The organism is Cupriavidus basilensis, assembly GCF_008801925.2.
Lineage (GTDB): Bacteria > Pseudomonadota > Gammaproteobacteria > Burkholderiales > Burkholderiaceae > Cupriavidus > Cupriavidus basilensis.
In genome coordinates this window covers 2,777,506-2,832,398 of sequence record NZ_CP062803.1, presented here as the reverse complement: position 1 = coordinate 2,832,398, position 54,893 = coordinate 2,777,506, and the positions used below count along the sequence as shown (strand labels likewise).

Annotated in this window: 59 protein-coding genes and 1 tRNA gene (1 of these 60 running past the window's edge); 34 read left to right on the top strand and 26 right to left on the bottom strand. The window is 65.2% G+C overall.

Annotated elements, in window-relative coordinates:
- Positions 1-18: the start of a glycerol kinase GlpK gene (gene glpK / locus F7R26_RS12920; RefSeq protein ID WP_150983209.1), read on the bottom strand. 1,545 nt of this gene lie to the left of the window's left edge; the window shows 18 of its 1,563 coding nt (coding positions 1-18); the start codon lies at positions 16-18; the stop codon falls past the left edge of the window.
- 90 nt (positions 19-108) lie between these two features.
- Between glpK and F7R26_RS12915 the strand changes: the two genes are divergently transcribed.
- Entirely contained in the window at positions 109-975 is an 867-nt protein-coding gene (locus F7R26_RS12915) for an NUDIX hydrolase (protein ID WP_150983210.1), read from the top strand.
- 29 nt (positions 976-1,004) lie between these two features.
- Positions 1,005-1,871: a formyltetrahydrofolate deformylase gene (gene purU / locus F7R26_RS12910; RefSeq protein ID WP_043347737.1), complete on the top strand. Its 867-nt coding sequence runs from the start codon at positions 1,005-1,007 to the stop codon at positions 1,869-1,871.
- A 103-nt stretch (positions 1,872-1,974) separates the two neighbouring features.
- On the opposite strand, the gene F7R26_RS12905 is transcribed toward purU, so the two are convergent.
- Positions 1,975-2,742 carry a DeoR/GlpR family DNA-binding transcription regulator gene (locus F7R26_RS12905; protein WP_150983211.1) on the bottom strand — a complete coding sequence of 256 codons (768 nt, stop codon included), beginning with the start codon at positions 2,740-2,742 and terminating at the stop codon, positions 1,975-1,977.
- A 156-nt stretch (positions 2,743-2,898) separates the two neighbouring features.
- Here F7R26_RS12905 and F7R26_RS12900 point away from each other — a divergent pair, with 156 nt between their 5' ends.
- From F7R26_RS12900 to F7R26_RS12865, 8 genes are all read left to right on the top strand, one after another.
- Entirely contained in the window at positions 2,899-3,999 is a 1,101-nt protein-coding gene (locus F7R26_RS12900; protein WP_150983212.1) for an ABC transporter ATP-binding protein, read from the top strand.
- 1 nt (position 4,000) lies between these two features.
- Positions 4,001-5,107 carry an ABC transporter ATP-binding protein gene (locus F7R26_RS12895; RefSeq protein ID WP_150983213.1) on the top strand — a complete coding sequence of 369 codons (1,107 nt, stop codon included), beginning with the start codon at positions 4,001-4,003 and terminating at the stop codon, positions 5,105-5,107.
- Positions 5,104-5,997, top strand: coding sequence for a carbohydrate ABC transporter permease (locus F7R26_RS12890; RefSeq protein ID WP_170301717.1), 894 nt, complete (start codon positions 5,104-5,106; stop codon positions 5,995-5,997). The genes F7R26_RS12895 and F7R26_RS12890 overlap by 4 nt, the downstream gene beginning before the upstream one ends.
- Positions 5,990-6,823 (top strand): carbohydrate ABC transporter permease, encoded by an 834-nt coding sequence (locus F7R26_RS12885; RefSeq protein ID WP_150983214.1) that lies wholly within the window; start codon positions 5,990-5,992, stop codon positions 6,821-6,823. The genes F7R26_RS12890 and F7R26_RS12885 overlap by 8 nt, the downstream gene beginning before the upstream one ends.
- 12 nt (positions 6,824-6,835) lie before the next feature.
- The gene (locus tag F7R26_RS12880) at positions 6,836-7,144 is read left to right on the top strand and encodes a DUF2160 domain-containing protein (RefSeq protein WP_150983215.1); all 309 of its coding nucleotides are present in this window, start codon (positions 6,836-6,838) and stop codon (positions 7,142-7,144) included.
- 146 nt (positions 7,145-7,290) lie between these two features.
- Positions 7,291-9,021 (top strand): ABC transporter substrate-binding protein, encoded by a 1,731-nt coding sequence (locus tag F7R26_RS12875; protein ID WP_150983350.1) that lies wholly within the window; start codon positions 7,291-7,293, stop codon positions 9,019-9,021.
- A gap of 336 nt (positions 9,022-9,357) precedes the next feature.
- Positions 9,358-9,870 (top strand): copper resistance protein CopQ, encoded by a 513-nt coding sequence (locus tag F7R26_RS12870; protein WP_170301718.1) that lies wholly within the window; start codon positions 9,358-9,360, stop codon positions 9,868-9,870.
- Between the two features lie 136 nt (positions 9,871-10,006).
- Entirely contained in the window at positions 10,007-10,573 is a 567-nt protein-coding gene (locus F7R26_RS12865; protein ID WP_150983217.1) for a TetR/AcrR family transcriptional regulator, read from the top strand.
- A gap of 16 nt (positions 10,574-10,589) precedes the next feature.
- On the opposite strand, the gene F7R26_RS12860 is transcribed toward F7R26_RS12865, so the two are convergent.
- Both F7R26_RS12860 and F7R26_RS12855 read right to left on the bottom strand, forming a co-directional pair.
- The gene (locus tag F7R26_RS12860; protein WP_150983218.1) at positions 10,590-11,984 is read right to left on the bottom strand and encodes an APC family permease; all 1,395 of its coding nucleotides are present in this window, start codon (positions 11,982-11,984) and stop codon (positions 10,590-10,592) included.
- Between the two features lie 129 nt (positions 11,985-12,113).
- On the bottom strand, positions 12,114-12,986 hold the full coding sequence (locus F7R26_RS12855) for a LysR family transcriptional regulator (protein ID WP_150983219.1): 873 nt from the start codon (positions 12,984-12,986) through the stop codon (positions 12,114-12,116).
- A gap of 145 nt (positions 12,987-13,131) precedes the next feature.
- Here F7R26_RS12855 and F7R26_RS12850 point away from each other — a divergent pair, with 145 nt between their 5' ends.
- The 3 genes from F7R26_RS12850 to F7R26_RS12840 all read left to right on the top strand — a co-directional run bounded on the left by F7R26_RS12850 (position 13,132) and on the right by F7R26_RS12840 (position 16,294).
- Entirely contained in the window at positions 13,132-13,737 is a 606-nt protein-coding gene (locus tag F7R26_RS12850; protein ID WP_150983351.1) for a cysteine hydrolase family protein, read from the top strand.
- A 200-nt stretch (positions 13,738-13,937) separates the two neighbouring features.
- The gene (gene waaC, locus F7R26_RS12845; protein ID WP_150983220.1) at positions 13,938-14,936 is read left to right on the top strand and encodes a lipopolysaccharide heptosyltransferase I; all 999 of its coding nucleotides are present in this window, start codon (positions 13,938-13,940) and stop codon (positions 14,934-14,936) included.
- Positions 14,937-15,172: 236 nt separating this feature from the next.
- Complete coding sequence (locus F7R26_RS12840; RefSeq protein ID WP_150983221.1) at positions 15,173-16,294, top strand: NADH:flavin oxidoreductase/NADH oxidase; 1,122 nt, start codon at positions 15,173-15,175, stop codon at positions 16,292-16,294.
- Between the two features lie 84 nt (positions 16,295-16,378).
- On the opposite strand, the gene F7R26_RS12835 is transcribed toward F7R26_RS12840, so the two are convergent.
- A complete protein-coding gene (locus F7R26_RS12835) occupies positions 16,379-17,359 on the bottom strand; it encodes a Bug family tripartite tricarboxylate transporter substrate binding protein (RefSeq protein ID WP_150983222.1) in 981 nt (326 codons plus the stop codon).
- Between the two features lie 89 nt (positions 17,360-17,448).
- Entirely contained in the window at positions 17,449-18,546 is a 1,098-nt protein-coding gene (locus F7R26_RS12830; protein ID WP_150983223.1) for a porin, read from the bottom strand.
- 488 nt (positions 18,547-19,034) lie between these two features.
- On the opposite strand from F7R26_RS12830, the gene F7R26_RS12825 reads away from it, so the two are divergent.
- The 13 genes from F7R26_RS12825 to F7R26_RS12765 all read left to right on the top strand — a co-directional run bounded on the left by F7R26_RS12825 (position 19,035) and on the right by F7R26_RS12765 (position 32,351).
- Positions 19,035-19,922, top strand: a complete 888-nt coding sequence (locus F7R26_RS12825; protein WP_150983224.1) for an alpha/beta fold hydrolase — start codon at positions 19,035-19,037, stop codon at positions 19,920-19,922.
- A 230-nt stretch (positions 19,923-20,152) separates the two neighbouring features.
- Entirely contained in the window at positions 20,153-20,458 is a 306-nt protein-coding gene (locus F7R26_RS12820) for a recombinase-like helix-turn-helix domain-containing protein (RefSeq protein WP_150983225.1), read from the top strand.
- A 111-nt stretch (positions 20,459-20,569) separates the two neighbouring features.
- Entirely contained in the window at positions 20,570-21,625 is a 1,056-nt protein-coding gene (locus F7R26_RS12815) for an aromatic ring-hydroxylating oxygenase subunit alpha (RefSeq protein WP_150983226.1), read from the top strand.
- Positions 21,618-22,388, top strand: a complete 771-nt coding sequence (locus F7R26_RS12810) for an SDR family oxidoreductase (protein ID WP_150983227.1) — start codon at positions 21,618-21,620, stop codon at positions 22,386-22,388. Before F7R26_RS12815 ends, F7R26_RS12810 begins: the two co-directional genes overlap by 8 nt.
- Positions 22,389-22,404: 16 nt before the next feature.
- A complete protein-coding gene (locus F7R26_RS12805) occupies positions 22,405-22,941 on the top strand; it encodes a cupin domain-containing protein (RefSeq protein ID WP_006157660.1) in 537 nt (178 codons plus the stop codon).
- A 59-nt stretch (positions 22,942-23,000) separates the two neighbouring features.
- Complete coding sequence (locus F7R26_RS12800; RefSeq protein WP_150983228.1) at positions 23,001-23,831, top strand: IclR family transcriptional regulator; 831 nt, start codon at positions 23,001-23,003, stop codon at positions 23,829-23,831.
- Positions 23,832-23,836: 5 nt separating this feature from the next.
- Positions 23,837-24,640 carry an SDR family oxidoreductase gene (locus tag F7R26_RS12795; RefSeq protein ID WP_150983229.1) on the top strand — a complete coding sequence of 268 codons (804 nt, stop codon included), beginning with the start codon at positions 23,837-23,839 and terminating at the stop codon, positions 24,638-24,640.
- On the top strand, positions 24,633-26,354 hold the full coding sequence (locus F7R26_RS12790; RefSeq protein ID WP_150983230.1) for a thiamine pyrophosphate-binding protein: 1,722 nt from the start codon (positions 24,633-24,635) through the stop codon (positions 26,352-26,354). The genes F7R26_RS12795 and F7R26_RS12790 overlap by 8 nt, the downstream gene beginning before the upstream one ends.
- Before the next feature lie 12 nt (positions 26,355-26,366).
- Entirely contained in the window at positions 26,367-27,173 is an 807-nt protein-coding gene (locus F7R26_RS12785; protein ID WP_150983231.1) for an aspartate dehydrogenase, read from the top strand.
- Between the two features lie 21 nt (positions 27,174-27,194).
- A complete protein-coding gene (locus F7R26_RS12780) occupies positions 27,195-28,667 on the top strand; it encodes an aldehyde dehydrogenase (RefSeq protein ID WP_150983232.1) in 1,473 nt (490 codons plus the stop codon).
- A 51-nt stretch (positions 28,668-28,718) separates the two neighbouring features.
- Positions 28,719-29,708 (top strand): VOC family protein, encoded by a 990-nt coding sequence (locus F7R26_RS12775; protein WP_150983233.1) that lies wholly within the window; start codon positions 28,719-28,721, stop codon positions 29,706-29,708.
- A 102-nt stretch (positions 29,709-29,810) separates the two neighbouring features.
- Complete coding sequence (locus F7R26_RS12770) at positions 29,811-30,767, top strand: PDR/VanB family oxidoreductase (RefSeq protein ID WP_150983234.1); 957 nt, start codon at positions 29,811-29,813, stop codon at positions 30,765-30,767.
- 288 nt (positions 30,768-31,055) lie between these two features.
- Positions 31,056-32,351, top strand: a complete 1,296-nt coding sequence (locus F7R26_RS12765; protein ID WP_241754534.1) for an MFS transporter — start codon at positions 31,056-31,058, stop codon at positions 32,349-32,351.
- Between the two features lie 69 nt (positions 32,352-32,420).
- Here the strand turns inward: F7R26_RS12765 and F7R26_RS12760 are convergent, their stop codons facing one another.
- Positions 32,421-33,011: a MarR family winged helix-turn-helix transcriptional regulator gene (locus tag F7R26_RS12760; RefSeq protein ID WP_150983235.1), complete on the bottom strand. Its 591-nt coding sequence runs from the start codon at positions 33,009-33,011 to the stop codon at positions 32,421-32,423.
- 317 nt (positions 33,012-33,328) lie between these two features.
- Here F7R26_RS12760 and F7R26_RS12755 point away from each other — a divergent pair, with 317 nt between their 5' ends.
- The 7 genes from F7R26_RS12755 to F7R26_RS12725 all read left to right on the top strand — a co-directional run bounded on the left by F7R26_RS12755 (position 33,329) and on the right by F7R26_RS12725 (position 40,908).
- Positions 33,329-34,309, top strand: a complete 981-nt coding sequence (locus F7R26_RS12755) for a Bug family tripartite tricarboxylate transporter substrate binding protein (RefSeq protein WP_150983236.1) — start codon at positions 33,329-33,331, stop codon at positions 34,307-34,309.
- Positions 34,310-34,381: 72 nt separating this feature from the next.
- Complete coding sequence (locus F7R26_RS12750; RefSeq protein ID WP_150983237.1) at positions 34,382-36,676, top strand: xanthine dehydrogenase family protein molybdopterin-binding subunit; 2,295 nt, start codon at positions 34,382-34,384, stop codon at positions 36,674-36,676.
- Positions 36,669-37,535: an FAD binding domain-containing protein gene (locus F7R26_RS12745; protein ID WP_150983238.1), complete on the top strand. Its 867-nt coding sequence runs from the start codon at positions 36,669-36,671 to the stop codon at positions 37,533-37,535. Before F7R26_RS12750 ends, F7R26_RS12745 begins: the two co-directional genes overlap by 8 nt.
- 9 nt (positions 37,536-37,544) lie before the next feature.
- Positions 37,545-38,021 carry a (2Fe-2S)-binding protein gene (locus tag F7R26_RS12740; protein WP_150983239.1) on the top strand — a complete coding sequence of 159 codons (477 nt, stop codon included), beginning with the start codon at positions 37,545-37,547 and terminating at the stop codon, positions 38,019-38,021.
- Complete coding sequence (locus tag F7R26_RS12735) at positions 38,011-38,787, top strand: CoxG family protein (RefSeq protein WP_150983240.1); 777 nt, start codon at positions 38,011-38,013, stop codon at positions 38,785-38,787. Before F7R26_RS12740 ends, F7R26_RS12735 begins: the two co-directional genes overlap by 11 nt.
- A gap of 184 nt (positions 38,788-38,971) precedes the next feature.
- Entirely contained in the window at positions 38,972-39,793 is an 822-nt protein-coding gene (locus tag F7R26_RS12730; protein ID WP_150983241.1) for an IclR family transcriptional regulator, read from the top strand.
- A gap of 521 nt (positions 39,794-40,314) precedes the next feature.
- Positions 40,315-40,908 (top strand): ParB-like protein, encoded by a 594-nt coding sequence (locus F7R26_RS12725; protein ID WP_150983242.1) that lies wholly within the window; start codon positions 40,315-40,317, stop codon positions 40,906-40,908.
- A 155-nt stretch (positions 40,909-41,063) separates the two neighbouring features.
- On the opposite strand, the gene F7R26_RS12720 is transcribed toward F7R26_RS12725, so the two are convergent.
- The 4 genes from F7R26_RS12720 to F7R26_RS12705 form a co-directional block, all read right to left on the bottom strand.
- Positions 41,064-41,138 (bottom strand) — tRNA-Val (locus F7R26_RS12720).
- Positions 41,139-41,270: 132 nt separating this feature from the next.
- A complete protein-coding gene (dnaQ, locus tag F7R26_RS12715; protein WP_150983243.1) occupies positions 41,271-41,993 on the bottom strand; it encodes a DNA polymerase III subunit epsilon in 723 nt (240 codons plus the stop codon).
- Between the two features lie 74 nt (positions 41,994-42,067).
- A complete protein-coding gene (rnhA, locus tag F7R26_RS12710) occupies positions 42,068-42,505 on the bottom strand; it encodes a ribonuclease HI (RefSeq protein WP_150983353.1) in 438 nt (145 codons plus the stop codon).
- 99 nt (positions 42,506-42,604) lie between these two features.
- Positions 42,605-43,336, bottom strand: coding sequence for a class I SAM-dependent methyltransferase (locus tag F7R26_RS12705; RefSeq protein ID WP_193692070.1), 732 nt, complete (start codon positions 43,334-43,336; stop codon positions 42,605-42,607).
- A 272-nt stretch (positions 43,337-43,608) separates the two neighbouring features.
- Between F7R26_RS12705 and F7R26_RS12700 the strand changes: the two genes are divergently transcribed.
- Positions 43,609-44,667, top strand: a complete 1,059-nt coding sequence (locus tag F7R26_RS12700) for a tyrosine-type recombinase/integrase (RefSeq protein WP_150983245.1) — start codon at positions 43,609-43,611, stop codon at positions 44,665-44,667.
- A gap of 3 nt (positions 44,668-44,670) precedes the next feature.
- On the opposite strand, the gene F7R26_RS12695 is transcribed toward F7R26_RS12700, so the two are convergent.
- The 15 genes from F7R26_RS12695 to F7R26_RS12625 all read right to left on the bottom strand — a co-directional run bounded on the left by F7R26_RS12695 (position 44,671) and on the right by F7R26_RS12625 (position 54,893).
- Complete coding sequence (locus F7R26_RS12695) at positions 44,671-44,928, bottom strand: hypothetical protein (RefSeq protein ID WP_150983246.1); 258 nt, start codon at positions 44,926-44,928, stop codon at positions 44,671-44,673.
- A gap of 72 nt (positions 44,929-45,000) precedes the next feature.
- Positions 45,001-45,351 (bottom strand): hypothetical protein, encoded by a 351-nt coding sequence (locus F7R26_RS40785; RefSeq protein WP_206702489.1) that lies wholly within the window; start codon positions 45,349-45,351, stop codon positions 45,001-45,003.
- A complete protein-coding gene (locus F7R26_RS12685; protein WP_150983247.1) occupies positions 45,335-45,946 on the bottom strand; it encodes an HNH endonuclease signature motif containing protein in 612 nt (203 codons plus the stop codon). Before F7R26_RS12685 ends, F7R26_RS40785 begins: the two co-directional genes overlap by 17 nt.
- Positions 45,943-47,766: a DNA cytosine methyltransferase gene (locus F7R26_RS12680; protein ID WP_150983354.1), complete on the bottom strand. Its 1,824-nt coding sequence runs from the start codon at positions 47,764-47,766 to the stop codon at positions 45,943-45,945. Before F7R26_RS12680 ends, F7R26_RS12685 begins: the two co-directional genes overlap by 4 nt.
- A gap of 35 nt (positions 47,767-47,801) precedes the next feature.
- Positions 47,802-48,557, bottom strand: coding sequence for a hypothetical protein (locus F7R26_RS12675; protein ID WP_150983248.1), 756 nt, complete (start codon positions 48,555-48,557; stop codon positions 47,802-47,804).
- A gap of 11 nt (positions 48,558-48,568) precedes the next feature.
- Positions 48,569-48,964, bottom strand: coding sequence for a hypothetical protein (locus F7R26_RS12670; protein ID WP_150983249.1), 396 nt, complete (start codon positions 48,962-48,964; stop codon positions 48,569-48,571).
- Position 48,965: 1 nt separating this feature from the next.
- Positions 48,966-49,484 carry a hypothetical protein gene (locus F7R26_RS12665; RefSeq protein WP_150983250.1) on the bottom strand — a complete coding sequence of 173 codons (519 nt, stop codon included), beginning with the start codon at positions 49,482-49,484 and terminating at the stop codon, positions 48,966-48,968.
- Positions 49,481-50,047 (bottom strand): hypothetical protein, encoded by a 567-nt coding sequence (locus F7R26_RS12660; protein ID WP_150983251.1) that lies wholly within the window; start codon positions 50,045-50,047, stop codon positions 49,481-49,483. The genes F7R26_RS12665 and F7R26_RS12660 overlap by 4 nt, the downstream gene beginning before the upstream one ends.
- Positions 50,044-50,346: a hypothetical protein gene (locus F7R26_RS40975; RefSeq protein ID WP_241754315.1), complete on the bottom strand. Its 303-nt coding sequence runs from the start codon at positions 50,344-50,346 to the stop codon at positions 50,044-50,046. Before F7R26_RS40975 ends, F7R26_RS12660 begins: the two co-directional genes overlap by 4 nt.
- Positions 50,343-51,542, bottom strand: a complete 1,200-nt coding sequence (locus F7R26_RS12650) for an RNA-directed DNA polymerase (RefSeq protein WP_463675065.1) — start codon at positions 51,540-51,542, stop codon at positions 50,343-50,345. The genes F7R26_RS40975 and F7R26_RS12650 overlap by 4 nt, the downstream gene beginning before the upstream one ends.
- A gap of 202 nt (positions 51,543-51,744) precedes the next feature.
- Positions 51,745-52,116, bottom strand: a complete 372-nt coding sequence (locus F7R26_RS12645) for a four helix bundle protein (protein ID WP_150983252.1) — start codon at positions 52,114-52,116, stop codon at positions 51,745-51,747.
- Between the two features lie 17 nt (positions 52,117-52,133).
- Positions 52,134-52,745 carry an Lcl C-terminal domain-containing protein gene (locus tag F7R26_RS12640; RefSeq protein WP_170301719.1) on the bottom strand — a complete coding sequence of 204 codons (612 nt, stop codon included), beginning with the start codon at positions 52,743-52,745 and terminating at the stop codon, positions 52,134-52,136.
- 62 nt (positions 52,746-52,807) lie between these two features.
- Entirely contained in the window at positions 52,808-53,464 is a 657-nt protein-coding gene (locus tag F7R26_RS12635; RefSeq protein ID WP_150983253.1) for an Lcl C-terminal domain-containing protein, read from the bottom strand.
- Between the two features lie 33 nt (positions 53,465-53,497).
- On the bottom strand, positions 53,498-53,809 hold the full coding sequence (locus tag F7R26_RS12630; protein ID WP_150983254.1) for a hypothetical protein: 312 nt from the start codon (positions 53,807-53,809) through the stop codon (positions 53,498-53,500).
- A gap of 13 nt (positions 53,810-53,822) precedes the next feature.
- Positions 53,823-54,893: a beta clamp domain-containing protein gene (locus tag F7R26_RS12625; protein WP_150983255.1), complete on the bottom strand. Its 1,071-nt coding sequence runs from the start codon at positions 54,891-54,893 to the stop codon at positions 53,823-53,825.

Here is a 54,893-nt window from a genome sequence, read left to right as displayed (position 1 = left end):
AGGCTGGGTTTGCTTCATGCGTCTTGTCCTGGATTGGCTGCTGTTACCACTACATTAACCATTGCTTTATCTATTGCAGGCGCGCCTTGCCGGCCGCCGGGATCCTTCATGTCCGATACGTTGCCCGATAGCGCCAGCCAGAACCCCGTCGTGTCCCGCATTGCCGCCTCGCTGGCGGCGCGCAGCCGTTTCGATGCCGGCGCGCATTTGCGGCTGACCGTGGCGGGGCGCCAGGTGGGCTGGCTGCCGCGCGCGCATGCGCAGATCCTGCGCGCGCAGGATACGGTGCCGGGCGTGCTGGGCGAGCCGCGCGATGGCAGCGTGGCGCTGCTGCCGGGCTGCGGCGATGCCTGCACGCGCAGCGCGGCGCTGAAGGTGCTTGCGCACTGGCTGGCGGATGCCGGCCATGTGCGCGGCTGGCGCGACGAGCTGTTCGCCGTCACGCCGGAACTTGCGGCGCCGGCCTTCGCGGTGATAGAGCGCGCGGCCGCGCGCTTTCTCGGGCTGCTGACCTTTGCCTCGCACATGAACGGCGTCATTGCCGGCGCGCGCGCGCTGTGGATTTCACGGCGCAGCGCCGCCAAGGCGGTCGACCCCGGCATGTGGGACAACCTGGTGGCTGGCGGCATGCCGCACGGCAGTGATCCGCTTGCCACGCTGGTGCGCGAGTGCGACGAGGAGTCAGGCATTGCGCCCGTGCTGGCGCAGCGCGCCGAGGCGCATGGCGTGATCGAAGTGCTGCGCGAAATTCCCGAGGGCGTGCAGTGGGAGGCCGTGTACGTGTACGACCTGTTGCTGCCGCCGGATTTCGTGCCGCATAACCGCGATGGGGAGGTGGCCGAGCACCGCCGTATCGAGCCGGAGGCATTGCTTGCTATCATGGCGGATGGCGCCATGACGGTCGACGCGACCCTGGTGACGCTGGATGCGCTCAATCGCCGTGGCTGGAGCGCCCCCGGCATTCCCCGCCCTTGATCGGCGCGCACTAGACAAAACCACACACGATGAGCAATACCGGATTCATTCTCACCATTTCCTGCCCGGATCAGCCGGGCATCGTCCATGCCGTCTCGGGCCTGCTGTTCCAGCACGGCTGCAATATCGTCGATTCCGACCAGTACGGCGACGAGTTCACCGGCCGCTTCTTCATGCGGGTGCATTTCACCCCGGCCGCCGGCGGCCCGGACCTGGCCACGCTGAAGACCGCGTTCGCGCCGATCGGCGATCAGTTCGCCATGCAGTGGGACCTGTTCGATGCCAGCGTCAAGCCGCGCGTGATGATCATGGTGTCGAAGATCGGCCATTGCCTGAACGATCTGCTGTTCCGCGCCAAGGCCAGCGGCCTGCCGGTGGAGATCGCCGCCATCGTGTCGAACCACCGCGATTTCTACCAGCTTGCCGCGTCGTACGATATCCCCTTCTTCCACCTGCCGATGATGAACGCCTCGGCTGAGCAGAAGGCCGCGCAGGAGAACAAGGTGTTCGAGATCGTGCGCGAGCAGAACATCGACCTGGTGGTGCTGGCGCGCTACATGCAGGTGCTGTCCGACGACCTGTGCCGCAAGCTGGCAGGCCGCGCCATCAATATCCATCACTCGTTCCTGCCCAGCTTCAAGGGCGCCAAGCCTTACTATCAGGCGCACGACCGTGGCGTGAAGCTGATCGGCGCGACCGCCCACTACGTGACCGCGGCGCTGGACGAAGGCCCGATCATCGAGCAGGAAATCGAGCGCGTGGACCATAGCATGGATCCCGAGCAGCTCACCGCGGTGGGGCGTGACGTGGAATGCGTGGCGCTGGCGCGTGCCGTCAAATGGCATGCCGAGCACCGCATCCTGCTCAACGGCCACAAGACGGTCGTCTTCAAGTAAGGCCTCCGGCAAGCCACCAAGCAAGCCCTTCACAAGGTGCCCGGCGCCAGCCGCGCCGGCACCGCCTCGCCCGCAGGGGAGCCGGCGCCGTGGCTGGCCACACTCAGGCCTGCGCGACCACACAGCGCACTCCGCTTTCTTCCAGCATGCTCTCGAACGGCGGCTTCAACGGCTCATCGGTGAAGAGCCGGTCGATCTCCGAGACGTGCGCCAGTTCCACCATGGCCTGCCGGTTGAACTTGCTGGCGTCCGCCGCCAGCCAGACTTCGCGCGAATGCTCGATGATGGTCCGTGCCACCTTCACTTCGCGAAAATCGTAATCGCGCAGCGTGCCGTCGGCCTCAATGCCCGAGATGCCGATCAGGCCGATATCCACCTTGAACTGGCTGATGAACTCCACCGTGGCCTCGCCCACGATGCCACGGTCGCGCGAGCGCAGCACGCCGCCGGCGACGATCACTTCGCAATCGGGGTTGTCGGCCAGGATGCTCGCCACGTTCAGGTTGTTGGTGATCACGCGCAGGCCGCGGTGATGCATGAGCTCGCGCGCGATTTCCTCGACCGTGGTGCCGATATTCAGGATCAGTGAGCAACCCTCGGGCACGGCGCTGGCCACTGCGCGCGCAATGCGGGCCTTGCCCTCGGCATTGAGCCCCTGGCGCTGCCGATAGGCGATGTTCTCCACCGTGGAGCCCTCCACCCGCACGCCGCCGTGAAAGCGCGCCAGCATGCCGCCTTCAGCCAGCAGGTTGACGTCCCGGCGCACGGTCTGCAGGGTCACCCCGAACTTGCGGGCAAGTTCGTCGATGGAAGCGAAGCCCTGGCTGCGAACTTCTTCCAGCAGGGCGGTCTGGCGTGGATTTAGCGTCATGCCGGCATTCTAGTTCAAACACAAACGAAAACAAATGATGCAGTGCATGATTGTTTTATTTTCGTTTTTGATCTAAAACGAGCGGGAAGCAAGGATTTGTGCGTTTGCATCATTGCGTTATATGTGATGTATGTGGCATTCGGAATCGGAGACTCGATGCAGCTCAGATTGGAAGGCATCGCCCAGCAAGCAGGCTCGCAGGCGTATCTATATCCCATGTCGCTGACGCCCGTGCCGGGCGCGGTGACCATCCTGCTAGGTGCCACCCAGGCCGGCAAGACTTCGCTGATGCGGGTCATGGCGGGGTTGGACCGGCCTAGTGCCGGCCGTGTCGAGGTGGACGGCATCGACGTGACCGGCATGCCGGTGCGCGAGCGCAACGTCTCGATGGTCTACCAGCAGTTCATCAACTACCCGTCGATGACCGTCTTCGACAATATTGCTTCGCCGCTCAAACTGCGGCGTTCCAAGGATATCGATGGACAGGTGAGGGCGCTCGCCACCCGCCTGCATATCGAGCACCTGCTCGAACGCTTCCCCGCCGAACTCTCCGGCGGGCAGCAGCAGCGCGTGGCGCTGGCTCGCGCACTGGCCAAGGGCGCGCCGCTGATGTTGCTCGACGAGCCCCTGGTCAACCTCGACTACAAGCTGCGCGAAGAGCTGCGCGAGGAACTGACCCAGCTCTTCGCGCATGGCAATGCCACCGTGATCTATGCCACCACGGAGCCGGCCGAAGCGCTGTTGCTGGGCGGCTATACCGCGGTGCTGGATGCCGGCGAGCTGTTGCAGTACGGGCCCACGCCAGAGGTCTTCCACTATCCCGCCTCGCTGCGCGTGGCGCGTGCTTTCAGCGATCCCCCCATGAACCTGATGGCCGGCAGCCTGCTGGCCGGCGCGGTCACGTTGCCCGGCGGCGTCGTGGTCCCCTTGCCCGGGGCAGTGGAACAAGGCGGCACGGTAACGGTCGGGGTGCGGGCCGGTGCGCTGCGCCTGGACGCCGTGCCCGGCTCGGTGCCGGTGGCGGGCCGGGTGGCGCTGGCCGAGCTGTCCGGGTCGGACACCTTCGTGCACATGGATTCCCCGGTCGGCAACCTGGTGGCGCAGTTTCCGGGGGTGGTCGACCTGGAACTGGGCGCGCCGCTCACGCTGCACCTGGATCCCGCGCAGCTCTACCTGTTCGACGCCGACGGCATGCGCATTCACGCGCCCAGCCGGCCGTTGAAGGTCGCTCCCGCCACTGCCGAGCTGGGAGCCTGAGATGACACGCATCGACCTCGACCTGTCCCATTCATACCGTCCCGATCCGCAAGCGGATGAGGACTACGCGCTGCTGCCGCTGAAGTTCACGTTCAATGACGGCGGCGCCTACGCCTTGCTCGGGCCCTCCGGCTGCGGCAAGACCACCTTGCTCAATTGCATTTCCGGCTTGCAGCGGCCATCGCACGGCACCGTCTCCTTCGATGGCCGCGACGTGACCGCAGCTACGCCGCAGGCGCGCAACATCGCCCAGGTGTTCCAGTTCCCGGTGATCTACGACACCATGACGGTGGGCGAAAACCTGGCCTTCCCGCTGCGTAACCGCGGCGTGCCCGCGGCCCAGGTGAAGGAGCGCGTGGGCCGCGTGGCCGAGATGCTGGACCTGTCCGCATCGCTGGACCGGCGCGCCAGCGGCCTGGCGGCCGACGCCAAGCAGAAGATCTCGCTCGGGCGGGGCCTGGTGCGCCAGGACGTGTCGGCCATCCTGTTCGACGAGCCGCTGACCGTGATCGATCCGCACCTGAAATGGCAGTTGCGCCGCAAGCTCAAGGAGATTCACCACGAGTTCCGGCTGACGCTGATTTATGTCACGCATGACCAGACCGAGGCGCTCACCTTTGCCGACCAGGTGGTGGTGATGTCGCGCGGCCGGGCAGTGCAGGTGGGGCCGGCCGATGCGCTGTTCGAGCGCCCGGCGCATACCTTCGTTGGCAACTTCATCGGTTCGCCGGGCATGAACTTCCTGGCAGGGGCATGGCGCGATGGCGCCATCGAAATTGCCGGGCGGCGCTATATGCCGGAATTCGCGCCGACCGTCGCCACGGCTTTGCAGGCGGCCGGCAGCTTCAAGGTCGGCGTGCGCCCCGAGTACCTGCGCCTGGCCGCAAGCACCGATCCGCAGGCCGTGCCCGCACGCGTGGAGCGCGCGCAGGACATTGGCACCTACTGGCTCGTCACCGCCACCGTGCAGGATGCCAGCGGCCACGCTGCCACCGTGCGCGGCCGGCTCGGCAACGAGGGCGCGGCGCTGCAGGCGGGCGAGACCGTGTGGCTATCCGTGTTCAACCGTCATACCTGTTACTACGTCAACGAGGAGCTGGTGGCATGAGCACGCTGAAGCCCGTCAACCAGAAGGCCTGGCTGCTGGTCATCCCGGTGGTCCTGTGCGTGGCGTTCTCCGCCATCCTGCCGCTGATGACCATCGTCAATTACTCCGTGCAGGACATCATCTCGCCCGATCGGCGCGTGTTCGTCGGCACCGAATGGTTCCGCACCGTGCTGCGCGATGGCGAGCTGCACGACGCGCTGCTGCGTCAGCTTGGCTTTTCGCTGGCGGTGCTGGCGGTGGAGATCCCGCTGGGCATCCTGCTGGCGCTGTCGATGCCGGCCAAGGGGGTGAAGGCGTCGGCGGTGCTGGTGGTGATCGCGCTGTCGCTGCTGATTCCATGGAACGTCGTGGGCACGATCTGGCAGATCTTCGGGCGCACCGATATCGGCTTGCTGGGCGCGGCGCTTGCCGGCATGGGCTTTGCCTACAACTACACCGGCAGCGCGGTGGACGCCTGGTTCACGGTGCTGGTGATGGACGTGTGGCACTGGACGCCGCTGGTGGCGCTGCTGTGCTACGCGGGCTTGCGCGCGATTCCCGACGCGTACTACCAGGCCGCGCAGATCGACGGCGCCTCGCGCCTGGCGGTGTTCCGCTACATCCAGTTGCCCAAGCTGCGTGGCGTGCTGATGATCGCGGTGCTGCTGCGCTTCATGGACAGCTTCATGATCTACACCGAGCCCTTCGTGCTGACCGGCGGCGGGCCTGGCAACGCGACCACGTTCCTGTCGCAATACCTCACGCAGAAGGCCGTGGGCCAGTTCGACCTGGGCCCGGCCGCGGCATTCTCGATCGTCTACTTCCTGATCATCCTGCTCATGTGTTTCATTCTCTACAACTGGATGCAGCGCGCGGGCACCGCCGGCAGCGAGGACATGCCCAATGCGTGAAGCCAAACGTGATGCCAAGCAAAGCGCCACATACTGGCGTGCCGTCTTCCTGGTGGTGTACCTGGTCTTCGCCATCCTGCCGATCTACTGGATGCTGAACATGTCGTTCAAGTCCAACGAGGAGATTGTTTCCACGCTGTCGCTGTGGCCAAACGATTTCACGCTGGAGCACTACAAGACCATTTTCACCGATCCGTCCTGGTACTCGGGCTACATCAACTCGATGATTTACGTGGCGATGAACACGGTGATCTCGATCACAGTGGCGTTGCCCGCGGCCTATGCTTTCTCGCGCTACCGGTTTATCGGCGACAAGCACGTCTTCTTCTGGCTGCTGACCAATCGCATGACGCCGCCGGCAGTGTTCCTGCTGCCATTCTTCCAGCTCTACACGACCATCGGCCTGATGGACACGCATCTTGGCGTGGCGCTGGCGCACCTGGTGTTCAATGTGCCGCTGGCGGTGTGGATCCTGGAGGGCTTCATGTCCGGCGTGCCGCGCGAAATCGACGAGACGGCGTATGTGGATGGCTACTCCTTTCCGCGCTTTTTCATCACCATCTTCCTGCCGCTGATCAAGGCCGGCGTGGGCGTGGCCGCTTTCTTCTGCTTCATGTTCAGCTGGGTGGAGCTGCTGCTTGCGCGCACGTTGACCTCGGTCAACGCCAAGCCGATCGTTGCCACCATGACGCGCACAGTGTCGGCCTCCGGCATGGACTGGGGCGTGCTGGCTGCGGCCGGCGTGCTCACCATCGTGCCCGGCGGCATCGTGATCTGGTTTGTGCGGCACTACATCGCGAAAGGCTTCGCGATGGGCCGCGTGTAAGGAGAGGATGCCATGTTCAGCTGGATGGTATGGACCACCCCGGTGGCCGTGTTCTTCATCAGCATCGCGGTGATGCTGGTTGGCATGACGATGTGGGAGACGCGCGCCCCTACCATGGAGCGCAAGGGCTTCCTGCCCATCGCCACCACCCGAGGCGATCGCCTGTTTATCGGCCTGATGTGCGCGGCCTGGATCAACCTCGCGTGGGTGGGCCTGGGCGAGAAGATGATGGCGTGGTTCTCGCTGGCGGAGGAACCTTCGATCTGGATCAGCCTGGTGCTGTCCATGCTTGCGCTGGGCCTGGTGATGCGCAAAGGCTGAGCGGCATGCGGATCGCGCAACTGAGCCGACAAGAATAAGCGACGGATTTTTCGTCAATGGGCATAGCGGCCTGCACCTTCCCCGGACCGCGACCCAGACAAAGAGCAGGGAGGGGGATTCTCGAGGAGACGTCAATGAAGGTGCACGTGAAATTGGGCATGACGGCGCTGGCCTGCGCAGCGGCGCTCGCTTGCGGCCACGCCGCTTGGGCAGGCGAGGCCGAGGCCAAGAAGTGGGTCGACAGCGAGTTCCAGCCGTCGTCGCTCGCCAAGGACAAGCAGCTCGCAGAAATGAAGTGGTTCATGGACGCTGCCGCCAAGCTCAAGGCCAAGGGCGTGACGCAGATCAGCGTGGTGTCCGAGACCCTCACCACCCACGAATACGAATCCAAGACGCTGGCCAAGGCGTTCGAGGAGATTACCGGCATCAAGGTCAACCACGACATCATCCAGGAAGGCGACGTGGTGGAAAAACTGCAGACCTCGATGCAGTCGGGCAAGTCGATCTATGACGGCTGGATCTCCGACTCCGACCTGATCGGCACGCACTACCGCTATGGCGCCATCCTGCCGCTGTCTGACTATATGAGCGGCGCCGGCAAGGAGTGGACCAATCCGGGGCTGGACGTGAAGGACTTCATCGGCACCAAGTTCACCACCGCGCCGGACGGCAAGCTCTACCAGTTGCCCGACCAGCAGTTCGCCAACCTGTACTGGTTCCGTGCCGACTGGTTCGCGCGCAAGGACCTGCAGGACAAGTTCAAGGCCAAGTACGGCTATGACCTGGGCGTGCCCACCAACTGGTCGGCCTACGAAGACATCGCTAACTTCTTCTCCAACGATGTCAAGGAGCTCGACGGCAAGAAGGTCTACGGCCATATGGATTACGGCAAGAAGGACCCGTCGCTCGGCTGGCGCTTTACCGATGCCTGGCTGTCGATGGCCGGCGCCGCCGACAAGGGCCTGCCCAACGGCATGCCGGTCGACGAATGGGGCATCCGCGTTGGCGCCGACAAGTGCACGCCGGAGGGCGCGTCGGTTGCGCGCGGCGGTGCCGCCAACAGCCCGGCGGCGGTCTATGCGCTCACCAAGTACATCGACTGGATGAAGAAATACGCGCCGCCGCAAGCCATGGGCATGACCTTCTCGGAAGCCGGTCCGGTCCCGGCGCAAGGGCAGATCGCGCAGCAGGTGTTCTGGTACACCGCCTTTACCGCTGACATGACCAAGAAGGGCTTGCCGGTGGTCAATGCCGACGGCAGTCCCAAGTGGCGCATGGCGCCGTCGCCTTATGGCCCGTACTGGAAGCAGGGCATGCAGAACGGCTACCAGGACGTGGGCTCCTGGACCTTCTTCAAGAACACCGATCCCAACCGCCTCGCGGCGGCCTGGCTCTATGCGCAGTTCGTGACGTCCAAGACGGTATCGCTGAAGAAGTCGCTCACCGGCCTGACCTTTATCCGCGACAGCGACATTCATCATGAGTACCTTACCAAGAACGCGGCCCAGTACGGCGGCCTGATCGAGTTCTATCGCAGCCCGGCGCGGGTGGCCTGGACGCCCACCGGCACCAACGTGCCCGACTACCCCAAGCTGGCCCAGCTGTGGTGGAAGAACGTGGCGACCGCTGTGACCGGCGAGAAGACGCCGCAGGCCGCGATGGACAACCTGGCCGAGGAAATGGACCAGGTGATGGGGCGGCTGCAACGCGCCGGCATGACGAACTGCGCGCCCAAGCTCAACCCCAAGAGCGATCCCGCCAAGTGGCTGTCCGACGACCACGCGCCCTGGAAGAAGCTGGCCAACGAGAAGCCGAAGGGCGAGACCATCGCCTATGACAAGTTGTTGCAGGCGTGGAAGGAAGGGAAGGTGCGGTAAGCGTCATCCTTGATGGCGTAACGGACGGTGGCCTCGCGCCACCGTCTTTTTCTTTCGGGGTTTGTGATGCGTTATCGACAATGGCAATCTTCCCAAAATTCCCTTGACTATCTATCTACCAGTAGATAATATTCACGACATGGAAGCCGCTGCTCCGCCCCAGCAAGAAAGCTGAAGCAGGAAAGAGGATCCAGCGCATCACCCGGGGAATCCCCGTTTTTTTTGGCTGGCTTATCTATCTACTGGTAGATAACTGGCAAGAGAAGCGAAGGGTTCCAAAGCGTACCGATTCGATTCCGCCCAAGCGCGGGTCCTCAAATGGAAATGGAGAACATCATGACCTCGAACCTCTTCGCCAAGAGCCTGATCACCGCCGCCGCCCTGGCTGCCGCGTTCGTTGCCGGCACCGCCCAGGCTTCGGGCCCGAAGGACAGCACGTTCTCGGGTGACAAGTACGGCTACGTGTTCCGCACCACCACGCCCGACGCCTTCACCGACGGCGCGCGCAGCGGCAAGTTCGACCCGTTCACCGAAGGCGCACGTGTTGGCAAGGCTGACCCGTACACGGACGGTGCCCGCATCGTGGCCGGCCTGGATCGTAGCGGCGTGTCGGCCAGCCCGGCCCGCAGCGTTGACGCTTATACCGATGGCGCGCGCAGCGGCAAGTTCGACCCGTTCACCGAAGGCGCACGCGTTGGCAAGGCTGATCCGTACACGGATGGTGCCCGCGTTGTTGCCGGCCTGGATCGTAGTGGCGTGTCGGCCAGCCCGGCTCGCAGCGTGGACGCCTATACCGACGGTGCCCGTACCGGCAAGTTCGATGTGTTCACGGAAGGCGCCAACGCCTGAGCCACGCGCGACGCTTGAACACGTTGTGAATCCATCGGTAATCCAATGAATGCGGTGATACATGCAAAGAGCCGGTAACCCCGGCTCTTTGCCATTGCCGGCGCCTCGAGGGTCTGCCGAAAGGTGGATGCATGCCATGACGACTCCGTCCGTACGCGATCAACTGCTGGAGCACACCCTGGTGCTGGTGCGGCAGCGGGGGTTCAATGGATTCAGTTATCGGGACCTTGCCGAGCGGGTAGGCGTCAAGACCTCCAGCATCCATTACCACTTCCCCTCCAAGGAGGACCTGGTGCAGGCGGCGGTGACGGAGTACAGCGCCCGCAACTCGGAGCGCGTGCGCGGCATCGACACCAGCCTGCCGGTGGACGAGCAGGCTCGCGCTTACCTCGCGCCCTGGCTAGCCACCGCGGGCGGCGACGTCATCTGCCTGGTGGGCATGCTGTCCACGGACGCCGTGTTCCTGCCGGAAGCGGTGCATCGCATCCTCAAGGATTTCTACCGCCTGCACGAGGCCTGGCTCACGCGCCTGCTGGAAACCGCGCAGGCTGTGCAGCACAAGGCCTTGCCGATCCCGCCGCAGGCGCTCGCGCAAGCCGTGTTTGGCGCGCTGCAAAGCGGGCTGGTGGTTGCGCGGCTGTTCGGCGCGCCGCAGCGTATCGAGGCGGCGGCGGACCTGTTGACGGCATCGGTATCCGCCTAGGCGGCCCGGGAGCGTGTCACGGGCCCGGGGCCCCGAGTGCTCCACGCGTGGCGAGCCGCCGGCGCCGGCTGAGCCAGAGCGGCACCGCGCCAACCGCGATGCCGCCCAGGGCCACCACACGCGTGGCCAGGTCGAAGCTGGGGATGCTGTACAGCCCGATGAACCACAGGAACGCCGCGCTGCAAGCGGGCCAAAGCACCAGCAGCAACAGCCTGCCGGGCGCGCGGACGGCACCACGCCGGCAGTGCCAGGCACAGGCGAAGCCGGCTAGCCCGTAGTAAAACGCCACCTGGAAGCCGATGGCGTTGACCGAGTCCTGGATGATCTGGCCCACGCTGTTGAAGCAAGCGGACAACGCCAGCAGCAGCAAGCCGAACGAGGCGATCACCGCGGTGGCCACCCACGGCGTGCGCCAGGTGCGGTGCAGCTCGGCATAGCGCGGGTGCAGCAGGCCATCGCGGCCTTTGGCGTAGAGCGTGCGGGTGAACTGCAGGATCGAGGTTTCCAGCGTGCCCACGGTGCTGAGCATGACGGCCAGCACGGCCAGGTAGTCCCACGGGCGCGGGAACAGCCGCGCGGCGAGCGCAAACACCACGTTGGTGCCGGCTCGACGGATCTCCTGGTCACTCAGCAGGGCCTGGCTGGCGATGACGAAGGCCATGAACAGTGCCAGCACGATGACCATCGCCATCAATGCGCCGCGCCCGGGCGCATGCGCCGGATCGCGCGTTTCCTCGGTCAGGTTCGCCGTCACGTCCCAGCCCCAGAAGAAGAACAACGCCACCAGCGCCCCATTGGCAAACAGCTGCGGAGTAAAGCGAAATGGCGACAGCATGGCCAGCGAGAGCGGGTGGGCAAGCGGCAGCGGCGCGCGCAGCAGGGCAGCGAGCACGATCGCGGCCAGCACCCCGACCTCGACCAGCGTCATCGCCACCTGGGTGTAGCTGGTCAGCTTGACTCCCTTGACCACGACCACGCTTACCGCCAGCAGCCAGCCTGCGGCGACCAGGGTCACCACGGGCGGGCGCTCCGCCAGCGCCGGGTCGAACAGGAGCAGGGTGGCGGTGGCGGCCGGAATGGTGCCGGACACCATGAACACCGCCGAGGCCACCAACAGCGTCCAGCCCGCGAAAAAGCCGAGCACCGGATGAAATATCTCGCAGACCCAGGTGTAGCAGGCGCCCGCGCTGGGCTGCAGCCGGTTGAGTTGCTGGTAGGACAGCGTCACGCCGAACATGATCAGGCCGCAATACAGCAGGCTGGCCGGCGCCAGGCTTCCCACCGTCGCGACCAGGGTGGCGGTGGTGGCTGCCAGGCTGAAGGCGGGCGCCGTGCCCGCTACGCCCATGACGACGGATTCGCCCAGCCCGAGTGCGCCTGCGTCCAGCGTTGCCGGTGAATTCCGATCCATGGCGAAGCTCCCCGTGCCGTTGGTGGCCGGTGGCGGCCTGCCGACGGCACCGTGCGCGAGCCCGTGGAGGGCGGGCATGCTTCAGGCAACTATACTGCCTGCCCCCGCGTTTTCAACCGTTTCCGTGGCTCACGGGCATTGCCGCAGTTCCCCGGCCAGCCAGTCGATCACGGGCCGGAACCGGGAAGCGCCGCGAAACTCCTGCGGATAGGCCAGCCAGATTTCCCGTACCACCTCCGGCACCTCGCGCACCAGCGCCAGCCGGGCATCGTCCCGCGCCAGGTAGTGCGGCAGCAGGCCGATGCCCAAGCCGTTGCGAATGGCCTCGCGCACTGCCAGCAGGTTGTTCGACTGGAATCCCGTGCGTGCCGCCAGCGTGCGCGTCCATTCGGATTCCGGCAACGCCAGGCCTTCGTCCAGCAGGCCACACAATGGCGCGCCGGCGAGATCCTGCTCGCGCCATGGGCCGGCGTTGTCGGGCCGTACCGGCGCATACAGGCCAAAGCCCATGCTGCCCGCGCGCTGCGCGATGGCGTCGCTTTCCTGCGGCCGCGCCAGCCGCACCGCGATGTGGGCGCGGCGCCGCGCCAGGCTGGCGATGCGGTTGTCCGTTTCCAGCCTGACCTCGAGTTGCGGGTGCGCGCGATAGAGCCCGAACATGCGTGGTGTCAGGAAGTGGCTGCCGAGCGCGGCGGTGCAGGCGATGCTGACCACGCCGGAGACGCCGCTGCCGGTGTCCTCCACTTCGCGCAGCAAGCGCTGCGCCGAACTCTCCATCTGCTGCGCGGCGGCCAGCGCCGAGCGGCCGGCCGCCGAGAGCGCGAACGCGCCATCGGTGCGTGTTGCCACGGGCTTGCCGAGCGCCGTCTCCAGCCGCCGGATGCGGCGGATCGCCGTCGCGTGCGTGACCTCAAGCTCGCGGGCGCAGGCCGAGTAGTTGCCGGTGCGGATCAGCGTGGACAGGGTGAGCAGGTCATCCCAGTGGAGTGAACGTTTTTGCACAATGGATGTGAGCGCGTTGAGAATTGGCGAACAGAATAACGCGGCTTATCATCGCTTGCATGGTAGTCGCCCTTGTCGTGCCTGCCCCTGCCCGCGTATCCCCACGCTGTTTCCAACACCTGACACACAAGCAAAAGGAGCCATGATGACCACACCCTTTACCCTGCTCGACCTCGCCGGCGCCAGCCGTCTGCCTTCGGCGTGGGAGGCAGCCACGCTGGTGCTGATCGACCACCAGCGCGAGTATGTCGACGGCAAGCTGCCGCTGGTGGGCATGCCCGCTGCCATCGCGGCCTGCGGCGAGCTCCTGGCGCTGGCGCGCCGCCATGGCAGCCCGGTGGTGCACGTGGTGCATCACGGGCGGGCCGGCAGCGGCGGCGCCTTCGATCCCGAGGGCCCATATGCGGGCATCATCCAAGGGCTGGAGCCGCTTGGCGGCGAGCATACCGTGGTCAAGGGCCTGCCCAACAGCTTTGCCGGTACCACACTGGCCGCCATGCTGGACAAGCTAGGGCGCAAGGAATTGATCGTGGCGGGCTTCCAGACGCATATGTGCATCAGCGCCACGGTGCGCTCAGCGCTCGATCATGGCTATCGCAGCACGGTGGTGGCATCGGCCTGCGCCACGCGCGACCTGCCTGACCCGCTGGGCGGGGCGCCGCTCTCGGCGGCGGAAATCCATCGTCACTCGCTGGCGGCGCTGCATGATCGCTTTGCCACGGTGGTGGCTGGCCCTGGGGCCTGGGCCTGAGTCGGCCGGAAAAGGGGCGAGCGGGGCCAGCTGAGTCAAAGGCGAGCGCGGCATGCCGCTGGCGGGCGCCGGGTGCCGCGCGAACCCCATGCGGGGCCGTCGCAGGGCTTGCAAATTGGTGCGCCGCCCATGGGGCTGGTGCATACTACGGCCTCGCTGCCAGCCAGCGAGAACCGTCCGCAACTCGATTTTCCATTTCCATGAAACGCATTCTCCTCATCAAGATCACCTCTTTGGGCGATATGGTGCACACGCTGCCGTTGGTGTCCGACCTGCGGCGCGCCTATCCCGAGGCCAAGATCGACTGGGTGGCCGATGCGTCGTGTGCCGATATTCCGCGCTGGGCCGTGGGCGTGGATCGCGTGATCGCGCCGCCGCTGCGCGGCTTCAAGAAATCCCGCAACTGGGCCGACCTGCGTGCCATCATCGGCGCGCTGTGGGCCTTGCGCCGCGAGAAGTACGATGTGGTGGTGGATGTGCACGGCGTGTATAAGAGCGCCATCGTGGCCTGGCTGGCGCGCTCCAGCCGGCGCCTGGGCTACGCCGCCGAGTACCTTGGCGAGGCGCGCGCCGTGTTTGCCTACACGCAGATCTTCGGGCCGCATGGCGACGCTACCGCACGCCACAAGATGCGCATGGTGGTGGCAAACGCGCTTGGCTATCCGCTGGATCCCGTTGAGCATTACGCGCTGCGCGTGCCCGCGCCCGCGGCACCGCTCAATGCCGATGGCGTGCCGCGCGCGATGCTGTTCCACGCGACGTCCGTCGAGGCCAAGAAATGGCCCGCGCAGCGCTGGATCTCGGTCGGCAGGACGCTCACCGAGCGCGGCTACCGGATCCAGTTGCCCTGGGGCTCGCCCGCGGAGCGCGAGCAATCCGAAGCCCTGGCAGCGGAGATCCCCGGTGCCGAGGTCCTGCCGCGCATGACCATTACCGAATGCGCGCAACGGGTGGATGCCGCCGCGCTCGTGGTTGGCACCGATACCGGCTTCGTGCATCTGGCGGATGCGCTGGGCAAGCCGTCGGTGATGCTGTTTACGGTCACCGACAGCCAGCACTTCGGCATCAACACGCCCGGGCAGTCCGTCTCCGTTGGCGCACGTGGCGTGGTGCCGGAGATTGCGGACGTGCTCGCCGCGATCGGCCAGGTCACGGGCGGCCAGTCCAGGCCGCAACTGGTGGCCGCCAGCCAGGGCTGATCGTCGCCCGCCCCGCCGCAACGGCGGGGCGTCCTGTCCACTTGCGCGGCACCGGCAGTTCCAGGCGCCCGCGCTGCTCCCCTTGTTCATCACGGCATGCACGCCGTCCATCCGGGCCGCAACGGCGTTGCTGAAAAGGGCCGTCATGGCGCGACGACGCAAAAACCCCAGGCGCTCTAGAATGACATGCCATGCCCGCCGCAAGCCGGTGCCACAGACAGCAAGGAGTCTCCCCCATGAGTGATAGTCAGTTGTTCCAACCCTTTTCGATTGGCAATCTACGGCTGGAAAACCGCATCGTGATCGCGCCCATGTGCCAGTACTCGGCCGAGGAAGGCTCGGCCGCCGACTGGCACATGATCCACCTCGGCCAGCTCGCGCTGTCAGGCGCCGCGATGCTGATCATCGAGGCGTCGGCCGTGTCGCCGGAGGGGCGCATTACGCCGGGGGATCTCGGTTTGTACTCGGATGCGAACGAGGCGGCGCTCGGCAAGGTGATCAAGGCCATCAGGGCGCATTCGCCGATTGCGCTGGCGATACAGCTGGCGCATGCCGGGCGCAAGGCATCGAGCCACGCACCCTGGGAGGGCGGCAGCCAGATCCGCCCGGACCAGCCGCTGGGCTGGAAGACCCTGGCGCCGTCCGCCGTGCCGCACGCCGAGGGCGAGGATGCGCCGTTGGCGCTCGATCGCGCGGGCATGGACAAGGTGCGGGACGATTTCGTTGCCGCGGCCAGGCGCGCGGCCCGCCTGGGGCTCGATGGCATCGAGCTCCACATGGCGCATGGCTACCTGCTGCATCAGTTCCTGTCGCCGCTGGCGAACAAGCGCGATGACGAGTACGGCGGCAGCCTGGAGAACCGCATGCGGTTCCCGATCGAGGTGTTCGACGCCGTGCGCGCGGCTTTTCCCGCGGACAAGCCGGTGTGGGCTCGCATCTCGGCTACCGACTGGGTGCCTGGCGGGTGGGATATCGAAGGCACGATCGCGCTGTCGAATGCGCTCAAGGCACGTGGTTGCGCGGCCATCCATGTGACCACCGGCGGCGTTTCACCGTTGCAGGCGATCAAGCTGGGGCCGGGCTACCAGGTGCCTTACGCGCAGCGGGTCAAGGCGGAGGTGGGCTTGCCGACCATCGCGGTGGGGCTCATCACCGAGCCCGAGCAGGCGGAAGCCATCATCGCCAACGGCGAAGCCGATGCGGTGTCGCTGGCGCGCGCCATGCTCTACGATCCGCGCTGGGCATGGCATGCGGCGGCCAAGCTTGGCGCGCAGGTGCATGCGCCGAAGCAATACTGGCGCTCGCAGCCGCGCGAGTACAAGGACCTGTTCATTGATGCCAGTTTCGGGCAGCGCTAGGCTGCGCCGGAGAGCAAACGGCGTGCGGTTTGCGCGGGGCAAGCCGGACGCCGTCGCCTTGCACAGGCTCAGCCAGCCGATCCATCAATCGGCCTGGATGCCGAACTCCTTGACGATCTTGGCGTAGCGTGTCGAGTCCGATGCGATCAGCTTGCTTAGCGTAGCGGGCTCGCCGCCGACCGGCGTGATGGCGATGGTTGCCATGCGTGCCACCACGTCAGGCATTTTCAGGATGTCGTTGACGTGCGTATTCAGCGTTTTCACCAACTCCGGCGGCAGTCCCTTGGGTGCCAGCAGCGCTTGCCACGCGCCCACCTCCACATCCTTGTAGCCCAGCTCCGCGAGCGTCGGCACATTCGGCGCGAACGGCGAGCGCTTCATGTCCGCGACGGCCAGCGGCACGATGGCGCCCGTCCCGATGTACTGCGCCACCGCGCCCAGCGTGGAGTACGTCATCGGCACTTGCCCGCCGAGCACGTCGACCACCGCCGGCGCGGTGCCGCGATACGGCACCTGTGAGATGTTCACGCCCGCGGCCTTGTTGAACAGCTCGCCAAGGATGTGCATGGGCGATCCGTTGCCGGGCGTGGCGTAGGTCTGCACCGTACCCGCCTTGGCGCGCGCGACCAGTTCGGGCAGCTTGGTGATGCCCGTGCCTTTGTTGACCACCACGAACAGCGACTGCACGCCAAGCTGGGCCACCGGGGTGAAGTCGCCGCGCACGTCGTAGCTGGCGCCCGTGCCGTTCTTGAGCACCAGCGGCGCGATGGCAACGGTGTTGGGCGCGACCAGCAAGGTGTAGCCATCGGCGGCGGATTTGGCGACGTATGCGCTGCCGATCGTGCCGGCCGCGCCGGTGCGGTTCTCGACCACCACGGACTGGCGCAGGCGCCCCGAGAGTTTTTCGGCCAGCAGGCGGGCCAGCACGTCGGTGTCGCCGCCGGCCGGGTAGGCAACGACCAGCGTGATGGGTTTGGTGGGGTAGGCCTGCGCCCCGGCGCCGCCTGCCATCATGGCAGTTGTGGCCGCGATGGCAGCAAACAGAATGCGAGTTACGAGCTTCATGGGGAAACGCCTCTAGATTGACTTCGTGCGGACATGCAGCGCGTTGCGCGCCGCATGCCCGCCAGTGCCGCGCTGCGACGCGCCGGCGCTTAGAACGTGTGCTTGATGCCGATCATCGTGCCCAGCTGGTTGCCACCGGGCTTCGGGTTGGAACCCGTCTGGGCACCGCTGACCGACAGGGCGAGTTGGCCGCCGTTGTCGATGAAGCCAGCCGTGGCGTACACGGAGGTGCGCTTGGAGAAGGCGTAGGTACCACGCAACGCGTACAGCATCGCCTTGTTGTCGCTGTTGTGGTACTTGAGGTAATAGACCTGGCCGGCCAGCGTGAAGGCTGGCGTGATGTCATATGCCAGGCCCGCATACCAGAGGTCGCTGCGCGGCGTGGGGCTGCCGTCATTGTCGCGGCGGATCACCCCCAGGCCCATCTTGGTCTTGGACAGCAGCACGTAGCCATTGAGCGAGAGCCGGTCGTCCGTCTGGTTGCTCCTGGTCAGGCCGCCAAACGCGCCAGGCCCGCCACGCAGCGAGTCATAGGCCGCGGCCACGCCCCACCATTTGTTGTCGTACTGGAGCAAGGCCGACCATTCGCGGCATTGCTTGCTGTCGGCCGCATTTTCGCCCGCGCAGTTGGTGCCGGCCGGGCTCGGGCCCGCGTTCACCGTGTCGCGGCCAAAGCTATAGGTGGCACCCACCGTGAAGCCGCCGAACGTGCCCTTGTAGGAAACCGCATTGTCGGCGCGCGCGTTCGGCAGATAGCTGTCGAGCGAGCCCGAGCCGTACACGTTGGGGCCGAGGATGTCCGGGTCCAGCGTGGCCCAGAACAGCATGGTGTACTGGCGGCCCAGGGCGACCTGGCCCCAGGGGCCGGAGAGTCCGACCAATGCTTGCCGGCCGAACAGGCGCGCACCCTGGTTGGAGGTGCCGGAATCGGGGGCGAATCCGGATTCGAGCACAAACAGGCTCTTGAGCCCGCCACCAAGATCCTCCGTGCCGCGGATGCCCCAGCGCGACGGCACCGTACCCGTCAGGGTGTTCACGCGGGCCACGCCGTCCTTCGCCGCGCCAACATTGTTCACATACTCGATACCGGTATCGACGACGCCATACAGCGTCACCGTCGATTGGGCCGAGGCCAGCATGGGTACTGCGGCTGCAAGGGCAGCCAGTGCAATCCGTCCAAGTTTCATCGTTCGTTTCCTCTTCCTTTTCCTTTTCCGCCGTGTCGGTCGGTAGGCGTTGCAGCGCTTCGTCAGGCCATCGTCGAGCTGGGTCTGTGCATACCGTAATGAGCACTTTCCAACTTCTTTTGTTTTATAGGTAAAACATCAGATTACATAAGAAACAACGAGCAAAATATAGCTGGTCATTTCGGGAAACGCATGGGTGGGTAATCCCTAGTGATGCGGAGAAGCGACGAGTGGCCTGCACCAGCACGGCGCTGTTGCGCACCATGCTGCGCAACAGGGAGGAGGGCGGCGCGCTGCCGCCAGGCCGGGGAGCCGCGCCCGAATTGGTATGCAAGGCCGTTGCGCCAAAAAGGGGATTTGCGGACGCTTCAACGCCGGCGGAGCGCCGGACCCGGCGAAATTTTTTTGCAGGGGGTTAACCCGGATCAATTTCCAGATTCAGGCGGTCTATATTTCTTAAGTTTTATTTGCAAACTATGGTTTCATATATGGAACAAATTAACGCGCCTCAGCTACCCCAGCCGGATGAAGCGTTGCTCCGTGCACTCGATAGCGGCTTCGGTGAGCGGCGCATAGCTGCCGGCCGCGACGGCGCACCGCTCGCTTACCGGTGCGGCGGCAGCCACGGGCCTGTGGTGGTGCTGCTGCATGGCATCAGTTCCGGCGCGGCCTCCTGGCTGTCGTGCGCCAGCTTGCTGGCGGCGCACGCGCGCGTGATTGCGTGGGACGCGCCCGGCTATGGCAATTCGCAGGCCCTGCCCGTCGCGGCGCCCAAGGCTGCCGATTACGCGCTGCGCCTGCAGGACCTGATGCGTGCCCTGGACGTACGGCCCGATGTGATCGTGGGGCACTCGCTCGGCGCGCTGATGGCGGCCGCCTATGTGGCCGAGGCTAGCCCGGCGCTGCTGCCCGCGAAGTTGCTGCTGCTGAGCCCGGCGCAGGGATACGGCGGCCCCGGCAAAGAGGACAAGGCAAGGGACGTGGCGCGCCAGCGGCTCGAAGCGCTCGCGGCGGTGGGCGTGGAAGGCCTGGCCGAGCGGGGGCCCGGCCGCCTGCTGAGCGCCGCGGCAGGCGCCGATGTGCAAGCCTGGGTGCGCTGGAATATGCGCCGGCTGGATCCGGATGGTTACCGGCAGGCGGTGGCGATGCTGTGCGGCGATGCCATTGACGACTACCTCGGGCGCCGGGGGCAGGGCGTCAGGGTGCAGGTCGGCTGCGGCGCGCTGGATGTCGTGACGCCGCCGCCCGGGTGTGCGGCCCTGGCGGAGCGCTTTGCGTTGCCGTTCGAGCTGATCCCGGATGCCGGGCATGCCTGCTACGTGGAGCAGGCCAGCCGGGTTGCGCGCTGGATTCGCCACGGGCTTGCCGCAGCTTAGCCTTCCCTTTCCTCGCCCCCGTTCCTTCGTACCCCCCCCCGCCTCAGGCCGCCGCGCCGATGCCGATGCCACGTTCTCGTGGCATTGGTCAATCAAAAGGGTAAACCCCAGTCAATTTTTGAAGTTTCGTTGTCTATAGTGGTGTCTGTGTTCAATATTTAAATCAGCGTTTTATAGATGAAACAAAACGCTCGGTTAGCCGGTTGGCAATAAGGCAAAGGAGTAGCGCAATGGAAAACCTCGCATACAACCCGAATCTGGCGCCCTGGGAGCGTCCGGCTCCGAACAATGTCGCCGGCAAGGGCCACATCGAGCAGCCCGGCAAGGTCGCCAACATCGTGTGGCAGACCCGCGCCGCCATGCCCACCGCCTACGAAGACGCGCTGGGCGATGCGCTGGAGGCCGCCTTCGAAGCCGGTGCGAAAAGCCCGGAAGATATCGTGCGTTCGTTCAACCAGGCGGGCTTGCTGGGCGCGGATGGCCAGGCCTGGACCGAGGCGCGTTTCCTCGCCGAAATGCGTCGCCTGGGCGCCTGAACGAGGCGCCACGCAGTTCAAGAACATCAAAGCGATTGCGTCGCGAAGGGCAGTGCCATCAGGCGCCCCTCGAAAGAGCGATCCGATCCGGTACCCGCAAGAGAGCAAACAATGGAATCGAACAAGCAAGCGCGTGCTGAGGCGCGCCTGAACACCGGCCTGCACAACTATTGGTATCCGGTATCGGCCGCATGGGCGGTCACGCATGCACCGGTCGGCATCACGCGCCTGGGCCAGAACATCGTGCTGTGGCGCGATGGCGAAGGCCAGGTGCACGCGCTGGAAGATCGCTGCCCGCACCGCGGCGCGCGCCTGTCGATGGGCTGGAACCTTGGCGACCGCGTGGCCTGCTGGTACCACGGCGTGGAAGTGGGTGGCGATGGCCAGGTCAAGAGCGTGCCGGCCGTGGACAGCTGCCCGCTCGAAGGCAAGACCTGCGTGCGCAGCTACCCCGTGCAGGAAAAGGCCGGCGCCATCTTCCTGTGGTTCGGTGAGCGCGCTCCAGCGCAAGCCGATGCGCTGCGCCTGCCGGAAGAGCTGGAAAGCGACGAGCACACCAATTTCCTGTGCGTGGCGCATTGGGATTGCAACTACCGCTACGCCATCGACAACGTCATGGACCCGATGCACGGCGCCTACCTGCATGCGGTGTCGCACTCGATGGCCAGCGGTGAAAAGCAGGCTGTGATGGCCGTGCGCGAGACTGACACCGGCCTGGTGTTCGAGAAGACCGGCCAGCGCGGCGTGAACTTCGATTGGGTGGAGTTCGGCGAAACCGGCACGATGTGGTTGCGCCTGGCCATCCCCTATCGCGCCAAGGTGGGTCCTGGCGGCCCGTTCGGCATCGTTGGCATCGCTACGCCGGTGGATGAGGAGCACTGCATGGTGTTCTTCTGGCGCACCCGTCACGTGCAGGGTTGGGAGCGCGATGTCTGGCGCTTCCTGTACCGCAACCGCCTGGAGGGCCTGCACTGGGACGTGCTGGAGCAAGACCGCGTGGTGCTCGAAATGATGGCGCCGAACGCGCGCGAGCATGAAACGCTGTACCAGCACGATGTCGGCATCACCCGCGTGCGCCGCCTGCTGCGCCGCCGTGCCGACCAGGAAGTCGCTGACGAGCCCGTTGCCATGTTGAAGCCGGTTGGCGGGGTGGCCGGCCATGCCTGAGATCGATCGCCATAACCTGCTGGCTGGCCGGCGCGTGCTGGTGACCGGCGCCGCGCGCGGGCTTGGCCTGGCCTTTGCCACCGCGATTGCCGAAGCCGGCGCCGCCGTCGCCATGGCGGACATCCTGGCGGACCGCCTGCACGAGGGAGCCGCTGCGCTGCAGGCCCGCGGGCTGAAGGCGCTGCCGTTCGTGCTCGACCTGGGCAACCCCGAATCGGTGACGGCCTGCGCCAACGCGGCGGCGGCCGGGCTGGGCGGCCTCGACGGCCTGGTCAACAACGCCGCGGTGACCGACTCCGGCGGGCGCGACGCCAGCGCCATCGACATCGCCACCTGGGACCGCGTGATGAATATCAACGTGCGCGGTACCTGGCTGATGACCACCGCCTGCCTGCCGGCGCTGCGCGCCTCGGGCCGCGGCGCCATCGTCAACCTGGCGTCCGACACGCCGCTGTGGGGCGCGCCCAACCTGCTGGCATACGTGGCCAGCAAGAGCGCCATCATCGGCATGACCCGCTCGCTGGCGCGCGAGCTGGGCGACGACCAGATCACCGTCAATGCCATAGCACCGGGGCTGACCCTGGTGGAGGCAACCGAATACGTGCCCCAGAAGAGGCGCGACCTCTATCGCGAGCAACGCGCGATTTCCCGCGAGCAGCTACCCGAGGATGTCTCCGGGGCCGTGCTGTTCGCCCTTTCCGACCTGGCCCGCTTCGTGACGGGCCAGACGCTGGCCGTCAACGGCGGCTTCGTCATGCACTGAGCTAGAAGGAATCCAAATGAGCGATCTTTCCCAACAAGACAACATCAAGCGTTCCTGGGAGCAGCCGTCTGGCGCTTCCTTCGACCAGTGGATGGAGAGCCGTGTCGCGCGCTTCTCCACCCGCCGCTACGACTGGGACGCGCTGAAGTTCCAGGCTGACTACGATCCCAAGTACCGCCGTGCGCAGATGCGTTACCTCGGCACCGGCGGCACCGGCGTGGCCACCGACACCAATACCGTGCCGTCCGAGAACTTCACGTTCTCGACCATGATCATCCCGGCCGGCCACGAAGGCCCGTCGCACCTGCACACGGACGTGGAAGAGGTCTTCTTCGTCATGCGCGGCAAGATCAAGCTGATCCTGGAAAAGGACGGCGAGCGCTTCGAAACCATCCTGACCGACCGCGACCTGGTCTCGGTGCCCCCCGGCGTGTACCGCGAGGAAATCAACATCGGCGAGGAAGACGCGCTGATGTGCGTGATGCTCGGCGCCAAGAAGCCGATCACGCCAACGTACCCGCCCGAGCATCCGCTCACCAAGGTCAAGCGCTGAACAGCGCGCGGCCGGCGCGCCAATCGGGGTGCCGGCCCAGTTGAAATACAAGCCATCTCATGACTCAAGAACGCCTGTCGGAAGACATCCAGGACAAGTACATCGTGCCCGGGCTGGAACGCGGCCTGCGCCTGCTGGCCGAGTTCAGCCGCCGCGACCGCACCTTGTCGGCGGCCGACCTGGCGCGCCGGCTCAAGGTGCCCCGCTCCACGGTGTTCCGGCTGCTGGCCACGCTGGAGATGATGGGCTTTGTCGAACGCACCGACGGCGGCCGCGATTACCGCCTCGGCATGGCGGTGCTGCGCCTGGGCTTCGAGTACCTGGCTTCGCTGGAACTCACCGAGCTGGGGCGCCCGCTGCTCGATCGCCTGCGCGACGACATTCGTTACCCGTGCAACCTGGTGGTGCGCGACGGCCGCTCGATTGTCTATGTGGCCAAGTCGGTGGCGCCCACGCCATTCAGCAGTTCCGTCACCGTGGGGACCCGCCTGCCGGCGCACGCCACCGTGCTTGGGCGCGTGCTGCTCGAAGACCTGACGCTGGCCGAGTTGCGCCAGCTCTATCCGGAGCCGCAACTGGAAGTGTTCACGCCCAGCACGCCGCGTACGGTCGAAGCACTGTTCGAGATGGTGCAGCGCGACCGCGAGCGCGGCGTGGTGCTGCAGGAAGCGTTCTTTGAGGCCAGCATCTCGACCATCGCGGCACCGGTGCGGGATCGTACCTGCAAGGTGGTGGCGGCGCTGGGCGTGACCATCCCGGCCTCGCGCATTGATCCGGAGCAACTGGACATGATGGAAGAGAAAGTCAGAGACACCGCGGGCGAACTGTCTCGCCTGCTGGACTACCGCCCGCGCGAGCATGGCAAGGTGGTCAACCTGTATCGGGAGTGAGGACGATGTCCATGATTGAACTCGACGGCAAGGTTGCCGTCGTCACGGGTGGGTCCTCGGGCATCGGCCTGGCCACCGTCGAACAACTGCTGGAATCGCGCGCCGCCGTAGCGCTGTGCGGCCGCAACGAAGCGCGGCTGCGCGAAGCGCAAAGCCATCTGCGCGCACGCTTCCCCGAAGCCCGCCTGTATGCCGCTGCCTGCGACGTGCTGGACCCCGCGCAGGTAGCCGCCTTTGCCGCCGCCAGCGAGGCCGCGCTCGGCCCCGCCGACATGCTGATCAATAACGCCGGGCAGGGCCGCGTCTCCACGTTCTCGAACACCGAGGACGCGGCTTGGCTCGAAGAACTGCAGCTCAAGTTCTTTTCGGTGATCCATGCCACGCGTGCGTTCCTCGCGCAACTGGAGCGCTCGGACAGCGGTGCCATCGTCTGCGTGAACTCGCTGCTGGCCGTGCAACCCGAGCCGCATATGGTGGCGACGTCCGCGGCGCGCGCCGGCGTGCATAACCTGGTGCGCTCGCTGGCCACCGAATTCGCCCCCAAGGGCATCCGCGTCAACGGCATCCTGCTCGGCCTGGTCGAGTCGGGCCAGTGGCGCCGGCGTTTCGAAGCGCGCCCGGATGCCGAGCGCGACCTCGACTGGGCCGCGTGGACCGCGCGCCTGGCGCAGCAAAAGCATATTCAACTTGGCCGTCTTGGCCTGCCGCAGGAAGCCGCACGCGCGATCCTGTTCCTTGCCTCGCCGTTGTCTTCGTACACCACGGGCAGCCACATCGATATTTCCGGAGGACTTTCCCGTCATGCGTAACGAACAGCAACAAGTCACGGTGGGCTACGCCATCGCCGCCTTCCTCGAACAATGCGGCGTCAAGGCAGCGTTCGGCGTGATCTCGATCCACAACATGCCCATCCTCGACGCGATGGGCGAGCGCGGCAAGATCCGCTTCGTGCCCGCGCGCGGCGAAGCCGGCGGCACCAATATGGCCGACGCCTGCGCCCGCACCACCGGTGGCCTGGGCGTGTGCCTGACCAGCACCGGCACCGCTGCGGGCAACGCCGCCGGCGCCATGGTCGAAGCACTGACCGCCGGCACGCCGCTGCTGCACCTGACCGGCCAGATCGAAACGCCGTACCTGGACCAGAGCCTGGCCTACATCCACGAGGCGCCGGACCAACTGACCATGCTGAAGGCCATCTCCAAGGCCGCGTTCCGCATCCGCAGCGCCGATACCGCGCTGAGCACCATCAAGCTCGCCGTGCAAACCGCGCTGACCGCGCCGACCGGCCCCGTCAGCGTGGAAATCCCCATCGATATCCAGGCCGCACTGATCCCGATGCCGACCGACCTGCGCCCGCTGGCGGTGCCCACCCACGTGCCGTCTGCCCACGCGCTGGACGAACTGGCAGAGCGCTTGTCCAAGGCAAAGCGCCCGCTGTTGTGGCTGGGTGGTGGCGCACGCCACGCCGGCGCGCAGGTCAAGCGTCTGATGGCGCTGGGCTTTGGTGTTGTCACCAGCACGCAAGGCCGCGGCATCGTGGCCGAAGACGATCCCCGCTCGCTGGGTGCCTTCAACCTGCACAAGCCGGTGGAACAGTTCTATCAAACCTGCGACGCCATGCTGGTGGTGGGCTCGCGCCTGCGCGGCAATGAAACGCTGAAGTACGAACTGAAGCTGCCGCGCCCGCTGTTCCGTGTGGATGCCGATGCATCCGCCGAAGGCCGCTGCTACCAGAGCGACTACTTCGCCAGCGGCGATGCGGCGCTGGCACTCGATGGCCTGGCCGACCGCCTGGAAGGCAAGCTCAAGGTGGACCCGAACTTTGCCGCTGACCTGCGCAGCGCGCACGAAGTCGCCATGAGTGGCCTGATCGACGGCCTGGGCCCGTACTCGGCGCTGGTGGAAGCGCTGCAAGGCGCGGTCGGCCGCAACTTCAACTGGGTGCGCGACGTGACCGTCTCCAACAGCACCTGGGGCAATCGCCAGCTGCGTATTTTCGACTCCCGTGCCGGCGTGCATGCGCTGGGCGGGGGCATCGGGCAGGGCCTGGCGATGGGCATCGGCGCCGCCGTGGGCGCGGCGGTGACGGCTTCCGGCAAGAAGACGTTCTGCCTGGCCGGCGATGGCGGCTTCATCCTGAACCTGGGTGAACTGGCTACCGCCGTGCAGGAACGCGCCGACGTGGTCTTCGTGCTGATGAATGACAAGGGCTATGGCGTGATCAAGAACATCCAGGACGCGCAATACGGCGGTCGGCGCCACTACGTGGACCTGCACACGCCGGACTACGCGCAACTATCGCAATCGCTGGCCCTGCGCCATCGCCGCGTCAGCAACCTGGCCGACGTGGGTGCCGCACTGGAAGAAGCCACCATCGAATCCGGCCCGTTCCTGCTGGAGATCGACATGCTGTCCATCGGCACGTTCAAGACCGCGTTCGCAGGCCCGCCGGTCAACAAGGAAGCCGATGCCGACGCCGAGAAGACCGCACGCGCGGCCGAACGCAGCACTGTGACCGCCTGAGGGAGACGCAACATGCTGCATGTGTCGATGGTGGGATGCGGAGCGATCGGGCGCGGTGTGCTCGAGCTGCTCAAGAGCGATCCGGACGTGGTGTTCGACGTGGTGGTGGTGCCCGAGGCGCAGATGGACCAGGCCCGCCATGACGTCTCCGCGCTGGCGCCGCATGCACGGGTTGCCACCTGCCTGAGCCAGGCCGACGGACGGCCCGACCTGCTGGTGGAGTGCGCTGGCCACCATGCGCTGGAAGAGCACATCGTGCCGGCGCTGGAGCGCGGCATCGCCTGCATGGTGGTGTCGGTGGGTGCGCTCTCCGAGCCGGGGCTGGCCGAGCGGCTGGAAGCCGCGGCACGGCGCGGCGGCACGCAGGTGCAGCTGCTCTCCGGCGCCATCGGCGCCATCGACGCACTGGCGGCAGCGCGCGTGGGCGGGCTGGACTCGGTGGTCTACACCGGGCGCAAGCCGCCCGGCGCGTGGAAGGACACGCCGGCCGAGGCGCTGTTCGCCCTCGACGCGCTGACCGAGGCCACGGTGATCTTCGAGGGCACCGCCCGCGAAGCCGCGCGGCTTTACCCCAAGAACGCCAACGTCGCGGCCACGCTGTCGATGGCCGGCCTCGGGCTGGACCACACGCAGGTCAAGCTGCTGGCGGATCCGGGCGTGGATGAAAACGTGCACCACGTGGAAGCGCGCGGCGCCTTCGGTGGTTTCGAGCTGACCATGCGCGGCAAGCCGCTGGCGGCGAACCCCAAGACTTCGGCGCTGACGGTATTCAGCGTGGTGCGTGCGCTGGGCAACCACGCCCATGCCATGTCGATTTAAGCAGGCAGCAAGGCAATCATCATGAAGCAAGAGATTCTCCCCATCTGTATCGCAGGCCAGTGGCGCCTGGGCGGCGGCGAGCGCTACGCCACGCGCTACCCGGCCACCGGCGAGGTCGTCGCGGAACTGAACGCGGCCAGCCTGGACGACGTGGAAGAGGCCGTGCAGGGCGCGCACCGCGCGTTCCTCACCAGCGGCTGGGCGCAGCGCAAGCCGCACGAGCGCGCAGCCGTGCTGCATCGCGTGGCCGACCTGATCCGCGCGCGCGCCGAGCCGCTGGCGCAGCGCCAGCGCCTGGACAACGGCAAGCCCATCAGCGAGACGCGCGCGCTGGTGGCCAGCGCCGCCGGTACGTTCCAGTTCTTCGCGGCGGCCTGCGAAACCCTGGAGGAGACGCTCACGCCCGCGCGTGGTGATTTCCTCACCATGAGCGTGCACGAAGCCATGGGCGTGGTGGCGGCGATCACGCCGTGGAATTCGCCCATCGCCAGCGAGGCGCAGAAGCTGGCGCCCGCGCTGGCCGCCGGCAACGCGGTGGTGATCAAGCCCGCCGAGATCACGCCGCTGATGGCGCTGGAACTCGCCGCCATCTGCGAGGAAGCCGGCGTGCCCAAGGGCCTCATCAGCGTGCTGCCGGGCAAGGGCTCGGTGATCGGTGATGCCATTACCAAGCACCCGCTGGTGCGCCGTGTGTCCTTCACCGGCGGCACCACTACGGGACGCCATATCGCCCACATCGCCGCCGACAAGATGATGCCGGTGTCGCTGGAGCTGGGCGGCAAGTCGCCCACCATGGTGTTCGAAGATGCGGACCTGGACCACGCGGTCAACGGCGTGCTTTACGGCATCTTCAGTTCCTCGGGCGAGTCGTGCATCGCGGGTTCGCGCCTGTTCGTGGCACGTTCCTTGTATGAGCCTTTCATGGACCGCCTGGCCGAGGGCGCGGCGCGCCTGCGCGTGGGCGATCCGGCCGACGAACGCACCCAGATGGGGCCGCTGATCAGCGACCGCCATCGCGACTCGATCGAATCGTATGTGGCGCTTGGCGTATCCGAAGGCGGCCAGCTGCGCACGGGGGGCATCCGCCCCACGGTGGCGGGCTGCGAGAACGGCTACTTCTACACGCCGACCATCATCGAGGGGCTGGATAACAGCGCCCGCGTATGCCAGGAGGAAATCTTCGGGCCGGTGCTGGTGGCGATGGCCTTCGACGACGAGGACGACCTGATCGCGCAAGCCAACGACAGCGTGTACGCGCTGGCGGCCGGCGTATGGACGCGCGACTACAAGCGCGCGTGGCGTTTTGCGCGTGCGGTGCAGGCCGGCAATGTGTGGATCAATACGTACAAGCAGTTCTCGATCTCGACGCCGTTCGGCGGCTGGCGCGACAGCGGGCTGGGGCGCGAGAAGGGGCGGCTAGGGATCCTGCAGTACATGGAACAGAAGAGCGTGTACTGGGGCATGCATGAACAACCGCTGCCGTGGGCTAACTAAATGAGCGCGACGACATTGGACGCGGCAAAAGAGACACAGCAGGAGAGGGTAATGAACACGATTCTGGGCATCGACGAGATCGTCTACGGTGCCGACGACCTGGACGCCTGCCGGCGCTTCTTCGCCGACTGGGGCCTCACGCTGGTGCGCGAGGATGCGGCCGGGCTGGATTTCGAGACGCTGAACGGCTGCCGCATCCTGGTGCGCCGCACCGACGACCCGGCACTGCCGGCGGCAATGGAAGACGGCCCGACGCTGCGCGAGGTGGTGTGGGGCGTGGACACGCAAGCCGCGCTGGACCGGATCGCGGATGCCATCCGCGCCGAGCCGGGCTTCGTCAGCACAGGCGAGCACGGCGTGCAGGGCGAGCAAGGCGAACGCGTTGGCTGCACGGACCCGAACGGCCTAGCCGTGCGCTTCCAGCTGACCCGCAAGCGCGAGGTCGAGGTGGAATGCGCCGCGATGAACACGTGGAACGACAAGCCGCGCATGAACCAGCGCAGCCCGATCTACGAACGTGCCACGCCGATCGAGGTAGGGCACGTGGTCTTCTTCGTCAAGGACGTGGCCGCCACCGAGCGTTTCTACACCGAGAAGCTGGGCTTCGTGCCGTCGGACCACTATCCGGGCCGCGGCGCCTTCCTGCGCTGCGCGCCGGACGGCGGCCACCACGACCTGTTCCTGCTGCAGCTGCCGCAGGCCAAGAGCGGGCTGAACCATGTGGCTTTTACCGTGCGCGATATCCACGAGGTGTTCGGCGGCGGCCTGCATGTGTCGCGCAGCGGCTGGGATACGCAGCTTGGCCCGGGCCGGCATCCGATTTCGTCGGCGTATTTCTGGTACTTCAAGAATCCGGCCGGGGGCCTGATCGAGTACTACGCCGATGAAGACCAGCTGGATGCCAACTGGGAGCCGCGCGATTTCGAGCCGGGCCCGACCATGTTCGCCGAATGGGCGGTGGAGGGCGGGCTGGACGGCAATACGCGCAGGCAGAAGAACGCGGGCGGCCCGCAAGGCAAGTTCCTGACGGAGAAGCGCTGAGCACGGCGTGGCAACGCAGGCAACGCGGGCAACATAAGCAACGCAGGCAAAACAAGCTAGACAAGCAACACGAAGTAACACGAAGCAACCGAAGGAAGTGCCATGAGTCCCAGCCAATCCCTGAGCCTGCGCGTGCAGGCCATGCGTTTCGAAGCGCGCGGCATCGTCAGCGTGGAACTGCGCGATCCGCACGGGCATGCGTTGCCCGAGTACGCGCCAGGCGCGCATATCGACCTGCATCTGGGCAATGGCCTGGTGCGCAGCTACTCGCTGTGCGGCGCGCCGGAAGTGCGCGACCGCTACGTGGTGGGCGTGCTGCTCGACCGCGGCAGCCGTGGCGGCTCGCGCTATGTGCATGAGCAATTGCGCGTGGGCAGCACGCTCACGGTGGCCGCGCCGCGCAACCACTTCGCGCTGGACGAGGGGGCGGCACACACGGTGCTGGTGGCCGGCGGCATCGGCGTGACGCCGATCGTGTGCATGGCGCGCCGGCTGCATGAACTCGGGCGGTCCTTCACGTTGCTTTACTGCGCACGCTCGCGCGAGGAAGCTGCCTTCGCGGACGAACTGGCCGCCTACGGCGACGCGGTGCGCATGCACTTCGACGACGAGGCCGGCAGCCCGCCGGACCTGTCCGCGCTGCTGGCCGGGCAAGCCGCCAGCACGCATTTCTATTGCTGCGGCCCGGGCCCGATGCTCAATGCCTTCGAAGCCGCCTGCGCCGGCCATGGCTATCCCGAAGTCCATATCGAACGCTTCGCCGCCGACCCGTCGGTGGCGGCTGTGCAGGACGGCGAGTACACCGTGGCGCTGGCAAGCACGGGCAGCGAGCTGAAAGTGCCCGCGGGCAAGTCCCTGCTGGATGCCTTGCTCGAAGCGGGCATCGCGGTGGAGCACAGCTGCAAGGAAGGTGTATGCGGCTCGTGCGAGACGCGCGTGCTCGAAGGCATTCCCGAACACCGTGACGGCGTGCTCAGCAAGAGCGAGCGCGAGTCGAACCAGACCATGATGGTTTGCGTGTCAGGCTGCAAAGGCAAGCGCCTGGTCCTGGACCTCTAAGCGCGCCACCGCGCGCCGCATCCATCGCGGCGCCAACGGGGGTGGCCATTGCCGGGCAAGTCCGGCAATGCGCCAGCGCGGGGCGGCTGCCTGCCTCGGATACTTTAGAAGAGAAACACCGTGTTGATCCAGAGACAAGAGGCCCCGTTCGCCAACGCGAACGCCGAGGGTGTGGCGACCCCATCCAGCACCAGCACGGCAGGCGGTGGCGAGCGCGCCACTGACGCCCCCGTGGCAACCACCCGGGGCGAGATCATCGCCCGCATCGAGCGCCTGCCCAGCAATGGCATGCATGTCAGGGCGCGGCTGCTGATCGGCCTGGCCACGTTCTTCGATGGCTTTGACGTGATCGCCATCGCCGCCACGCTGCCGCTGCTGATCTCGATGTGGTCGCTCACGCCGGGTCAGATCGGCTTTCTGATCGCGGCGCCGTCGGTCGGGCAACTGATCGGCGCGCTGCTGTTTCCCGCGCTGGCCGAGCGCTTTGGCCGCCTTAACTCGATTGGCTGGAGCGCGGGCATCATCGGGCTGATGAGCATCGCCTGCGGTTTCGCGCCCTCGTTCGAAATCTTTGCCTTGCTGCGCATCGTGCAGGGCCTGGGCCTGGGCGGTGAGCTGCCGGTGGCCGCCACTTATATCAACGAAGTGACGCGTGCCCACGGGCGCGGGCGCTTCGTGCTGCTGTACGAGGTGGTGTTCCCGATTGGCCTGCTGATCTCCAATGCAGTCGGCGCGTGGCTGGTGCCGCGCTTCGGCTGGACCGTGATGTACTTCATCGGCGGCGCTCCGGTCATCCTGTTCTTCATCCTGCGCCGGGCCATTCCCGAATCGCCGCGCTGGCTGGCGGAGAAGGGCCGCCTGGCCGAGGCCGACCGCGCGCTCGCGACGTTCGAGTCGCGCGCCAAGGGGCCGCTGGCGCCGCTGGGCGACGTATCCGCGTACGACGCGATGACCGGCAAGCACCCCCGCCGGCGTGTCCGGGATCTGCTGAGCAAGGCCTATATCGGCCGCACGCTGGCGGTGTGGATGCTGTGGGCGACCTGCGGCTTTATCCAGTATGGGCTGTCGACCTGGTTGCCGACGATCTACAAGACGGTGTATCACGCACCGCTGCAGCTGGCCCTGAACCTGGCCGCGGGCGCATCGGTGCTCGGGGTGATCGGCTCGCTGGTGTGCGCGATGATTGTCGACAAGGTGGGCCGCAAGCCGGTGATCAACGTCTCGTTCATCCTGTGCGCGATATCGCTGGCGCTGGCCGGCGTGTTCCACGCGGCGTCGGTGTACGTCGTGGCCGGGCTCTGCGCGCTCTCGCTTGGTTTCCTGGCCAGTGGCTTTATCACGGCCTACGTGTACACGCCTGAGCTGTATCCCACCAGCATCCGCGCCATGGGCTGCGGCTTTGGGGGCGCGTGGCTGAAGCTGGCGGCGATCTTCGCCCCGACGCTGGTGGCCAGCACGATCGGCTCGGGCAATCTCAGCACCGCTTTCTACGCGCTGGCGACGGTGCCGTTCGTGGCGGCGCTGACCATCCACTTCCTTGGCATCGAGACCAAGGGCAAGGTGCTCGAGCAACTCGAGGCCTGATCCGCGAAGCACGACCTGAAGCCCGTGGCAGCGCCAGCTGCCACGGGCTTTGTTCGTTCTCGTGCGCGCTTATTCGCCCCAGCCCCCGCCCCCACCCCCACCCCCGCCGGCGTCGCCGCGCCCGGGCGTCACGCACAGGCCGTGCAGCTTCCTCAGCGCCTGGTACATCGCTCGGCGCTCTTCCGGCTCAAGCAGCCGGATCACCTCCGCCTGGCCCTTCCTGGCCAGCGGCATCACTTGCTCATGCAGCGCCAGGCCTTCCGGCGTGATGCTGCAGATCAGCTTCTTGCGCGGGGTGTTGCCCTCGGCATCCAGCTTCACCAGCCCGCGGCCTTCGAGCAGCCGCAGCGTTCGGCTCACCAGCGCCTTGTCCGATGTGGATTGCAGCACCAGTTCCGCAAAAGGCAACTGCCGCGCGTGCGCCAGCAGGGCCAGCAGGCGCCATTCGGGCACCGTTAGCGCGAACTGCTCGGCGTAGGGCAGCGTCACGGTGCGGCGCAAGGCGTTGACCAACTGGCTGAGCATCGTCGTCAGGAAGTCGTCGACATCGAGCCCGTTGCCTTGCTCGTCCAGTTGCGCCCAGGGGCAGTCGGTTTTCGGGGGCACTGCCTTGTCGCCGGTGTCGGTTGTCGTTCCGGCTGCGCGCTTCATCGGATCCATGTCTTTCAGGAAATGCCGCCGGACGGCGGCTGATCAGGGGGGGCGGAGCCGATTGTCTCATAGGGGCTCCGATGTGCTGCCTCCTTCTCGTCATGATCTCCTATTTTTGATTTTGCAAATAAGGCGTATGTCAATTGGTGATTGCAGTAAGTTGAGCAGTCAACAAGGACGATCTAGTATGAATGGCACGTTCCTCTCCTGAACTAATGTTTTGCTAATAAAACGCACATCGAATGCGTTCCCGTCCCTTAGCCGTGCCTAACCCCGCCCCACCATGCATGCCCCGCGCAAGTGGAGCGCCCCCACAGGAGCCGTAGATGAACCTTGCCCGCCGACACGTCCTTGCCACAGCGCTCGCCGCGATTGCCCTGGGAGGCGGCAGCGCCTTTGCGCTTGGCTATCCCGCCAAACCGGTCACGATCGTGGTCGCCTATCCGCCGGGCGGCGACACGGACTCCATGGCGCGCATGTACGCGGAGAAGCTGTCGATGCGCCTCAAGCAGCCGGTGATCGTGGAGAACAAGCCGGGCGCTGGCGGCGTGGTCGGCAACGCCATGGTCGGCCGCGCGCCGGCCGACGGCTACACGCTGCTGTTTACGCCCAATCCGTTCACGACGGCGCCGATGGTGCTCAAGCTCCCCGCCAGCTCCAGCTACGACGCGCTGCATGGCTTCACCCCGGTCATCCAGACCGGCACGCAGACCGTGCTGCTGGTGGCGTATCCGGGCGCCGGCATCAAGACCGTGCAGGAAATGGTGGCCGCCGCGAAGGCCGGCAAGCCGCTGACGTATGCCACCCCTGGCGCGGGCTCGCCCATGCATATCGCCGGCGAGTGGCTGAACCGCGCCGCTGGCGTGAAGATCCAGCATGTGCCGTACCGGGGCGTTGCGCCCGCCGTCAACGATGTCGTCGCGGGCCACGTCAACTTCGCCTACGTGACGCTGGGGCCGGTGGCCCAGTACATCAACACGGGCAAGCTGCTTGCGCTGGCCGTGACCGATCCGAAGCGCTCTGCGCTGCTGCCCAATGTGCCGACGCTGTCCGAGCTTGGCTACAAGGACGTCATCGTAGGCGCATGGCACGGCGTCATGGCGCCCAAGGGCACGCCGGCCGAGGTGGTGAAGCTGCTCAACGAGCAGCTCAACGAGATCGTCAAGATGCCGGACATCGCCGAGAAGATGGCCACCTTCGGCGCGGTGCCGGTGGGCGGCGCGCCTGCCGTGCTGGAAAAGATCAATGCTTCCGACTACGAGCGGCTGGGCAAGGTCATCAAGGATTTCGGCATTACCGCCGAGTGACGCGACGCCGGCGGCAACGCTCGCCGGCGTCTTCATGGTTTTCAGTGGTTTTCTGACTAGCAGGAGGTCGGCATGAGCACGTCGACAGTGGGAAGCGCCACGCCGCAAGTGACGGCGCGGGAGAAGGTGATGGGCAGGGCCGTGTATGCCGGCGACATCAAGCAGGCCGGCATGCTGCATGCCAAGGTGCTGCGCAGCCCGTATCCGCATGCCCGCATCGTTCGCATCGACACCGCGGCGGCGCGTGCGCTGCGGGGCGTCAAGCTGGTCCTGACCGGCGAGGATACGCCGTCGCGGCTGTGGGGCACGCATCGCAAGGAGCAGCGCATTCTTGCCGCTGGCGTGGTCCGCCACGTCGGTGAGGAGGTTGCCGCGGTGGTCGCGGTGGATGAGGAAACCGCGCGCGATGCACTGGACCTGATCCGCGTGGAGTACGAAGAACTGCCCGCCATCTTCAGCCCCGATGCAGCGCTTGCCGATGGCGCAGCGGAGCTGCACCCGGGCACGCGCAATATCGCCCATGAGATGCATATCGAGCGCGGCGACGTCGAAGCCGGCTTCGCGCGCGCCGCAGTGGTCTACGAGGCCACGTACGACATGCATTCGCAGTATCCCGGCTACCTGGAGCCGATGGCCACCGTGGCCGCCCAGGATGGCAATGGCCGGCTCACGGTCTGGGCCTCGACGCAGTCCGTGTTCCTGGCGCGCGCGCGCCTGGCTGAAGCGCTGGACCGGCCGGTGTCCACCATCCGCGTGATCCAGGCGGTCACCGGCGGCGGCTTTGGCGCCAAGATCGTGGAGGAGAGCAACAGCCTGATCGCGGCCTTGCTGGCAACGCGGCTCGACCGCCCGGTGCGCCTCGTCAACAACCGGCTCGAGGATTTCCTCGGCGCGCGCTCCAGCGTGCCGGCGCGGGTCTGGCTGAAGATGGGCCTGGACGCGCAAGGGATGATCGTCGCCAAGGACGTCAATATCGTGGCCGAGTGCGGCGCCTACGCGGGCCTGGCTGGCGACGTGATGCACGTGAGCGCCATGCGCAGCGACAACATGCATCGCCTGGAGAACGTGCGCTCCAACGCCGTGCTCGCCTATACCAACAATCCGCCGCGCGGCGCGTTCCGCGGCTTTGGCGGGCAGCAGATGCAGTTTCCGCTGAACAGCCACCTCACCATGCTGGCCGAAATGCTCGGCATGGACCCCATCGAAATCCACAAGCGCAATGCCATCCGCTCCGGGGACACCAGCGTCCATGGCTGGAAGATCGGCAGCAGCGGCCTGGTGGAATGCCTCGAGCAGGCGCGCGAAGCGATCCAGTGGGATGCGCGCCGCGCCGATGCCTCGCGGCGAACCGGCATGCGCCGGCGCGGGCTCGGCGTTGCGGCCGCCATGCACGTCAGCGGCAACCGCACGCTGGGCAACTGGGACGGCTCCACCATCGTGCTCAAGGTCAACGAGGACGGGCGCGTCATGCTGCTCACCAGCGAGTGCGACATGGGGCAGGGCGCCAACACCATGCTCAGCCAGATCTGCGCCCAGGAGCTGGGCATTGCGCTGTCGCATGTCACCGTGAGCGCGCCGGATACCGATGTGGCGCCGTTCTGCCTCGGCTCGCTGGCATCGCGCGTCACCATCATTTCCGGCAACGCAGTGATGCGGGCCGCGCGCGAGGCGAAGCAGAAACTGCTGGCCGTGGCCGCAGAGAAGCTCGGCGTGCCACAGGACGAACTGGAACTGCTCGACGGCGTGATCCGCGCCCGCAATGACGACACCAAACGCGCCACGCTTGCCGAGATAGCACGGCTGCATATCTTCCGCCATGGCGGCGAAGGCCTGATGGTGCGCGCCACCTACGATGCGCCCACCGTGATGCACGACGCTAACTACTACGGCAACATTGCGCCGGCCTACTCGTTCGCGGCGCAGGCCGTCGAAGTGGAAGTGGACATGGCCACCGGGCAGGTCACGTTGATCGATAGCTTCGTGTCGGACGACTGTGGCAAGGCCATCAACCCGCTGGCCGTGCACGGCCAGACGCATGGCGCCACCGTGCAGGCGATCGGCTGGACGCTGTATGAACACGTGCAGGTCGAGGATGGCCGCATCCTGAACGGCAACTTCGCCGACTACACCATGCCGACCGCTGACGCTGTGCCCGCGCTGCGCACGGATGTGGTCGAGTCGGTTGAGCCCAACGGGCCCTACGGCGCCAAGGGCGCCAGCGAAACCGCGATCCTGCCGGGCGCGGCCGCCATCGCCAATGCGGTCTATGACGCCATCGGCGTGCGCATTGCTTCGCTGCCCATCACGCCGGAGAAGGTGCTGGCCGCGCTGCGCGAGCGCAAGGAAAAGGAGGCGTGCCATGCGTAATTTCGAATTTCTGGAGCCCGGCTCGGTGCAGGAAGCCAGCCGCATGCTGGCCGACCTGGGCGACGAGTGCAGGGTGATTGCCGGCGGCACCGCGCTGATGCTCGGCATGCGCCAGCGCATGCTCACGCCCACCCATCTGGTATCGCTTGGCCAACTCGATGCACTGCGCAAGATCGAGTTCGATTCGCGCACCGGCTTGCGCATCGGCGCGCTGGCCTTGCATGCGCAGGTGGCGCGCTCAAAGCTGGTGCAGGCGCATTACCCCATGCTGGCCAGCATGGCAGGGCGCGTGGCCAATCCGCAGGTGCGCAACCAGGGCACGATCGGCGGCAACCTTTGCTATGCCGATCCCGCCACCGATCCGCCGGGTTGCCTGATGGCGCTGGGGGCGCAGGTGGTGCTCGCCGGCAGGAGCGGCGAGCGCGTGCTGGAGATGGAGGCGTTCCTGGTCGACTACTACACGACGGCGCTCGAGCCCGATGAGATCGTGACCGAGATCCGCATTCCCGCACCGGCGCCGGATGCGCTCGGCCACTACGCGCGTTTCCTGCGCACGGCTGCCGAGCACCGGCCGCTGGCCAGCGTCGCGCTGCTGGCTCGCCGGACTGGCGCCACGTGCATCGAGGCGCGCCTTGCGGTCGGCGCATCCACGCCGATTCCGGCGCGGCTGCGGCGTGCCGAGGCGTTCCTGGCCGGCAAGGCCGTCACGCCCGAAGTGGCCGCCGAGGCGGCGGACATCGTCGCCGCGGACATCGACCCCGTTTCCGATATGCGCGGCAACGCGGACTATCGCCGCGAGATGGTACGGACCGTAGCGCGGCGAAGCATCGCCACGCTATTCGGGCTGGCGGCGGACTAAGGATTCCCCATGCAAAAGATCCATATCGAACTCACTGTCAACGGCGAAGACCACAGCGTGGAAGTGCCCGCGCGGCGCCTGCTGTCGGACCTGCTGCGCGACGACCTCAACCTGACCGGCACCAAGCGTGGCTGCGAGACCGGCATCTGCGGCGCCTGCTCCGTGCTGGTGGACGGCGAAGTCATGAAGTCCTGCCTGATGCTTGCCGTGCAGGCACGCGGGCGCGACGTGACCACCGTCGAAGGCCTCGGCGCCGGCGGCGAACTGCACCCGCTGCAGCAAAGTTTCATGGAGTGCGGTGGCCTGCAGTGCGGCTACTGCACACCCGGTTTTCTGATGACCTCCTGCGCCATGCTGGCGCATAACCCCAACCCGACAGAAGAGGAGGTCCGCGCCGGCCTGAACGGCAACCTGTGCCGCTGCACCGGTTACGTCGGCATCGTCGAATCCATTCTGTCCGCCGCGGAGAAGATGCGTGGAAATTGAAAAAAGCCTGATCGTCGGCGCAGCGCCGGCGCAAGTGTGGGCACTGCTGCTCGATCCCAATGTGATGGGCGGCTGCGTGCCGGGCATGCAGTCGATCGAGGTGGTCAGCGATGTGGAGTACATCTCGCACATCCAGGTCAAGATTGCCTTTGTCAGCGCGCGCTTCAAGATCAAGACCACCATCGTGGAGATGCGCGCGCCCAACTACCTGCGTAGCGAAGGCACGGGCGAGGACGCCTCCGTGGCCAGCTCGCTCAAGCAGTCCAGCGAGATCTTCCTGACCGGGCAGCCCGACGGCAAGACCGAGCTGCGCATGAAGATCAACGTGGACGTGCTGGGCCGCCTTGGCACGTTCGGCTTGAGCGTGATGAAGACGAAGGCGGACCGGATGTGGGAGGAGTTCGGCACGAATCTGTCGGCGCGGTTGGTGGCGCCTGCCGAGGCGGAGCCGGCGGTGGCGTCCGCTGCGCCCGCTGCAGCGCAAACGGTTGCGAAGGCGCAGGCCGCCTCGCCCGCCTCGCCCGCCTCCGCCATCGAGGGAATTCCCGCTGGCCCGGCCGCCATCCCGGCTCACGCCATACAAGCCAGCCCCCGTCGCGGCACAGGCTGGTGGTCGCGCTTGTTCTCGCCCGCGCCCGCCGTGGACAGGGGCCCGCTCACGGATATCTGCATCGAAGTGCGCCAGCCCAATGCGACCATTACCGTGCACTGGCCGGCACAGCACGCGGGCGAGTGCGGCGCCTGGCTGCGGGACTATCTGAAGTGAGCGCGTGCGGCTTTGGTGATGGAAGTGTTGGAGGATAGATGCAGGGCGTGTTATATCGGACAGTCGCGGGCGGCGCATCGGGATGCAAGGTGCGTCATCCGCACCGGCCGGGCTGCAGGGCAGGGCCGAAGCCAAAGCCGTTACCATATAGCACGCCAAAGTACTCATTCGCAGAGATATCACCATGACAGATGCCCTCGAGCCTACCGATCTCCAGGACAAGTACATCGTGCCAGGGCTGGAACGCGGCCTGCGCCTGCTGGGCGAGTTCAGCCGCAACGAGCGGACCCTGTCTGCCGCCGAACTGGCGCGCCGGCTGCAGGTTCCGCGCTCCACGGTGTTCCGCCTGCTGACCACGCTGGAGATGATGGGCTTTGTCGAGCGTACCGATGGCGGCCGTGAATTCCGGCTCGGCATGGCCGTATTGCGCCTTGGCTTTGACTACCTCGCTTCGCTGGAGCTGACAGAACTCGGCCGGCCGCTGCTGGACCGCCTGCGTGACGAGATCAACTACCCATGCAACCTGGTGGTGCGCGACGGCCGCTCCATCGTCTACGTGGCCAAGTCCGTGGCGCCTACGCCGTTCGCCAGTTCGGTCAATGTGGGCACGCGCCTGCCGGCGCACGCCACCGTGCTTGGCCGCGTGCTGCTTGAGGATCTGACGCTGGCGGAACTGCGTGATCTCTATCCCGAGCCGCAACTGGAGGTCTTCTCGGAGAGCACACCCAAGACCGTCGAAGCACTGTTCGACATGGTCCAGCGTGACCGCCAGCGCGGCTATGTGCTGCAGGAAGGCTTCTTCGAAACCAGCATCTCGACCATCGCCGCGCCGGTGCGGGACCGCAGCGGCAAGGTAGTGGCGGCGCTTGGCGCCACCATCCCGGCTTCGCGAATCGATCCGGAGCGGCTCGATGGCATGGTGCAGCAGGTGAGGAGTGCGGCGGGGGAGCTATCCCGGTTGCTGGACTATCGACCGTCGGAAGGTGGGGCTGTCGTTAATTTGTAGGACGCTGGCCAGGCCGGTGCAGGCCGCTGCCACTGGCTTGTCGCCTGGGGGTGACGGGCAAGCGCCGCTCCTTCCCCGCGCCACGCAAATCCGGCATTGAACCCGCGGGGACCTGGAATGTGCGCTGGAAATTCGTGTCTAACTGCACGAACGCGTCAGAAATTGGCGATGGGCACATGTAGCAGCATCCTCGCAATCGGTGCCTCCATGGTCGATGAGCGTTCGAGCAAGCCCAATCGGAGCCCGTCATGCCGGTTTTCTCCCTCCTTGTCGTTGCCTTGCTGATCGTCGGGGTGTATGCGTTCGCGATCCGGGCCATCTTTTATCGCGAACCCAAGATGCGGGGAAGGCCTGTCCGGCGTTGCCGACGGCATTACCGGCGCACCTGACGGCGAGCGAAATCCACATCCGCCTTGACTGCCTGCCGCGCACCCATTCCTTATTTGTTCTGATGGGTGGCAATATGCCTGCTAATCTTGCCTTGTGCAGAACCTGTGCAGAAATAGGAAGAGGAGGGCAACATGTCATCGGTCCGCGAATCCCTGATTCACGAACTCCACCCGACGCAGCTGACGGTGGGCATGATCGAAGTGCAAGACAAGAAGAAACACCTGGCCTCGCTAAAGCCTGCCGAGCAGCGCGAGTTCCTGCAGGCCCATCCGATTCCGGCGGTGAGCGGGCCGGGCGGCAAGCTTTACATCACCGATCACCATCATCTCGGGCGGGCGGCCCTGGAAGCTGGCGTCACCACGGGCTTTTTCACCGTGGAGGCGGATCTGTCTGCTTGTGCGCAGGACGAATTCTGGGGAGAGATGGACAAGAGGCTATGGGTTCATCCCCTGGACGAACATGGCGTGCGGCACTACTACGCCGCGGTTCCCAATCACCTGGAGAAGCTGGTCGACGATCCCTATCGGTCGCTGGCCGGGTATGTGCGAGACGCTGGTGGCTACACCAAGACGCCTACCGCCTTTGCGGAGTTCGTGTGGGCGGACTTCTTTCGCCGCGCCATCGCCGTCGAGGACCTGAGCGCTGACTTTCACGCGGCGGTCCAGCGAGGCATCGCGCTGGCAAAGGGCAAGCTGGCTGTCGGCCTGCCAGGATACGCCGCGTAATCAGCACCAGAGTCAGCACCAGGGGCTCGGCAAATGATTGGCTGAGCTGACTCTCCCGGCCTGGGCTGCCGGGCAACAACGCCGGGCAACAAAAAACCCAGAGAGCTTTCGCTGTCTGGGTTTTCGGCAACGTAGGCAGTTGCTAGCCACTAATTTGGTGGGTGGTACAGGGATTGAACCTGTGACCCCTGCCGTGTGAAGGCAGTGCTCTACCGCTGAGCTAACCACCCCTGCTGCTGCGCTGTTACTGCCGTGCTGCAGAGAAACAAGATTATGTCAGTGCCGTTGTATCTTGTAAAGCCCTTCCTGGAAATTTCTGCAAAAAATCCGTTGGCTGCTTTCGGACGGCAATCTTGCCCCGTCTATGCCGCTTCGGTCGCCGGCGGTGCTTCCTTCCACACGACCTTGCCGCCGCTCGCCTTTTCCAGCTGCTTGAGCACCGCCAGGTGGGCGGTGGCTTCATCTTCGCTGGCCATCAGTACGGGCAGGTCGAGGCGGGAGAGGTCGGTGGCGGCCACGGCGTCGCTCTCGGCGCCGCCACCGTCGAGCATGTCGATCACCAGCGAGTTCTGGCCGCGCGTCATGGCGAGGTAGACCTCGGCCAGCAGCTCGGCATCGAGCAATGCGCCGTGCAGGGTCCGGTGCGCGTTGCTGACGCCGAGGCGGTCGCACAGGGCGTCCAGCGAGTTGCGCTTGCCGGGGAACATCTGGCGGGCTTCGCGCAGGGTGTCGATCACATTGCCAGCGTGCTCGCGAAACGGCGGCAGCCCGGCAAGCTTGAACTCCATGTCGAGGAAGCCAAGGTCGAAGGGCGCGTTGTGGATGATCAGCTCGGCGTCCTGGACGAAATCCCGGATCTCGTTGACCACTTCCGCAAACTTGGGTTTGTCGGCCAGGAAGTCCACGGTGATGCCGTGCACCGCGATCGCGCCTTCATCGATATCGCGTTCCGGGTTGACGTAGAAGTGCAGATGCCTGCCCGTGAGGCGGCGGTTGAGCAGCTCCACGCAGCCGATTTCAATCAGGCGGTCGCCGGTGGCGGCGCTCAGGCCGGTGGTTTCTGTGTCGAGAACGATCTGTCGCATGGCGGGCATTCTAACCGGTGGGGCGGGGGTAGTCGGGCCGGTGTGGGGCGCTATGAGGCGGTACGGGGCCGGCTTTATCCCTTGAGCGAGTCGACGCCACGGTTGGCAAGGGCATCGGCGCGTTCGTTGCCGGGATGGCCATTGTGGCCGCGGACCCAGTGCCAGGTGATGTCGTGCTGCTGCGCGAGCTTGTCCATTTCCTGCCAGAGGTCGGCATTCTTTACCGGCTTCTTGTCGGCGGTCTTCCAGCCGCGGGCCTTCCAGCCCGGCAGCCATTCGCCGATGCCCTTCTGCACGTATTGGGAGTCGGTGTAGACCTTGATCCGGCAGCGGCGCTTGAGCGCGCGCAGGGCCTCGATCACGGCCGTCATTTCCATGCGGTTGTTGGTGGTGAGGGCTTCGCCGCCGAACAGCTCTTTCTCGTTGGTGCCGGACACCAGCACGGCGCCCCAGCCGCCGCGCCCGGGGTTGCCTTTGCAGGCGCCGTCCGAATAGATGATCACGTCTTCGATTTCGCTGGGTTCCATTGGGTATTGGCTACGCTAAGGTTGGCACCGCGATGAGGCGGGGCCAACCGGGGTGATTGGGGGGCGGCAGCGCCTGGATGGCGCTTAATGCTCGTCGCCGGGGGACTTGCCGTGGGTGCCCGTGGGGGTCGCCACCGGCGCGGCGACTGGCGACAGGGCAGCCTTGGGGCTCTTCCAGGCGGGACCGACCAGGCGGATATTACGCACGCGCTTGACCGCCGAGATCATATAGACTGAACCGAAGATCGGCCACCAGCGGTCGCCGGCCTTCTCCATGAAGGCGGCGCGCTGCAGCCAGCGCTCCGTGTGGTATGGCGGGCAATAGCAGCCGAACCGGCCGCGGATAATATCGAAACCCAGGAGTTTGAGCCAGTCCTTGATGCGCACGAAGCCGATGGACTGGCTGTCATTGGGCAGGAATGGGTCGGCGCCGAGCCGCTTGAGGCCTTGGCGGGCGCCCCACAGGCTCATGGGGTTGAAGCAGGTCACCACCACCCGGCCTTCCGGCATCAGCACGCGGGACACCTCGCGCAGCACCTCGTGCGGGTCTTCCGAAAATTCCAGAATGTGGGGCAGGGTGATCAGATCGATACTTTGCGTCTCGAACGGCAGTTCGTCGAAGCGGCACAGCAACTGGCGCGAATCGGCCTGTGCCCGTGGGCCGTGGGGTCCGTTGCCGGGGGCAAGGGCCAGTGCGGAGAACGGCATGCGGTTCTCGCGCAGGGTGTCGATGTGCGGCAGGCCGAGCTGCACCGCGTGGTAGCCGAAGATATCCACCACGGTCCGGTCGTACTGCGCCTGCTCCCACTGGAGCATGTATTGCCCGGGTGGCGAGGCAAGCCAGTCTTCCCAATTTATAATCGCACTTTTTCTCACGTCGCGCCCCTTGGTAGCACCCGGAAAGCCTTATGTTTTCTAGATTATCGCCCCCTTAGATTGGGAGGATTCTTTCCGCTGTTTTCTGCTACCTTCCGTCGTTTACAGTAGAATTGCTACCAAAATTGCTACCAGATCCCCAGGCCAAATTGGGTGGATGGTCTGGAGCGTTGGTTTGCACATCGATTCTACCTGTTGGGGCGGGACCTTTTATGGCGTCTATCATCGAGCACCGCGGCAAGTTTCGGGCGACCGTAACGCGAAAGGGTCATCCGCGTCTGGTGCGCACCTTCGAGAAGCGTGGGGACGCCGAGCGGTGGTCCGAGCAGATCGAGAGTGACATCAAGCTTGGCAAGAACATCATCGCGACGGACAAGACCACCAGGTACATGACGCTGGAGGATCTGATCGACCGCTACATCGAAGAGGTGGGGGCGATCAAGCCCATAGGGGTCAGCAAGCTCGCCGATTTCGGGATGATCAAGAACGACGAGATTGGCAGGGTAGAGCTGCGCCGCATAGAAGAGAAGAACGTCGTGGACTTCGCGCTGCGCCGGCGCAAAGCTGGCAGCGCACCATCCACTGTCGCGGGCAATATCAGTCACCTCTCCACAGTCTTCCGGGCGGCCCATGGGCTGTTCAAACTGAAGGAATTCGCGAATCCGATCCCGGCGGCCAGGGAGACACTCAAGTTTCTCGGTGTGGTGGGTAGCTCAAATACCCGTAGCAGGCGCCCCAGCGAGGATGAACTCACCGCGATCAAAGGCTACTTTCGAGGGTGCGGCGAACGCCAGAAGATCCCGATGTGGGACATCGTCGACTTCGCAGTAGCCACTGCGATGCGCGCTGGCGAGATCACCGGCCTTCGATGGGAAGACTTCAATGAGGCCGCGCGGACGATCGTCATTCGTGACCGAAAGGACCCGCGGGAGAAGAAAGGCAACGACCAGGAGGTGCCGTTGCTCATAGAAGCGATGGAAATTATCTTGCGACAGCCTCGAACCGAGAACGAGCCGCGCATCTTCCCCTATGTTCGCGGGACAGTATCCCGGCGATTCGCCAAGGCGGTCGAGGAACTCAAGATTGTCGACCTCCATCTCCATGACCTACGTCACGACGGCATCAGCAGGCTGTTCGAGCGGGGATTCACCATACCCGAGGTCCAGCTGATGTCCGGCCACAAGACATGGGCCATGCTGCGGCGTTACACGCACATCAAGCCGGAGGCGATTCATAAGAGGGAGCGGCCACAACTGCGCATTGTGGCCTGACGGTCAATGTGATGGGCGTGAGCGCCTGAACTCAGCTTCCGCCTTGTCCCGCTCGGTGTCCAGGTGGCTTGCAACGTCGCGGATGTCGGCATACATCTTGTTGCCTACCTTGCGCAGCGGCACCGGGAAGGTGCCAGCAGACGAGAGCTTGTATCCCCAACTCTTCGTCAATGCCAGGGCCTCGCAGGCCTGGTCGAAGTCGAGCAGCGTGGCATTCCCGAATCTTCCGACCAGAAGGTACAGCGCGCTGACCATGCTCATCTCTTCTCTCCAATCTGCCAAGCCTGGCGGGTCAATTCAATGATTCGTTGTGCGGCTTCAGTCACAGTCTTTCTATCCCTTCATGATATGGCGCCTGATGCCTAGGATGCCGCTGCTGCCGGCAGTGGGGAACGACGCCACGGCCGCCGGCTCTGGCTTCTTCTCGTCGGTGCCTGGTGCGGCGGCATCAACAGTCTGAGCAATGACGGCCGGCGCTTCGGCGCGGGCGCCTTCGAGGAACCGGCTACTGCCTTTGCCGCCGGTGGCCTTCAGGTATTCGACCTCGACCTTTGCACTGTTGATGATGGTCTGGCTGACCTCGGCGACTGCCTTGGCCTGCTCGACGCTGATCGGGTTTGTCTTGTCGCGCAGGCCATCGAGCGTGGCGAACAAGTGATCCCGCAACTTATCTATGTTTTGCATTGATCCTCCTGTTGAGGTAGCCCATCATTTGCATCACGGCGACGAGCTCGGGCGGGTATTGGTGGACCGAGTTCCGCAGCATCAGGTCGGTGCGGGAGACGAGCTCCAGATTGTCTAGCGCGATATGCGACTTGTTGCCGTCCTTGAACGTCACCAGGTGGCCCGCGGGCACCGGGCCGTTCGCTGTTGTCCAGACGAGGATGTGCACCTCGATCCAGTCGAGCTTGCCCCGCCCGGTATCGGTCACCTTGCGCTGCAGGTAGCCATGCTTGCTGACGCGCTCGCTCCCGATCGGCTTCCAGGTGGGCGAGCGGCGCCCGGGTTTGAACTGCGTTGACTTGCTTCCCGGGCCACCCTTGTTCCTGGCAGGCTGTCCCTCCCGGTTACGCGTGGACTTGCCATGCTTCGCGTCAATGCGACCGACCACCTGTAGCGCAAGGAAAGCCGCGCTTTTCTGGATTCCGAGTCGGGCTGCCATGGCGTACACGCCGCCGATGGGGCGGTCGAACGCGCGCGCGAAGGCCTCGGTGAGGGTATCGGGGTAGAAGAGGTGCATAGCCTCGATCTCGACCTCGCTCCAGTTGCGGCGCTTCATGCTGCAGCCTCCATGCGGCGCGCTTCCCGAGCTGACCAGCTTGCCATCTCAGGCACATTCGCGCGTATCAGCGCGGCTGCCATGAGTGGACTGACGCTGTTGCCGCACATGCGCACCTGGGCATGCTTCGGCAGGCGGCGTCCATTGATCACTGGCGCTGTTACGTAGCCCGCAGGGAAGCCTTGGGCCGGGTACAGCTCATGCGCTTCGAGCATCCGCAGGGTGATGTCGACCAATACCCACCAGACGCCATCGTGGCGCATCAGGATCAGGTCAGCTGGCTCGGGGAAATGCTCAGGCAGGTGCTCGTGCAGCAGCTGCGCGCACTGGCGAGCCCGCACGCGTTGCTCCGGCAATAGGAGCTCAACTGGAATCTGCATAGACTGCACGCAGCCCATGCGCCCTTTGGTGGGCAGCGTGTGCATCGGCTCGTTGAGGTCATTCCACTGCCCCCCCGAGCTGTAGTACTTCACCAGGTAGGCTGTCACCAGGCGCTGGTTGCTGCCAGAAGACATGATGGTTGAGAGCGGCGTGTCGGCGGCACGCCCGTCACCGTCATAGAAGCCGCCATTGGCCTGCTCAAAGAAGGCAGTAGTCAGGGCGTGCTTGTTTGCGGCAACGACCGTACCTAGCGGCGCCACGATGTCCTGGGCTCGGGCTTGCTGGCCTTCGCGCTCGCCATAGCCGATGGTGATCAGGTGCGCGCTGACCAACGCGTGATGCGTTCCGCCTGCTGATACTGTGGACGTCGGCTCTTCGACGCTGCGGCTACTCAGGTGCGGTTCGCTGGTGCCTCGCAGCGGAGCAAGGGTAGGCGCCACAACGGAGAAGTGACCACCCTTGACCTGCGCGCAGAGTGTTCGGATGGGTTCGTCAGCGGCCATCGTCCGCTGACTACTGGAATTGGCGTGCTCCGTCAGGAACGGCGTGACGAGGCGTGAATCTGGTCTCGCGACGATGTATGGCTTGGCGCTGGTCAGGACATGTCGCCAGAGCCCCTTTGCGACACGGCGTTGCGTATTCATCGCCAAGGGCTTCTTCCGGTCGAAGATGCTATCCGCATCAAGACTGAAGTCGATACACTCTGCCGCCGTGCGCCACGGCTTACGCTGCTTCGCCTTCACGGCCGGGCTATCAGGCTTTCCATGCGTCGGCTCTGGCCATACGATGGGCTTGCCGTCGCAGCGGGCGATTAGGAACAGTCGCTTGCGGATCGTCGGGGCGCCATAGTCGCAGGCTCGCAGCTCACGCCAGTCGACCGCATAGCCGAGGCCCGCCAGAAGCTGACCCGCCATCACGCCATCTGGGTCGATGGACAGAAACTCGCACGCCTCCGAGAAGGCTGGGTGGTCGCGATCGATGCCGTCGGACAGCATAGCCACGAATGCATGGAATGTCTCGCCCTTGCGCGCGGGATCTGGCATGAACCGGCCCGGCTCGAGCTCAATGAGCGGGCCCCAAGTCACGAATTCCTCGACGTTCTCCAGCGGCATGACGCGCGGACGCACGAGCAGTGCCCAGCGGAGCATCACCCACGCTAAGCCACGAATCTCCTTCTTCACCGGTGTGCCGCCCTTGGCCTTGCTGAAGTGCTTGCAGTCGGGTGAGAACCACGCCAAGCCGATGGGGCGGCCGGCAGCGAGCGCGACCGGATCAACATCCCACACAGATTCGCAATGGTGATCGGTCTGCGGATGGTTGATCGCGTGCATGGCCACGGCCTCGGGGTCGTGGTTGATAGCGACATCCACATGCCGACCAAGCGCGAGCTCAATACCGCAGCTGGCACCGCCGCCGCCGGCGAAGTTGTCCACGATCATTTCTTCGGCGATGTCCAGCAAGAATTGGTCGCGGATCAAAGCGGCTCTCCCTTGGCGATTGCGGTGTCGAGTAGCGCCAGGACGCGCATATACCTATCGACCGGCTCGCGGCGCAACGTCATGGCGGGGCGGTGTTCGATGACCCATTCACGCACGTCATGCAGGCCGGCCGTGCAAATAGCATCCTCCACGGGTGCCGGACAAGCGCGGCGGCGGCGAACCCGCTTCTCCTCCGCCTTCCGGCGCACGAACAGAGCGTAAGGGCCGTCTTCCGTGGGGTAGATCTCGAGCAGTACCCAACCCTCGCCATCGGGCGTGCTCGGTACCCAGGCGCTGCAGTCTGGATCGCCGTCGTCGAAATAGCGGTCTAGGAGCGCTTGGTCCTTGCAATCGCTCTCCATGCTGACAAACGAGGCTTCCAGGCCAAAGGCGGCCAAGAACAGGTCGTAGCGAGTGCCCTCGTCGCAGACCGGCAGGTCGGGGTGAAACAGGTGGCCATCTGCATCCCGCGCGATCTCGCGTGGCGCCAGGAGTCGCGTGCCCAAGCCTTCAAGGATGATGAAGGGAGCCGCCGGTGCGGCAAGATCGGCGCGGACATACTCGATGTCGGCGTTGTTCTGACTGCTCGCGCACCAGGTGACCTCCTGCAAATCGCTAAAGGGCGTGTTCACCGGGATGTCGCCGACGCACAGCACGATCCGATCCGGCGCGCCGGAAACGTGCGGCACAGCGGATTGTAGTTCTTCGCTCGGCAGGCTTTGGTTGCCGCCGCTCAAATGGGATTCGCTCATCTTTTTTCTCCTCAAAACCACACGGCATCTGCGCGCCGCGGCTTCCACGAATCCGCCCAGCGGCGGTGTTCTTCCAGCGTCTCGGCTAGGATCTCGTCCTCCAATCGGTCTTCGCGGATGTCGTCCAGCGAGATACGCTTTGCATCTTCGCCAGGGCCGCAAACGTATGCGCGCCTAACGCGAGTCCCCTCGACGCGCCACGATCCGATATGGATCCGCTCGTCTTCATGAAGCTCGCCGAGGTATTGGTAGACCGTCTTGGCAGGGATACCGGTGCAGCCAGCTATCTCATTTAGGGTGGCACCGCGCTGGGCGCCCGCCTGGATGGCGCCGATGATGCATCCCTCCTTTTCCTCGCGCTTGCGGGCCGCCACCTCCAGTTGGGCTATCTGAACTTTGGTGAGCATGTCAATCTCCCTCGGGTTTGCGGCCCGCGTGGTCGCGGCCTTTGGGTGCGTCGGTCCACCACTTCGCCGGCTTGCCGGCAGGGCCATACTGGAAACGTGTGAAGACCTCGCCCACCTGGTCTCTTTCCCGCAGGAACCCCCAGGGTTTGACATCCCTTGCAGGCACGATGAACAGGGTCCAGACTTCCGCTGGAGTGCAGACAGCCGGCGGCCCGTCCGCGATAAGAATCACGCGATGGAAGGTGTCTCCGGTCAGAAAGTTCCACCAGCGCACCTTGCGCATCTGGGCGTACTGGCGGGTTGCCTCCCAATACCATCCGAGCAGCACAAGAGAGAGCGCCCAGCTCCACGGGTGGTCATGCAGACCGCGATCAGGATCCGAGCCGACGAAGCGATGCAGGTAGATACGGATCCCGAACAGCGCGCAGACGAAGTAGCGCTCGAGGTAGGGCTTGCCCTCCTCGCAGATAATCTTCACTGGCCGGTGGGCGGAATAGGCGAGCAACAGGCGGCGGATCATGCGCGCTCCAAGGCGGGCAGGCTTTCGGTGGCCGGGCGCACCTTCCGCGGCGACCAGGAGAGCGGCGGCTGCTTCTTGATCACATCGTTCAGGGCTTCGAATGCAGCTTCAAGTACGCTGGGCAGCTCGCCATCCTCCGGCAGGTCGTCGCTGAGATGATCACTGCCGTCGATCTCGCGGGGGTAGTTGGCCTTGCAAATCAGAAGGCGCAGATTTTCGTAGGTGCGCTCCGGATCATCCTGAACGTAGTCGACCAACTCTTCCTCGGAAAAAAAGTAGGTGTCGCAGGCGTCGGAATAGAGCGGCGCCTCTCCATCCCACGCCTCTTGTGGCATGGCTGCGTACCGCTCTTCATGCGCTTTCTGGCGGCACTCCGGGCATTTCGTCCAGGTCTTTTCATGGACAGCCCCGCACTCGCAGACTAAATGCGTTGCACCGCTCCAGCGCGCCATGCGTTCGTCGTTGCCCCAGAATCGGCCTTGCCGATCCACCCAACCTGTCACTGTCACGATTTTCGCGGCGTCGTCGCTGGTGCTTAGCACCACGGGTTCAGGCGTTTTCATGCGAAGTGTCTCCCATGGAGTTGATCCAGTTTGTCGACCTGGGCGCCCGTGAGCTGCGTCACCTTGCCGGTCTGCTGCGCTTCGACGAGCGTTTGGACGAACGATTTTTCCCAATCGGTAAGATCGCGCGTATCGAGCATTCCCTCGAGCCGCTTGATCATGGTGGTGGTGCTAACGAGCATGCGGCTCTCCTTTGTGATTGTTTGGGCTTCGAACCAGCGCACGTGCGCGCGGGCGGCAAGTACCATGGCGCCGAGGAAGATGACGGCCGTGGCGAACGGGGCGAGCATCCAGGTCATGCCGCTTCCGTTTTGGTAGGGGCTATCGAGCGACGATAGGCCTTGGTGAGTTCGAAGTTCACGGCGTGGCCGCGGCTACGTACGATGTTTGCCAGCCGGGCGCGGTCTGCGTGACTGCCGGTGGCCTGGCGAAGCAGACCGAAATAGCTGTTCGCAGCGGCATGCACGTCCCCGGCGTCCATCTGCCGCAGTCGGCGAGCCCCATCATTGAAAGTGCGGGCCCGGGTTGTGCGCACCCACGGTCGGATGACCTGGCCGACGAAGTCGACACCGCGGGTAATGGGCTGCAGGATTGTCTTCGCCGGGTTCAGCCTGGCGCCCAGTTCGCGCGGCAAGAACGCTTCGATGTCGTCATGGGCAGCGTTCAGCCACTGCGGCGATTTATGGAGCAGCAGGAAATCATCCACATACCGGATGTAATGCCGGCTGCGAACCTGGTGCTTCGCATGCTGGTCCAGTGCGTCTAGATAGACGTTGGCGAAGAACTGGGACGACAGGTTGCCGATCGGCAGGCCGCGGTGCTCGGGCTGGTTCATCAGGCTCTTGTGCGGCGGTACCAGCGCCATCAGCTCGGCCGGCGACTGCATCCGCACGCCGGGGCGCGGGTCATGCATCAGCACCAGGTCGGTCAATCGCATCCACCACGGCTCAGTGATGCGGGCCGCGAGTTGGGCGCGCAGCACCCGTTTGTCGATGCTGACGAAGAAATTCGCGAGATCGCACTTCAGGTACCAGGCCGGCCGTACCCAATTCTCGGTGACGCTGCGCACCTTGGCTTCTAGCCGGCGAGTTGCATACAGCGTGCCCCGGCCCGGGATGCAGGCGCAGCTGTCGGCGATGAACGATGCATAGAACCGCGGGGAAATGTGGTTGTAGAGCAGGTGATGCACCACGCGATCGCGGAAGTCAGCAGCCCACACCTCGCGCGCCTTCGGGCGGGTGACCACGAAGCAGATCGATCGCCCTGGCTTGTAGCTACCATCGATGAGCTCGTCGGCCAGCTGGCACAGGTTCCGCTCGAGGTGTTGCTCGAAGGCGAGGGCATTGGGGGTGTTGCGCTTGTTCTTCCGGCAGTCGAAGTACGCGACCACCAAGTCTTCGAAAGAGAAGCCAGCAGGCCCCGCATCGGTTTGATCTGCGGACGGCGCGGGCGCGAAACTCGTTGTTCTTGTGGTTGTTGTTCTGGTTGCCATCATTGAAGTTCTGATTCCACGCGTTGTTTGAGTTGCGCTCGGACTGCGTCTATTCGTGCTATCTACGTCGCCTCGCCGAAGGCCTGGACCGATCAGCGAGGAAACTGCGCCAGACCAGACCTGGTGACTCCCAGCGGTATCTGTGATGCGCATGGCGGTGGCCTTGTGAGCCAGCGGCACGACCAGATTAAAAATCGCACAGGCATCACCGCCTTGACGGTGAGGCAACGGGCGTCGACGCGGAGTACTTCTTCCATCCACTTGCCTGCTTCCCGATGCTGTTTGTCAGCGCCACTGCCTTCGCATACTGCGGTCGGGAGATCAGCCGCTTATCGACGGATAGGCGCAACAGCAGCTCCGCCACTTGAAGGCGCTCGACCAGATCCAGAAGGTGCTGTGTTTTCTCGCGCGCAGTGTTGGCGCGGAAAATCAGTACCGTGATCTCGATGCACTCATCTCTGATCTTCCCGCCAATCTGTGCCTTGAAATCGCGTGGCATGTTCTTGGCGAGATCGGTTGAAACGTCGAGCAGGTCGTACGCCGTCTTATAGATAGACAGTTCGGTATGCAGGCCCATGTTGAATGACTAAATAACTAAATGGTCAATCTGCGGACGGCGCGGGCGCGAAACTCGTAGTGCTTGCGGTCGCTGCTCTGGTAGCCATCAAGGAAGTACTGAAGCCACGCGCCGTCCGAGTAGCGCTCGGACTGCGTCGAGGACCAATGCCAGGCCTTCTCGAATAGTTCCGGGACGTTCGCGTACATGAGGCTCAGCTCACGGCGCGCCGGCAAGTAGAAGTCGCTGTGACCATCGATGTTCAGTCCGCGTGCCCACTCAGCCGCGGGATGGCTGTGGCGTGAGCAGAACAGTGCTTCGGTATTGGACCAGCCATCGAATTCGCTCTTGGCGTTCGGCTCGTCTACATCTGCGCTGCCCCAGGTGATTTCCTCGACCGATGCGTCCGGGTGCGTCGGCACGATCAGGTGATAGTCAGACTGACCGTTTTCGCCGCGCATCACACCGGCATACACTCCACCTTGGCCGGCCCAGACTTCGCCGATCTTCGGCGTGCCGGGATGGATTCGCGCCTGCGGCTGGTTGCCTTGCGTCAGGCCGTCGAGCCACGCTTTCATGACCAATTTTGCCGGGAGGGTTACCTTCGCTTCACCGACCCGGAAGATCAAGTTTTCGTCGACTAGCATCATTGCCGTGCACTCCAATGAATGGATATGGAATAGCCGCTGGCGCGGCCAGAGAAATGACTGAATTACTGAATGACCAACAATCTGCGGACGGCGCGGGCGCGAAACTCGTTGCCCTTGTGGTAGCTGTCCTGGTAGCCATCATTGAAGCTCTGAGTCCACGCGCTGCCTGAGTGGCGCTCGGACTGCGTCGAGGTCCAGTACCACTCCTCCTCGAAGGCCTCGGCGCCGTCAGCCTGGAATGCGGCCGCACTGGTCTGTGCGGGCAGCTGCTCGGTGTAGGGGTAGCCAACGGGCACGCTGCTTGCGTTGTCGCCGTCTCGAAAGCCGGCATAGTTGCCAGCGGTCGGCTTGAGGCTGCGATAGATGATCTCCAGCTCGTCGCGCGCCGGCAGATACCAATCGTGATAGCCGTTGGCCTGGAGGCCGAGCGCCCATTTGCCAAGGTCGCTGCCAGCTTCGGCCATGGCAGCAGTATTGGCCGCGCCATCGAAGTAGCTGAGTGCGCCTTCGACGCGGCTGCGGTCGCCATTCCAGACGATGTCGTCATGCTCGCCACCATCCTTGGGCGCCACGATCAGGGCATAGATGCCATCGGCCTGGCGGATCTGGCCCGCGTAGAAGCCGCCGCCTAGCGGATCGCCGACCAGAATGGCATTGAGGGCCGCTTGGGTGATCGTGTTGCGCACTGCGCTTGCTTCAACTGCTGTGACTGCGTTCATGGTCTATCCTCGGTTTGTCGAGTGGGTGCTGCGTTACGCGGCTTCTGCCAGCGGGAAGAGGGTGGGCTGATCCGCTTGGCCTTCGATGAGATGGCCATTGATGTCGGACATGACGTGAACGCCGTCATAGCGAACCCACTGAATACGGGTTTCGCCATTCGGCCCCGCGCCGCGGAAGAGACGGACCGGCTGTGCTGGAATCCGCTCGCGGTCGTACTCATCGACGCCCGCCTTTGTCAGTGGCACCGCCTCCTTCATGAAGGCGATCTCCAATTGATCCATCTTCGCTACGTCGCCTCTTCGCGCTGCCTTGGCAGCCTGGCGCTTGATGTCGTCGATATTCACGGTGAGTCCTCGGTTACACGCGGAGAGGTGCCAGCAGCCCACGCCAGCTGCCGTCTTGCAGAAGGTGAGCGCCAGGGGTGTCGCTGTCTGCCCACGAAATCAGAACGTTCTCGGCCTTCACCTGGCCGAGCAGGCGGAGTAGGCTAGGGCCATCAAATGAACCCTCCAGATGGGATTCGTCGCCACGCTCTTTGATCTCGAGCTCGGCATCGACGGCCTGAGTACCATCGGTGATGCTGATCGAGCAGACGTCGTAGTCCTGCTCAAAGCGCACGACGCCTTTGATGTCGAATAGCCGGTGCAGCGGGCAGACCTGCAGCAGCGCTTCCCGATTGAATGAGACGTGCTGCTTGGGGACCGGAAGAGCACGCCGCCACTCGAAGTACTTTGCCGGCGGCCGATTGCAGATGACCTTAACGCCATCGCGCTGGCCTACGATGTGGCGCTCGAAGATCTGGAAGTCCTCAACTCCGACGCTGGCAAATAGCTCTGCCGCCTCAACGGAGAAGGGAACACCGAATTCTTCGGTAGCGATGGGCAAGCAGTTCGAGGCCAGCATTGCGCCGTTCGATGCGGTGACATGGATGGCTGCACCGTCCGACTCAACCCAAAGATTGCGGAGATAGGGCCGCGCATGCTCCTTAGGGCCAGCCGCGGCGAATGCCACGGTGGGGATTAGCGCGGTAAGGCCGGGGGCGGAGAATGTCGCCGTCGGCGTCCCTTCGATCTTCACCTTCGGATAGCCCGCCCCAGGAATGGATGGGATGGTGAGGCGGCAAGAGCCGGCGCGGGCAATGACCTTGGAGTCCTTCCTGCTGAAGATCACCGAGGCGGCGCCGATGCTCGCCACCGCCTGCAGCTTGTCCGCCGGCAGGCATACGTCCACATCATCTGGGCCAATGCTGGCCGGCACCGTTGCAATAACGGTCAGGGAGAGATCGGAGCCGGTCACGGCCAGGGTGCTGCCGCCGGCTTCGCCCTGAAGGCGGAGATGCGTAAGGATGTCGATGGGCGAGCGCGCGGCGGCAGCTTGCCCTGCAATTTTGAGCGCTTCGCTCAGTCTGTTTCCAGCAATGGAGAGCAT

Excerpts from the sequence above, each read along its gene's own strand:
- F7R26_RS12915 (WP_150983210.1), top strand. The coding sequence starts at position 109 with ATGTCCGATACGTTGCCCGATAGCGCCAGCCAGAACCCCGTCGTGTCC.
- purU (WP_043347737.1), top strand. The coding sequence starts at position 1,005 with ATGAGCAATACCGGATTCATTCTCACCATTTCCTGCCCGGATCAGCCG.
- F7R26_RS12905 (WP_150983211.1), bottom strand. The coding sequence starts at position 2,742 with ATGACGCTAAATCCACGCCAGACCGCCCTGCTGGAAGAAGTTCGCAGC.
- F7R26_RS12900 (WP_150983212.1), top strand. The coding sequence starts at position 2,899 with ATGCAGCTCAGATTGGAAGGCATCGCCCAGCAAGCAGGCTCGCAGGCG.
- F7R26_RS12895 (WP_150983213.1), top strand. The coding sequence starts at position 4,001 with ATGACACGCATCGACCTCGACCTGTCCCATTCATACCGTCCCGATCCG.
- F7R26_RS12890 (WP_170301717.1), top strand. The coding sequence starts at position 5,104 with ATGAGCACGCTGAAGCCCGTCAACCAGAAGGCCTGGCTGCTGGTCATC.
- F7R26_RS12885 (WP_150983214.1), top strand. The coding sequence starts at position 5,990 with ATGCGTGAAGCCAAACGTGATGCCAAGCAAAGCGCCACATACTGGCGT.
- F7R26_RS12880 (WP_150983215.1), top strand. The coding sequence starts at position 6,836 with ATGTTCAGCTGGATGGTATGGACCACCCCGGTGGCCGTGTTCTTCATC.
- F7R26_RS12870 (WP_170301718.1), top strand. The coding sequence starts at position 9,358 with ATGACCTCGAACCTCTTCGCCAAGAGCCTGATCACCGCCGCCGCCCTG.
- F7R26_RS12865 (WP_150983217.1), top strand. The coding sequence starts at position 10,007 with ATGACGACTCCGTCCGTACGCGATCAACTGCTGGAGCACACCCTGGTG.
- F7R26_RS12860 (WP_150983218.1), bottom strand. The coding sequence starts at position 11,984 with ATGGATCGGAATTCACCGGCAACGCTGGACGCAGGCGCACTCGGGCTG.
- F7R26_RS12850 (WP_150983351.1), top strand. The coding sequence starts at position 13,132 with ATGACCACACCCTTTACCCTGCTCGACCTCGCCGGCGCCAGCCGTCTG.
- waaC (WP_150983220.1), top strand. The coding sequence starts at position 13,938 with ATGAAACGCATTCTCCTCATCAAGATCACCTCTTTGGGCGATATGGTG.
- F7R26_RS12840 (WP_150983221.1), top strand. The coding sequence starts at position 15,173 with ATGAGTGATAGTCAGTTGTTCCAACCCTTTTCGATTGGCAATCTACGG.
- F7R26_RS12835 (WP_150983222.1), bottom strand. The coding sequence starts at position 17,359 with ATGAAGCTCGTAACTCGCATTCTGTTTGCTGCCATCGCGGCCACAACT.
- F7R26_RS12830 (WP_150983223.1), bottom strand. The coding sequence starts at position 18,546 with ATGAAACTTGGACGGATTGCACTGGCTGCCCTTGCAGCCGCAGTACCC.
- F7R26_RS12825 (WP_150983224.1), top strand. The coding sequence starts at position 19,035 with ATGGAACAAATTAACGCGCCTCAGCTACCCCAGCCGGATGAAGCGTTG.
- F7R26_RS12820 (WP_150983225.1), top strand. The coding sequence starts at position 20,153 with ATGGAAAACCTCGCATACAACCCGAATCTGGCGCCCTGGGAGCGTCCG.
- F7R26_RS12815 (WP_150983226.1), top strand. The coding sequence starts at position 20,570 with ATGGAATCGAACAAGCAAGCGCGTGCTGAGGCGCGCCTGAACACCGGC.
- F7R26_RS12810 (WP_150983227.1), top strand. The coding sequence starts at position 21,618 with ATGCCTGAGATCGATCGCCATAACCTGCTGGCTGGCCGGCGCGTGCTG.
- F7R26_RS12805 (WP_006157660.1), top strand. The coding sequence starts at position 22,405 with ATGAGCGATCTTTCCCAACAAGACAACATCAAGCGTTCCTGGGAGCAG.
- F7R26_RS12800 (WP_150983228.1), top strand. The coding sequence starts at position 23,001 with ATGACTCAAGAACGCCTGTCGGAAGACATCCAGGACAAGTACATCGTG.
- F7R26_RS12795 (WP_150983229.1), top strand. The coding sequence starts at position 23,837 with ATGTCCATGATTGAACTCGACGGCAAGGTTGCCGTCGTCACGGGTGGG.
- F7R26_RS12790 (WP_150983230.1), top strand. The coding sequence starts at position 24,633 with ATGCGTAACGAACAGCAACAAGTCACGGTGGGCTACGCCATCGCCGCC.
- F7R26_RS12785 (WP_150983231.1), top strand. The coding sequence starts at position 26,367 with ATGCTGCATGTGTCGATGGTGGGATGCGGAGCGATCGGGCGCGGTGTG.
- F7R26_RS12780 (WP_150983232.1), top strand. The coding sequence starts at position 27,195 with ATGAAGCAAGAGATTCTCCCCATCTGTATCGCAGGCCAGTGGCGCCTG.
- F7R26_RS12775 (WP_150983233.1), top strand. The coding sequence starts at position 28,719 with ATGAACACGATTCTGGGCATCGACGAGATCGTCTACGGTGCCGACGAC.
- F7R26_RS12770 (WP_150983234.1), top strand. The coding sequence starts at position 29,811 with ATGAGTCCCAGCCAATCCCTGAGCCTGCGCGTGCAGGCCATGCGTTTC.
- F7R26_RS12765 (WP_241754534.1), top strand. The coding sequence starts at position 31,056 with ATGCATGTCAGGGCGCGGCTGCTGATCGGCCTGGCCACGTTCTTCGAT.
- F7R26_RS12760 (WP_150983235.1), bottom strand. The coding sequence starts at position 33,011 with ATGGATCCGATGAAGCGCGCAGCCGGAACGACAACCGACACCGGCGAC.
- F7R26_RS12755 (WP_150983236.1), top strand. The coding sequence starts at position 33,329 with ATGAACCTTGCCCGCCGACACGTCCTTGCCACAGCGCTCGCCGCGATT.
- F7R26_RS12750 (WP_150983237.1), top strand. The coding sequence starts at position 34,382 with ATGAGCACGTCGACAGTGGGAAGCGCCACGCCGCAAGTGACGGCGCGG.
- F7R26_RS12745 (WP_150983238.1), top strand. The coding sequence starts at position 36,669 with ATGCGTAATTTCGAATTTCTGGAGCCCGGCTCGGTGCAGGAAGCCAGC.
- F7R26_RS12740 (WP_150983239.1), top strand. The coding sequence starts at position 37,545 with ATGCAAAAGATCCATATCGAACTCACTGTCAACGGCGAAGACCACAGC.
- F7R26_RS12730 (WP_150983241.1), top strand. The coding sequence starts at position 38,972 with ATGACAGATGCCCTCGAGCCTACCGATCTCCAGGACAAGTACATCGTG.
- F7R26_RS12725 (WP_150983242.1), top strand. The coding sequence starts at position 40,315 with ATGTCATCGGTCCGCGAATCCCTGATTCACGAACTCCACCCGACGCAG.
- dnaQ (WP_150983243.1), bottom strand. The coding sequence starts at position 41,993 with ATGCGACAGATCGTTCTCGACACAGAAACCACCGGCCTGAGCGCCGCC.
- F7R26_RS12705 (WP_193692070.1), bottom strand. The coding sequence starts at position 43,336 with ATGCTCCAGTGGGAGCAGGCGCAGTACGACCGGACCGTGGTGGATATC.
- F7R26_RS12700 (WP_150983245.1), top strand. The coding sequence starts at position 43,609 with ATGGCGTCTATCATCGAGCACCGCGGCAAGTTTCGGGCGACCGTAACG.
- F7R26_RS12695 (WP_150983246.1), bottom strand. The coding sequence starts at position 44,928 with ATGAGCATGGTCAGCGCGCTGTACCTTCTGGTCGGAAGATTCGGGAAT.
- F7R26_RS40785 (WP_206702489.1), bottom strand. The coding sequence starts at position 45,351 with ATGCAAAACATAGATAAGTTGCGGGATCACTTGTTCGCCACGCTCGAT.
- F7R26_RS12685 (WP_150983247.1), bottom strand. The coding sequence starts at position 45,946 with ATGAAGCGCCGCAACTGGAGCGAGGTCGAGATCGAGGCTATGCACCTC.
- F7R26_RS12680 (WP_150983354.1), bottom strand. The coding sequence starts at position 47,766 with ATGATCGTGGACAACTTCGCCGGCGGCGGCGGTGCCAGCTGCGGTATT.
- F7R26_RS12675 (WP_150983248.1), bottom strand. The coding sequence starts at position 48,557 with ATGAGCGAATCCCATTTGAGCGGCGGCAACCAAAGCCTGCCGAGCGAA.
- F7R26_RS12670 (WP_150983249.1), bottom strand. The coding sequence starts at position 48,964 with ATGCTCACCAAAGTTCAGATAGCCCAACTGGAGGTGGCGGCCCGCAAG.
- F7R26_RS12665 (WP_150983250.1), bottom strand. The coding sequence starts at position 49,484 with ATGATCCGCCGCCTGTTGCTCGCCTATTCCGCCCACCGGCCAGTGAAG.
- F7R26_RS12660 (WP_150983251.1), bottom strand. The coding sequence starts at position 50,047 with ATGAAAACGCCTGAACCCGTGGTGCTAAGCACCAGCGACGACGCCGCG.
- F7R26_RS40975 (WP_241754315.1), bottom strand. The coding sequence starts at position 50,346 with ATGACCTGGATGCTCGCCCCGTTCGCCACGGCCGTCATCTTCCTCGGC.
- F7R26_RS12650 (WP_463675065.1), bottom strand. The coding sequence starts at position 51,542 with ATGATGGCAACCAGAACAACAACCACAAGAACAACGAGTTTCGCGCCC.
- F7R26_RS12645 (WP_150983252.1), bottom strand. The coding sequence starts at position 52,116 with ATGGGCCTGCATACCGAACTGTCTATCTATAAGACGGCGTACGACCTG.
- F7R26_RS12640 (WP_170301719.1), bottom strand. The coding sequence starts at position 52,745 with ATGATGCTAGTCGACGAAAACTTGATCTTCCGGGTCGGTGAAGCGAAG.
- F7R26_RS12635 (WP_150983253.1), bottom strand. The coding sequence starts at position 53,464 with ATGAACGCAGTCACAGCAGTTGAAGCAAGCGCAGTGCGCAACACGATC.
- F7R26_RS12625 (WP_150983255.1), bottom strand. The coding sequence starts at position 54,893 with ATGCTCTCCATTGCTGGAAACAGACTGAGCGAAGCGCTCAAAATTGCA.